This window comes from Stenotrophomonas sp. STEN021 (genome assembly GCF_056760175.1).
In genome coordinates, this window is record NZ_JBRREH010000013.1 from 1 (window position 1) to 57,297 (window position 57,297).

At 63.6% G+C, this 57,297-nt stretch carries 50 protein-coding genes and 5 tRNA genes (1 of these 55 only partly in view); 11 read left to right on the forward strand and 44 right to left on the reverse strand.

The genetic code is table 11. The annotated features are described in order from the left end of the window. The first annotated feature begins 220 nt into the window (after positions 1–220). The 4 genes from ACVOL0_RS04245 (at position 221) to ACVOL0_RS04260 (ending at position 3,565) form a co-directional block, all read left to right on the forward strand. A complete protein-coding gene (locus tag ACVOL0_RS04245) occupies positions 221–1,150 on the forward strand; it encodes an MlaD family protein (protein WP_023093946.1) in 930 nt (309 codons plus the stop codon). After that, positions 1,147–1,857, forward strand: a complete 711-nt coding sequence (locus tag ACVOL0_RS04250; RefSeq protein ID WP_023093945.1) for an ABC-type transport auxiliary lipoprotein family protein — start codon at positions 1,147–1,149, stop codon at positions 1,855–1,857. Before ACVOL0_RS04245 ends, ACVOL0_RS04250 begins: the two co-directional genes overlap by 4 nt. A gap of 68 nt (positions 1,858–1,925) precedes the next feature. Beyond that, on the forward strand, positions 1,926–2,264 hold the full coding sequence (locus tag ACVOL0_RS04255; RefSeq protein WP_332880349.1) for an FAD-dependent oxidoreductase: 339 nt from the start codon (positions 1,926–1,928) through the stop codon (positions 2,262–2,264). Next, the gene (locus ACVOL0_RS04260; protein ID WP_031687786.1) at positions 2,261–3,565 is read left to right on the forward strand and encodes an NAD(P)/FAD-dependent oxidoreductase; all 1,305 of its coding nucleotides are present in this window, start codon (positions 2,261–2,263) and stop codon (positions 3,563–3,565) included. Before ACVOL0_RS04255 ends, ACVOL0_RS04260 begins: the two co-directional genes overlap by 4 nt. 198 nt (positions 3,566–3,763) lie before the next feature. Here the strand turns inward: ACVOL0_RS04260 and ACVOL0_RS04265 are convergent, their stop codons facing one another. From ACVOL0_RS04265 to ACVOL0_RS04305, 9 genes are all read right to left on the reverse strand, one after another. Further along, positions 3,764–5,758 (reverse strand): relaxase/mobilization nuclease domain-containing protein, encoded by a 1,995-nt coding sequence (locus tag ACVOL0_RS04265; protein WP_023093942.1) that lies wholly within the window; start codon positions 5,756–5,758, stop codon positions 3,764–3,766. Positions 5,759–6,206: 448 nt separating this feature from the next. After that, positions 6,207–6,806 (reverse strand): S26 family signal peptidase, encoded by a 600-nt coding sequence (locus ACVOL0_RS04270; protein ID WP_023093941.1) that lies wholly within the window; start codon positions 6,804–6,806, stop codon positions 6,207–6,209. Continuing rightward, the gene (locus tag ACVOL0_RS04275) at positions 6,803–7,348 is read right to left on the reverse strand and encodes a DUF2840 domain-containing protein (protein ID WP_023093940.1); all 546 of its coding nucleotides are present in this window, start codon (positions 7,346–7,348) and stop codon (positions 6,803–6,805) included. The genes ACVOL0_RS04270 and ACVOL0_RS04275 overlap by 4 nt, the downstream gene beginning before the upstream one ends. Further along, positions 7,345–7,629 carry a hypothetical protein gene (locus ACVOL0_RS04280; RefSeq protein WP_023093939.1) on the reverse strand — a complete coding sequence of 95 codons (285 nt, stop codon included), beginning with the start codon at positions 7,627–7,629 and terminating at the stop codon, positions 7,345–7,347. Before ACVOL0_RS04280 ends, ACVOL0_RS04275 begins: the two co-directional genes overlap by 4 nt. Further along, on the reverse strand, positions 7,626–8,264 hold the full coding sequence (parA, locus tag ACVOL0_RS04285) for a ParA family partition ATPase (protein ID WP_023093938.1): 639 nt from the start codon (positions 8,262–8,264) through the stop codon (positions 7,626–7,628). Before parA ends, ACVOL0_RS04280 begins: the two co-directional genes overlap by 4 nt. A gap of 253 nt (positions 8,265–8,517) precedes the next feature. Then, positions 8,518–9,387 (reverse strand): replication initiator protein A, encoded by an 870-nt coding sequence (locus tag ACVOL0_RS04290; protein WP_425529046.1) that lies wholly within the window; start codon positions 9,385–9,387, stop codon positions 8,518–8,520. A gap of 14 nt (positions 9,388–9,401) precedes the next feature. After that, complete coding sequence (locus ACVOL0_RS04295) at positions 9,402–9,686, reverse strand: helix-turn-helix domain-containing protein (RefSeq protein ID WP_023093936.1); 285 nt, start codon at positions 9,684–9,686, stop codon at positions 9,402–9,404. Positions 9,687–9,797: 111 nt separating this feature from the next. Next, positions 9,798–10,565: a DUF2285 domain-containing protein gene (locus tag ACVOL0_RS04300; protein WP_023093935.1), complete on the reverse strand. Its 768-nt coding sequence runs from the start codon at positions 10,563–10,565 to the stop codon at positions 9,798–9,800. Positions 10,566–10,909: 344 nt separating this feature from the next. Continuing rightward, a complete protein-coding gene (locus ACVOL0_RS04305) occupies positions 10,910–11,503 on the reverse strand; it encodes a DUF2958 domain-containing protein (RefSeq protein WP_441084493.1) in 594 nt (197 codons plus the stop codon). Positions 11,504–11,539: 36 nt separating this feature from the next. Here ACVOL0_RS04305 and ACVOL0_RS04310 point away from each other — a divergent pair, with 36 nt between their 5' ends. Beyond that, complete coding sequence (locus ACVOL0_RS04310; RefSeq protein WP_220276632.1) at positions 11,540–11,872, forward strand: helix-turn-helix domain-containing protein; 333 nt, start codon at positions 11,540–11,542, stop codon at positions 11,870–11,872. Between the two features lie 303 nt (positions 11,873–12,175). Here ACVOL0_RS04310 and ACVOL0_RS04315 read toward each other — a convergent pair whose 3' ends face one another. Continuing rightward, positions 12,176–12,490 (reverse strand): DUF736 domain-containing protein, encoded by a 315-nt coding sequence (locus ACVOL0_RS04315; RefSeq protein ID WP_023093932.1) that lies wholly within the window; start codon positions 12,488–12,490, stop codon positions 12,176–12,178. 713 nt (positions 12,491–13,203) lie between these two features. After that, positions 13,204–13,641, reverse strand: coding sequence for a winged helix-turn-helix transcriptional regulator (locus tag ACVOL0_RS04320; RefSeq protein ID WP_204326338.1), 438 nt, complete (start codon positions 13,639–13,641; stop codon positions 13,204–13,206). Between the two features lie 38 nt (positions 13,642–13,679). Between ACVOL0_RS04320 and ACVOL0_RS04325 the strand changes: the two genes are divergently transcribed. Continuing rightward, a complete protein-coding gene (locus tag ACVOL0_RS04325) occupies positions 13,680–14,087 on the forward strand; it encodes a YybH family protein (RefSeq protein WP_023093931.1) in 408 nt (135 codons plus the stop codon). Between the two features lie 96 nt (positions 14,088–14,183). Here the strand turns inward: ACVOL0_RS04325 and ACVOL0_RS04330 are convergent, their stop codons facing one another. The 3 genes from ACVOL0_RS04330 to ACVOL0_RS04340 all read right to left on the reverse strand — a co-directional run bounded on the left by ACVOL0_RS04330 (position 14,184) and on the right by ACVOL0_RS04340 (position 17,432). Next, positions 14,184–14,393, reverse strand: a complete 210-nt coding sequence (locus ACVOL0_RS04330; RefSeq protein ID WP_023093930.1) for a hypothetical protein — start codon at positions 14,391–14,393, stop codon at positions 14,184–14,186. Between the two features lie 59 nt (positions 14,394–14,452). After that, a complete protein-coding gene (locus ACVOL0_RS04335; RefSeq protein ID WP_023093929.1) occupies positions 14,453–16,522 on the reverse strand; it encodes a ParB/RepB/Spo0J family partition protein in 2,070 nt (689 codons plus the stop codon). A 79-nt stretch (positions 16,523–16,601) separates the two neighbouring features. Then, positions 16,602–17,432, reverse strand: a complete 831-nt coding sequence (locus ACVOL0_RS04340) for a DUF932 domain-containing protein (protein ID WP_023093928.1) — start codon at positions 17,430–17,432, stop codon at positions 16,602–16,604. Positions 17,433–18,084: 652 nt separating this feature from the next. Here ACVOL0_RS04340 and ACVOL0_RS04345 point away from each other — a divergent pair. The 3 genes from ACVOL0_RS04345 to ACVOL0_RS04355 are packed head-to-tail and all read left to right on the forward strand — an operon-like array spanning position 18,085 to position 21,117. Continuing rightward, on the forward strand, positions 18,085–19,584 hold the full coding sequence (locus tag ACVOL0_RS04345) for an MFS transporter (RefSeq protein ID WP_023093927.1): 1,500 nt from the start codon (positions 18,085–18,087) through the stop codon (positions 19,582–19,584). 13 nt (positions 19,585–19,597) lie between these two features. Beyond that, the gene (locus ACVOL0_RS04350) at positions 19,598–20,173 is read left to right on the forward strand and encodes a TetR/AcrR family transcriptional regulator (RefSeq protein WP_023093926.1); all 576 of its coding nucleotides are present in this window, start codon (positions 19,598–19,600) and stop codon (positions 20,171–20,173) included. Beyond that, a complete protein-coding gene (locus tag ACVOL0_RS04355) occupies positions 20,170–21,117 on the forward strand; it encodes a cation diffusion facilitator family transporter (RefSeq protein ID WP_023093925.1) in 948 nt (315 codons plus the stop codon). The genes ACVOL0_RS04350 and ACVOL0_RS04355 overlap by 4 nt, the downstream gene beginning before the upstream one ends. 176 nt (positions 21,118–21,293) lie before the next feature. On the opposite strand, the gene ACVOL0_RS04360 is transcribed toward ACVOL0_RS04355, so the two are convergent. From ACVOL0_RS04360 to ACVOL0_RS04465, 22 genes are all read right to left on the reverse strand, one after another. After that, entirely contained in the window at positions 21,294–21,803 is a 510-nt protein-coding gene (locus ACVOL0_RS04360) for a JAB domain-containing protein (protein ID WP_023093924.1), read from the reverse strand. A gap of 333 nt (positions 21,804–22,136) precedes the next feature. Further along, positions 22,137–23,132 carry a PDDEXK nuclease domain-containing protein gene (locus ACVOL0_RS04365; RefSeq protein WP_481548052.1) on the reverse strand — a complete coding sequence of 332 codons (996 nt, stop codon included), beginning with the start codon at positions 23,130–23,132 and terminating at the stop codon, positions 22,137–22,139. Between the two features lie 65 nt (positions 23,133–23,197). Beyond that, positions 23,198–24,397, reverse strand: coding sequence for a tyrosine-type recombinase/integrase (locus tag ACVOL0_RS04370; protein ID WP_023093922.1), 1,200 nt, complete (start codon positions 24,395–24,397; stop codon positions 23,198–23,200). Between the two features lie 242 nt (positions 24,398–24,639). Beyond that, a complete protein-coding gene (gene tuf / locus ACVOL0_RS04375; protein ID WP_481548053.1) occupies positions 24,640–25,830 on the reverse strand; it encodes an elongation factor Tu in 1,191 nt (396 codons plus the stop codon). A gap of 50 nt (positions 25,831–25,880) precedes the next feature. Further along, a complete protein-coding gene (fusA, locus tag ACVOL0_RS04380; protein ID WP_481548054.1) occupies positions 25,881–28,022 on the reverse strand; it encodes an elongation factor G in 2,142 nt (713 codons plus the stop codon). Positions 28,023–28,157: 135 nt separating this feature from the next. Further along, complete coding sequence (gene rpsG / locus ACVOL0_RS04385) at positions 28,158–28,625, reverse strand: 30S ribosomal protein S7 (RefSeq protein ID WP_057630019.1); 468 nt, start codon at positions 28,623–28,625, stop codon at positions 28,158–28,160. Between the two features lie 10 nt (positions 28,626–28,635). Next, on the reverse strand, positions 28,636–29,010 hold the full coding sequence (gene rpsL / locus ACVOL0_RS04390; protein ID WP_004145320.1) for a 30S ribosomal protein S12: 375 nt from the start codon (positions 29,008–29,010) through the stop codon (positions 28,636–28,638). Between the two features lie 229 nt (positions 29,011–29,239). Further along, entirely contained in the window at positions 29,240–33,463 is a 4,224-nt protein-coding gene (gene rpoC / locus ACVOL0_RS04395) for a DNA-directed RNA polymerase subunit beta' (RefSeq protein WP_481548055.1), read from the reverse strand. An 89-nt stretch (positions 33,464–33,552) separates the two neighbouring features. Next, complete coding sequence (gene rpoB / locus ACVOL0_RS04400; RefSeq protein ID WP_481548056.1) at positions 33,553–37,743, reverse strand: DNA-directed RNA polymerase subunit beta; 4,191 nt, start codon at positions 37,741–37,743, stop codon at positions 33,553–33,555. A gap of 313 nt (positions 37,744–38,056) precedes the next feature. After that, positions 38,057–38,422 (reverse strand): 50S ribosomal protein L7/L12, encoded by a 366-nt coding sequence (rplL, locus tag ACVOL0_RS04405; protein WP_282270680.1) that lies wholly within the window; start codon positions 38,420–38,422, stop codon positions 38,057–38,059. A gap of 63 nt (positions 38,423–38,485) precedes the next feature. After that, positions 38,486–39,022: a 50S ribosomal protein L10 gene (gene rplJ, locus ACVOL0_RS04410; protein ID WP_282270681.1), complete on the reverse strand. Its 537-nt coding sequence runs from the start codon at positions 39,020–39,022 to the stop codon at positions 38,486–38,488. 478 nt (positions 39,023–39,500) lie between these two features. Further along, positions 39,501–40,199: a 50S ribosomal protein L1 gene (rplA, locus tag ACVOL0_RS04415; RefSeq protein ID WP_303749023.1), complete on the reverse strand. Its 699-nt coding sequence runs from the start codon at positions 40,197–40,199 to the stop codon at positions 39,501–39,503. 4 nt (positions 40,200–40,203) lie between these two features. Beyond that, positions 40,204–40,632: a 50S ribosomal protein L11 gene (rplK, locus tag ACVOL0_RS04420; RefSeq protein ID WP_057630030.1), complete on the reverse strand. Its 429-nt coding sequence runs from the start codon at positions 40,630–40,632 to the stop codon at positions 40,204–40,206. Positions 40,633–40,826: 194 nt separating this feature from the next. Beyond that, positions 40,827–41,387 (reverse strand): transcription termination/antitermination protein NusG, encoded by a 561-nt coding sequence (gene nusG / locus ACVOL0_RS04425; RefSeq protein WP_057630031.1) that lies wholly within the window; start codon positions 41,385–41,387, stop codon positions 40,827–40,829. 10 nt (positions 41,388–41,397) lie between these two features. Further along, positions 41,398–41,808: a preprotein translocase subunit SecE gene (secE, locus tag ACVOL0_RS04430; protein ID WP_296253959.1), complete on the reverse strand. Its 411-nt coding sequence runs from the start codon at positions 41,806–41,808 to the stop codon at positions 41,398–41,400. A 50-nt stretch (positions 41,809–41,858) separates the two neighbouring features. After that, positions 41,859–41,934 (reverse strand) — tRNA-Trp (locus tag ACVOL0_RS04435). A gap of 104 nt (positions 41,935–42,038) precedes the next feature. Further along, positions 42,039–43,229 (reverse strand): elongation factor Tu, encoded by a 1,191-nt coding sequence (gene tuf, locus ACVOL0_RS04440; protein ID WP_481548053.1) that lies wholly within the window; start codon positions 43,227–43,229, stop codon positions 42,039–42,041. A gap of 50 nt (positions 43,230–43,279) precedes the next feature. Beyond that, positions 43,280–43,355, reverse strand: a tRNA-Thr gene (locus ACVOL0_RS04445). 38 nt (positions 43,356–43,393) lie between these two features. Next, positions 43,394–43,467 (reverse strand) — tRNA-Gly (locus ACVOL0_RS04450). 28 nt (positions 43,468–43,495) lie between these two features. Continuing rightward, positions 43,496–43,581: transfer RNA gene (locus ACVOL0_RS04455), tRNA-Tyr, on the reverse strand. Between the two features lie 137 nt (positions 43,582–43,718). Beyond that, positions 43,719–44,738, reverse strand: coding sequence for an isoaspartyl peptidase/L-asparaginase family protein (locus ACVOL0_RS04460; RefSeq protein ID WP_481548057.1), 1,020 nt, complete (start codon positions 44,736–44,738; stop codon positions 43,719–43,721). A gap of 194 nt (positions 44,739–44,932) precedes the next feature. Beyond that, positions 44,933–45,976, reverse strand: a complete 1,044-nt coding sequence (locus ACVOL0_RS04465; RefSeq protein WP_481548058.1) for a cyanophycinase — start codon at positions 45,974–45,976, stop codon at positions 44,933–44,935. A gap of 163 nt (positions 45,977–46,139) precedes the next feature. Here ACVOL0_RS04465 and ACVOL0_RS04470 point away from each other — a divergent pair, with 163 nt between their 5' ends. Then, on the forward strand, positions 46,140–48,935 hold the full coding sequence (locus ACVOL0_RS04470; protein WP_481548059.1) for a TonB-dependent receptor plug domain-containing protein: 2,796 nt from the start codon (positions 46,140–46,142) through the stop codon (positions 48,933–48,935). Positions 48,936–49,734: 799 nt separating this feature from the next. Here ACVOL0_RS04470 and ychF read toward each other — a convergent pair. The 8 genes from ychF to ACVOL0_RS04510 form a co-directional block, all read right to left on the reverse strand. Further along, positions 49,735–50,826 carry a redox-regulated ATPase YchF gene (gene ychF, locus ACVOL0_RS04475; protein ID WP_481548060.1) on the reverse strand — a complete coding sequence of 364 codons (1,092 nt, stop codon included), beginning with the start codon at positions 50,824–50,826 and terminating at the stop codon, positions 49,735–49,737. An 84-nt stretch (positions 50,827–50,910) separates the two neighbouring features. After that, positions 50,911–51,489, reverse strand: a complete 579-nt coding sequence (gene pth, locus ACVOL0_RS04480) for an aminoacyl-tRNA hydrolase (RefSeq protein WP_481548061.1) — start codon at positions 51,487–51,489, stop codon at positions 50,911–50,913. 53 nt (positions 51,490–51,542) lie between these two features. Continuing rightward, entirely contained in the window at positions 51,543–52,145 is a 603-nt protein-coding gene (locus ACVOL0_RS04485; RefSeq protein ID WP_481548062.1) for a 50S ribosomal protein L25/general stress protein Ctc, read from the reverse strand. A gap of 106 nt (positions 52,146–52,251) precedes the next feature. After that, complete coding sequence (locus ACVOL0_RS04490; RefSeq protein WP_282267136.1) at positions 52,252–53,211, reverse strand: ribose-phosphate diphosphokinase; 960 nt, start codon at positions 53,209–53,211, stop codon at positions 52,252–52,254. 108 nt (positions 53,212–53,319) lie between these two features. Continuing rightward, positions 53,320–53,396: transfer RNA gene (locus ACVOL0_RS04495), tRNA-Gln, on the reverse strand. A gap of 3 nt (positions 53,397–53,399) precedes the next feature. Next, positions 53,400–54,278: a 4-(cytidine 5'-diphospho)-2-C-methyl-D-erythritol kinase gene (ispE, locus tag ACVOL0_RS04500; RefSeq protein ID WP_481548063.1), complete on the reverse strand. Its 879-nt coding sequence runs from the start codon at positions 54,276–54,278 to the stop codon at positions 53,400–53,402. Then, a complete protein-coding gene (gene lolB, locus ACVOL0_RS04505; protein ID WP_481548064.1) occupies positions 54,275–54,934 on the reverse strand; it encodes a lipoprotein insertase outer membrane protein LolB in 660 nt (219 codons plus the stop codon). Before lolB ends, ispE begins: the two co-directional genes overlap by 4 nt. Continuing rightward, complete coding sequence (locus ACVOL0_RS04510) at positions 54,931–56,613, reverse strand: tetratricopeptide repeat protein (RefSeq protein WP_481548065.1); 1,683 nt, start codon at positions 56,611–56,613, stop codon at positions 54,931–54,933. The genes lolB and ACVOL0_RS04510 overlap by 4 nt, the downstream gene beginning before the upstream one ends. A gap of 67 nt (positions 56,614–56,680) precedes the next feature. Between ACVOL0_RS04510 and hemA the strand changes: the two genes are divergently transcribed. Beyond that, positions 56,681–57,297: the 5' end (the start) of a glutamyl-tRNA reductase gene (hemA, locus tag ACVOL0_RS04515; RefSeq protein ID WP_481548066.1), read on the forward strand. The gene runs 667 nt beyond the window's last position; the window shows 617 of its 1,284 coding nt (coding positions 1–617); its start codon is at positions 56,681–56,683; its stop codon lies beyond the right edge, outside the window.

Here is a 57,297-nt window from a genome sequence, read left to right on the forward strand (position 1 = left end):
TGGTGCTTGTCAATCACTGCTGGGGGGGGGGGCCGCGCTCCCCCCCCCCCTGTACCCCGCCCTATTCCCCCGCCCCGCGCGGCCGCGCGGCGGCGCAGGCGCGCGCCGGATCCACGAGCGCGGCGCCGCCGTGATGCGCGGGTCCGCCTCCTTCCCCCGACCGCGGTCGCGCGCGCCTGCGCCGAACAGCCGCATGCCTATCAGAGAGGTGCACTGAATCATGGAGCCCCGTGCCCGCCACGTCGCCATCGGCGTCTTCGTCCTTTTCCTGGCCGCGCTCGGCTTCGGCGTCGCGCTGTGGCTTGGCGACGCCCGTTCCGACCGTGACTTCCACTACTACCGCGTCATGTTCGACGAGCCGGTGACCGGGCTCTCGATCGGCAGCCCGGTCCAGTACAGCGGCATCACCGTCGGTGAGGTCGCTGCTTTGTCACTGCTGCCCGAGGACCCGCGCCGGGCCATCGCCCGTGTGCGCATCGAGACCTCGATTCCGATTCGCCAGGACACCCGGGCCGAACTGGTGATCACCGGCATCACCGGCGCTGCGGTGATCGAGCTGAGCGACGGTGGTCCTGACGTGCCGCTGCTACCCAGGAAAGAGGGCGAGGAACCGCTGATCCTGGCGCCGCGCTCGGCTCTGGCTTCGCTGGTCTCCGGCGACGGCAACACCATGACCACGATCAACGGCATCTTGCTGCGCACGCATGAACTGTTCTCCGAAGAGAACGTGGCACTGGTGCATAAGACCTTGGTGAACCTCGAGGACACCACCGGCACGCTCGCCGGACAGCGCACCGAGCTGGCCGGGCTGGTCAAGAACCTGACCGAAGCGAGCCGGGAATCAACCGCGGCACTGCGCCAGGCCAATGCCGTGATCGACGATGCCCAAGCGATCCTCAACGAGGAGGGACGCCCCGCACTGGCCAGCACGCGTGAGGCCATGGCCTCGCTGGAGCGTAGTTCGGCGCGGATGGAAGCCCTATTGCAGCGCAATGCGGCCTCGCTGGATCAGGGCATGGCCGCTACCGGCCCGGCGATGAACGAACTGAGGCAGTCACTGGCCAGCCTCAACACCGTGCTGCGCCGTCTGGATCGCAACCCCGCCGGCTACCTGCTCGGCAGCGAGAACATCGAGGAAACCACCCCATGACCCATGCTTCCCGCAAGCTGCCCGCGACCTTCGCGGCGCTCCTGCTCGCCGCCACGCTGCCGGCCTGCAGCATCCTGCCCAAGCAGGCGCCAGCCGCCACCTACCAACTGCCGTTGCAGCACCCGGCACAGGCGCGCAGCGGCGTACATGGGCCGCGCGCCGATGGCCCCATACTGGTCATCCATTCCCCGGCGAGCAATCGGGTGCTCGATTCGGACCGGGTCATCATTGCCCAGCCCGATGGACGCCTTGCGGCCTGGCAGGGACTGCGCTGGGCCGATACCGCACCGGTCCTGCTGCGCGACCGCCTGGCCGAAGCCTTCATCCAGGATGGACGACTGACCGTGCACGTGGACAGTGCGGCGCCCGCCGCCGAACTGGACCTGCTCGGCGCGCTGCGGGCGTTTCAGGTCGAACAGCGCGGCACCGCGCCGGTGGTGGCGATCCGGCTCGACGCGCAACTGGCCGAGCGCGACCGTGCGGGCGCCGGCGTCAGCCGGCGCTTTGAGGTGGTGCATGCCGCCGCGAGCAAACGCGAGACCGACGTGATAGCTGCGTTCGGCGCCGCGTCGGATGCGTTGGCTGCCCAAGTCGTCGACTGGGTCCTGGAGCAGCCCACGGCATCCGCCACCGGTTCGGACGCGCGCGCGCGCCACGCCGACCTGCCATCCCCCGCTGCGGCCGAGTCGTCGCACTCGACTAGGTAAGCTGCCATGCCCAAGTCCGTCCACAGCTACTGGTCACCCGAGCCCATCGCCGTTACCCAATCGCCGAACTGCAGGAGCTCGGCTACGACTGCGCCTTGGTGTCGCCAGAGCAGGTCGCGGTGACGAGCGCCCAGACTTTCGGCGCGGCCCGGATCCTGCAGTGGATCGTTGATCCGGCCAAGTTCATCGTCTCACTGAAACAGCTGGCACTGCGCGCCGGTATCCGCATCCACGTGCGCAGCCAGGTCTCCGGCATCAACGAGGTTGGTGCGGGAGTGCGCGTCGATACCTTCGCCGGTAAGGTGACGGCCGCCAAGGCGATGCCGTGGGTCAGCGCCTTGCCGCCGTCACATTCACAAGCCTGCCAGGTTCCGCCTGCAGCCTTTCTGCTTGGGGTTCTATCATGACTGATCAGCGGCAAAGACATCGCCTAGTGATCGTTGGAGGGGGCGTGGCGGGGCTGGAGATTGCCAGCGCATTGGCCCGCCGATGGCGACGTCCGGGAACGCCCACAGTCACACTGGTCGATCGGGATTCGGCCCACGTCTGGAAGCCTATGCTGCACATGATCGCGGCAGGTACGCGCGATGTTTCGCAGCAGCAAACACCCTACTTGGCGCAGGCGCGCGATACCGGATTCGTCTACCAGCCTGGCGAGCTGTGCGGCCTGAATCGGGAACGGCGAGAACTGCAGATCGCCGCAGTCTACGCTGACGACGGGCGACTTCTGATTCCCGGCCGCATAGTTGGATATGACACTCTGATTATTGCCATCGGCAGTCAAGCGAACGACTTCAGGACGCGTGGTGCCGCAAACCACTGTTACCGGATCGACTCGCGCGAGCAGGCCGATGCATTCAACCGGGAGATTCGACTTCGTGTCCTGCAGTGCGTGGCGCAGGATGCCCAACTCTCAATCGGGATAGTTGGCGGCGGCGCCACAGGCGTGGAGTTGGCTGCCGAATTGGTGCAACTGGCCGAATCAGCGGCGGCGTATGGCGCCCACGACCTGATGTCGCGCATGTCAGTTGCTTTAATCGAGAGCGGACCGCGATTACTGGCCGCCTTTCCCAAAGACATCTCTGAAGCTACCCGAGCGCGTTTGGAGCAATTGGGTGTCCGTGTGTACACCGACACACGGGTCAGCGCAGTGGATGCCGATGCCTTCCTGTTTAGCGACGGCACTCGGCGGGAGGCATCCCTAAAGATCTGGGCGGCCGGGGTCAAGGCTGCGAACTTGCTGTCGAATCTAGCGGGGCTGGAAGCGAATGCTATCAACCAGTTACTGGTACGGCCCTCGCTGCAGACGACGCAGGACCCGCGGATCTACGCCGTGGGCGATTGCGCGAGCCTTACTTTGTCGGGCAACCAGCGCTCCTTGCCGCCGACAGCACAGGTTGCACATCAGCAGGCGCAATACCTCATCCGCCAACTTCCGCGCGTGATCGAGCGAGGCTTGACGCCCCCTGACTTCGTGCACCGCGACCTTGGATCCCTGGTGTCACTAGGCGAGTACGACGCATTTGCGTCGCTGGGCAAGTTCGGCCTGCTCAAGGGGACAACGCTACGCGGAAGGCTGGCGCAGGCCAGCCATGTGCTGCTCTATCGTAGCCACCAGGCACGCCTGCACGGGATCATTCGCGGTAGTCTCTTGTGGCTGGTTGATCAGCTCAACGCACGTTTACGTGGATCGATACGACTTGATTGAGCGATTGGAAGGAATTGGTGAGTTGGATATCCAGATAGTCGACACTGAGACCACTGCGTTCGTATGCATGAGCACGAGAGCACCGAGCGTCAGGACACCTTCCACATGCTCTGGTCATCCAGCAAGCATATGGCGCCGAAACTATGAGCACTCATAGACTTCATGACGACGGAGATTTTAAAGGACTAGTACCTGGAACTAGCCCAACGATGGCCCCTTTGGCCGACCGACTTCCCACGATGCCCCGATACCGTGCATCGTCGCTGCGAGTTGCTGCCCCCGCCGCTGTTCGATCACAGGCCGCCACGGCACCAGGCTGAACCCCATGCCATCATCGAGCATCGCATAGCGCCCGCTGGCAAGCATGACGGAGCGCCGGTAGATGCCTGCAACGCGCTGCCCGTCCGTGGCGGGCCGATGCGCCAGGCCGGTTTCGGCGGCAATGTCCTTGGCGGCCTGCGCCAGTTCCCGATTGCGCAGCGTGCCCAGCAGGTTGCGCGCCAGGATCACTCGCTGCCCGCGCCGCTCCGCCAGCCCCTGTTCTTCAAGGAAGTCGGCGCGCTGTTGCAGGGTGTTCTTGACCTCGCCACCAAAGCCCAAGTCGCCCAGCCCCTTGCCGCCGCCGATCAACTGCTGGTCGAGCCAGGTGGCTCCGATCACGCGCGCCTGCAGCTCGATGGACAGGTGCGATTTCAGCTCCACGGCGACGCCGCCCAGCCGTTGCGCGTCGTACTGGCGGCCACGCTCGGTCAGGTCGTCCGGCACCTTCCATAACCCCTCGGCCACGCGCTCCACGATGCCGGCCCGGCGCAGGGCTTCCAGCCGGCGGACGTGGGCCGCGACGACTTGCTGCGGGTCGCGGTCGGGCTTGGCCCGGCCCTGCTCGATCGCCAGGTGATGATCGGTGCGGTACAGGCCATCGCTCGCCAGCGCGGCGATGTTCTTGTCGGCCGCCCGTACCTCCGCGGAACCACGCACCTCCACCACCGATCCGGTTGGATAGTTCGCCAGCTCGTCGCCGGCGTTCAACGCGACGTAGTGGGCCTTGCCGTCCACCCCGTCGATGACCAGATAGCCGCGGTCGTGCAGCTCGTCGGCCAGCCCCTTGCCGGCCACGCGGCCGACGATGGTGCGGCCGTCGTCGCCCGGCTCGAACACCGCCAGTTCGCGCGGCTGGCCGCTCATGGCGCGCTGCATGGTGCGGATGATGTCGCCACGCTCGCCCAGGGCACGCAAGGTCTTCTCCGCGTCCGCATGGACGGCCCAGGTGCCGGGCTGCACCTCGTCGGCCAGGCCCAGGCGCTGCAAGCGTTGGAGTCGGCCGATCAGCAGCAGCCGCTGGCGTTGCAGCCGGGGTTCATTGAAGCGTTCGATCTGCACCCGGCCATCCACGCCGGCCTCACGCTGCAATGTGCGGTCGAGGCTCGTCCACCGCTCCTGTTTCACCTCGCGTCCCAAGGTCTGCTGGATCTCCAGTTCGGTGCGCTGCCCCAGCCATTCGGTCGCCAGTTCGGCGGCCCGATGGCGGAAGCCGTGGGCGATGTAGTCGCCGGCGATGATGAGGTCTTTGCCGGTGTCGTCGCGTCCGCGCACGATCAGGTGTGCGTGCGGGTTGTCGGTGTTCCAGTGATCCACCGCCACCCAATCCAGCCGCGTGCCAAGGTCGGCTTCCATCCGGTTCACCAGATGCCGGGTGTAGGTGCGCAGGTCGTCCAGCTCGGCGCCGTCCTCCGGGGAGACGATGAAGCGGAAATGGTGCCGGTCGTCGGCGGCCCGCTCCTTGAAGGCATCGAGGTCGGCTTCGTCGGTCTGCGGCCCGTAGGCCCGGCCCGGTTCGCCATCGCGGCCGGCGCCGTCGCGCTCAATGTAGCGCAGGTGCCTGGCGAGCGACTGCGGGCTGGCGTTGCGCTGGTTGACCAGCAGGGTCTTGATGGTCACGCGCCGCGACATGGGCGTCAGCTTCGCCCCGGCGAAGCGCGCCGCCGTGTGGCCGCGCCCAAGCCGTGAACCGGGGCGCTGACCGGCGCGTGCGCCGCTGCCGCCGGCTGCGGAATGGCGCATCGAGGACTTGCCGCTGCTGGCCTTGCCTGCCTGCTTGAGCACCTTGGAAACGAAGCTCTGGCCCTGACCCTTGCCCCGGTTCTTCGGGGCGCTGGGGCGTACCCGGAAATCGTCGTCGCGGCGGTCGCTCATGGCCGCGCATCCTGCAAGCTCTGGCGTGTCCTGTCGTGCGAAGCACGCGGACATGCCTGCATTGGCGCGACCTTCGCGCCCCACGCGGCACGGCGGCGAAGCCGCTCCGTGCCGCGCCACCCCCATGTGCAGACAGGCTTTCGACGCGGCCTAGTGCCGCGTCCTTTTGTCTTGCCTTCCGCCTTTGCCTTCCGCTGTCGCTCCAGGCACCGGCGGCCCGGCGGTGCTGCTGCGTGAGCAGCCAGCGCGCCGGCGAACGCGGCGATGGCCGCAGGCCGGGCGCGTTCGAGGCAAGACGCCTGCACGTTGGCCGGCTGCGCCGGCGACAGCGCGAAGTGCGGCGCGGATGCGCTCGCACTGCATGCGCGACGACATGCGGAAAGCCACGGGATCGACACGCCCGATGGCACGAGAAGATGCACGGCCACGTGCAGCGAGTCGGCGGCCATCATGGGCGTGTCTCCAGCCAGATCGGGCGCGCAACGCCGATCACGGCGGATGCGCTGACCGGGCCGAAGTAGCGGCTGTCGAACGATGCCGGATTCGTCACGCTCAACAAGAACAGTTCGCCCGGTTCAAGGCGGCGGCAAAGCTGCAAGGACGGCAGCGCCCGGCCCAGCCGGTCGGCAGGCAGCACGGCGGCGACCGGCACGCCGTCGATGCGTACCTGACCGGCGACGATGCAGACGTGTTGCGGCGCGACCGCGCCCACACGTTTGAGCAGCGGCACGCGGGTCGGCAGATAGCCGCGCTGTGCTGCCAGCATGGCGGCCCTGGTCGGCAGCGGCACCAGCACGATGCTGTCCACGGACAACGGACGTGGCAGCGAGGCGGTGCACGGGTCGAACGGCTCGATGCGATACCAGCCGACCGCCACGCTGTCGGACGGGTTGTAGGTCAGGCGCGGCAGCGGCGACACGAAAGCCGCCCAGGCCAGCGCAGCGAAGCCGAGGGCGGCCAGTGTCACCACGACGATGCGAGCGCGCAGGCGCGAGCGAGGACGCGGCGCCACGTCGGGCGCGTTGGGTGTGGTGGTCGGGGCGGTCATGGCAGCACCTTCCCGGCCAGCCAAGCAGCGTGCCGCTCGGCGGTGTATTCGGGCAGCGGCGAACGCGCTGCAAGACGGTTGCCCAGCGTGCGCCAGTACGCGGGCGACACGTCGATGACGGCGATGCCCTGCGCCTCGATGCCGTCGATGCGTTCCAGCACGGCGCGCACGTTGGCGTCGCCTTCGGTGTGCAGCAACAGGCGCGCGCCCGGCTGCACGCCGGGGATGCGCTGCGCCGCGTCCAGTGGCGTGCAAGCCTGCATCACCATGAGCTGCCAGCGGATCGTGCCGTAGTCGTTGGCCTGCCAGCGGATGCGGCAGAGCATCGCGCCCGGCAGGAACACCGCGCAGCGCCGCCAGTCGTCCAGGCGCAGCGTGCGTGCCGGTTCACCGAAGCGCAGGTAGAGCTTGAAACGGGCCTCGATGTAGGCCAGCGCCACGCGCGTCAGCGGCGCGCTGGCGGGTTGGCCGGAAGGCACGATAAATGATGGCTGTGGCGTAGCCGTGGCCGCGCCAGCGGCAGGCGAAGCGGATGCAGTCATGGTGTGTTCTCCCTGTGGTTCTCGGGAAACTCCCGCTCCAGCAGGCCGCGCAGCAGGTCGGCCACAGTCACGCCTCGCGTGAAGGCCGACACCTTGATGCGCGCCCGCAGCGCGGGCGTAATGTCGAGGGTCAGGCGCGCGGTGTAGAGGTCGCCTTTGCCCAGCGCATCGGCGTCGCCCTGGCGAATCCACGCCTCGGCGTGCGGATTCGCGGGCGGACGTGCGCCGATGCCGACGCGCTTGCCCATGCGTTTGCGGTTGGGTGGCTGCTGCGCTGTCATGGCGTCCACCGCAGCAGTTCGTCCACCAGGGCCGTGATTTCGCGGGCGGCGGCGCTGTTAGGTGCTGTCTCGCGTGCGAGCCGGCCAGCGGCCACGCTGTCGGCGAACACGATGCGCTGATGCACTTCCGAGCGCAGCGCAGGCAGCGGCTGTTCTGCCAGCGATTGCCGCGCCTCACGGCCGATGATGGTGGTGCTGACGCGCCGGTTGATGACGAAGGCTGCGCGGAGCAGCGGCCGGAACACCTGCGCCTCGCGGATGAGCGCCACCATCTCTGCGCTGGCCCACACGTCATAGGGGCTGGGCTGCACCGGGATCAGCACACGCTCGGCCGCCAGCAGCGCGGAGCGCGCCAAGGCGGCGATCCTGGGTGGCCCATCAATAACGACGTGATCGGCCCGCCTGGCGAGTTCTGGCGCTTCCTGATGCAGCGTTTCACGGGCCAGGCCCACGGCGCTGAACAGCCGTGGCAAGCCTTGCTGGCTTCTGCGCTGCGTCCAGTCCAGCGAGGAACCCTGCGGGTCGGCATCGAGCAGGACGACATGCTGGCCGCGCAGCGCCAGTTCGCCCGCGATGTGCGTGGCGAGCGTGGTCTTGCCGACACCGCCTTTCTGGTTGAGCAGAGCGAGGATCATGGCGCGGCCCTCCGTGTTGGAAAGCCGGTCTTTCGCTTCTGCGTGTGGTGCCGTTGGGTGGTTGTCCACCGAAACGGCGCGCTTCTACTAAAAGTTATGTATTTACTGTTAGGGAAGTTAAGGGGCGCGAAAACCCAATGCTGGCGCGGCTTTGCGGCCGATTTTGTTGCCTGATAGCACGAGGATTTGTTGCCTGATAGCACGAGCCTCCTGTTGCCTGATAGCACGAGTGAATTAACAGGTTTTCCCAGACTTATCCCCGTGCCGTGGGCGGCACGGGCCGAAAGGTCAGCAGTTCGGTTTTCTCGCCGGGCATGCGCTCGATGCCCAGGACGTAGCCGGGCAACGACTGCCGCGCCACCAGGGTGCGCAAGTCGGCGGCGAAGTCGTAGAAGCGCGCCACGCTGCCGGACTTGCGGTACAGGTGCTGGAAATCGAATTGCCAGCCGTGCTCCTGCCGGCCGCCATGCTTGCGCACCAGCCGGTACAGCCAGCGTTCGATGCCGCCCGTGAGCCGGAAGTACGTCGGGTCGATGGTCAGTACCAGGGCGGCGTCCACCACGCCCGCGTAGAACCAGTCCGGCAGGATCAGTTCGATGCCCAGCGGCGTGCCGCTGGCATCGGCCAGCTCGCGCCATTCGTTCACCCACGAAAAGCGATGCAGGCGCCGTCCGGTCGTCTCGCGGATGGACGTGGCCACCGTTGTCGATTGCAGGCGATCCAGGGCCGCTTTCAGGCGCTGGTAGTCGCGCAGCGACGTGCCGCGCCCGATGAAACGCAGGATCTCGTAGGGGCGCACCTGCATCAGCCGCGAGGTCGGAATGCCCGCATCGCGGGCTTCCACGATCTGCGAGGCGGCCCAGATCAGGATGTCGGCATCCCAGATTGTGGCAATGCCGTGCTCCTGCGTACCCTCCACTCGGATGGTGATGCCACCGGCGCGGAAGTCGATCGGCGCCGTGCGGCGCGACTTCGCCAGCGAGAAGAACGGAAAGGCCATCAAGTCCTGGCTGTCGCGCGGCGCCATGTCGCCCGGCAGCGCGCGGAACAGGTCGAGCTGTTCGCGCTGCTGCACTGGTCGCTGCCGCAGGGGCAGCGATGGGCTGGACATGGCGATGGCCACCGGCGAGCCAGAAATCAGCGGCCATCACGGTAGTCGCCCGCATGCCGCTCGGCATATTCCGGGTCGGAAGTCGCCTCGTAGCTGCGCTGGTCGGCCCAGGCATCGAGGTCGGACACGGCGTACATGACGCGGCGGCCGAACTTGCGGAACTTCGGCCCGCCGCCGATCACGCGCTGTTTCTCCAGCGTGCGTGGCGACAGGCGCAGGTATTCGGCGGCTTCGTCGTTGGTCAGGTAGCGTTGGGGCTGCGCAGGCGCAGCGGCAGCAGCGGCGGCAGGCCGCAAGGGAGCGGGTCGCATGGGATGTACCTCCATCAAGCCCGGCCACACCACGCGGCCGGATAGAGGCACTTTCAAGAAAGCGAGGCTGCTTGCTAAGGGACGATCTGCGGGGGACGCGAAACGTCCCCCCTACTGCAACGGCGGCGGAAGCTGTGCCAGGCGGCGATAGCCGCCGCGCATCAGCGCCTCGCCACGACGTACCAGCCGCCGCACGCGGGCACGCAAGGCGCTGTCCTTGTGCCAGTCGGCGGCGACCGCATCCACGCCGAACAACCCTTCGGCGATTTCGCGCAAGGACGCGCCCGCCTGGGTCGCATCGAGCGCCTGCAAGGTGTGCAGTTCCAGCACCGCGGCCGGCGTGGGCCGGGAACGGGCCGCCGCCGCAGGCACGCCAACCGTGGCTGCGGCCAGAGCGTCCAGCTCGGCCGTGAGCGTGCGATAGCGCGCGCAGGGCTTGGCGCAGGCGCGGGTGGCATAGAGGTAGGCCATGCCGTCTTCCAGACCCGGCCCGAGCGCGAGCCGCAGGCAGCAGCCGGGCCAGTGTGACACCAGCACCAGGCGCTTGCCGTCGTGGATCAGTTGCTTGCGGCCCGGTACGCGCCAGAACTCGAAGGCATGGGCCGCAGGTGGTGGGTCGGCATCCGGGTAGAGCTGCACCACGGCATCGTGATCGGGGAACCAGATCGGATGCGCGTCGCGCGCATCCAGGGCTGGGTCTTCCAGCAGGCGCAGGCCCCAAGTCTGCGGCGCGTCCCGCCGTCGGTGGCGGCGCAGCCAGTCGCGGCGATAGTCGGGATTCCTGCGCAGGTATTCCCAGGCCAGCGCGGGGCCATCAAGGTGCAGAACGTAGAGATAGGCCGCTGTGGGATACCAGTGTTCGGCGCTGCGATCAGTCATGGCGAGACCTCCCTGTGCTTGGGGTTCGTCGCCACGGATTCCGCCGCACGATAGCTATCGAATTGCCATCAGGTCGTCATCAAGAAGGGCTAAGCTGTAGTTTTGGGTGTCAAGACCGTTTGGCTCCGGCGTGTTGCGGAAATCGTCTGAATGCGACGGCTGCGCAACCCCAAAAATGGTGCGCCGCATCAGATACCGTGCCGGAGCCCACGCAAAAGATCATGACTGTTTGCATCAGGCTGGCACCGCTTCAGTGCATCAATACGGATTAAGACCTGCACGGTCTTGGCAATGACTGAAATAGTCACAATGCTCCCCGGCTGGCCGGTCCGCGCTGGGGTTCATCAGTCACTGATCGAACCATCCTCCTGCGACAGCCGGACATACTCCGACAGCGGACGCACCGCTAGGAAATACCGATCCCGTCGCACTGGTAATCCGCGCGGCCCCACGATGCCGGCCAGGTCGGATAGCTTGACCGTCCCGAGCGCAGGCATCCCGATACCGAGGTCGATCAGGCCGTAGGCCGTATCGGTATCCGCAGGGTCGAGAGACACCAGCAGCCAGGTCGCGTGCGCGTCCGGGGTGAACAGACGTACCACCGGCAGTGGATCGAATCGCTGAACAGCGGCTAGCGCCTGGCCGTGGGTCAGCAGCCGCGCGCGTTCATCAGCGGTGACAAGCGGCAGGGTCATGGGCAGCCTCCTCACGAAACCGAGGATGCGCGGATGCGCTTTGGTGCCGAAGCGCAGAACCGCCGAAACGCATCCGTGCATCCGTGTGGAAGCACGAATGCGCAAACCATCGCATCCGTAGAAGAACAGAAGCGCCGAGGCGGAATTGTCGGAAGCCGGAAAGACACGGATGCGATTCCCCGGTTCTGTCGGAAACCGTAGAGGCGGATTTCCGTAAAAGCACGAAAGCGGCCTTTCAGCCATGAATGAACACTATAGATTGTAGCCCTATAGGGCGCAATGGGCTGTCATCTTGGTTTTTATGGGGGAACCAGGTTGGTGGCAGCGAAACACTCATTGGCGACGGCAATACGGACAGTCAGGAAGGCGCGAGGCTTGAGCCAGGAAGCGTTCTCCGACGTGTCCAGCCGCACCTATATGAGTACGCTGGAGCGCGACCTGAAAAACCCGACCCTGCACAAGCTGACCGAGCTGTGCGAGGTCATGGAAGTGCATCCGCTGACGTTGCTGACGCTGGCCTATGCCGGCGACGACACGCACAAGGCCGACGAGCTGCTGGCGCGGGTGCGCCAGGAGTTCGAGGCCGTGCTGAAAGAGCGCGACGCGCCCTAGCGCGTCTGAATGCCCGCAAGCGGAGCGCGCAGCGCCGCCAGGCGCGAAGGCGTGAGGGATTGAAGCCGAATGGACATGACGCCATTGGCGGCATGGGGCGCAGCCCGAAAGCCCGGCGGCGCAATGCGCCGACACGCCATATTGTTCCTGCCGCCACGGGCTTCGAGCCATCCGACCATCGCCGATGCGATGCAAGCCCCAGGACATGCGGGGCATAAAGCAACCGGCGAAACCCTGTGCGTGCGGTGCTGAGATCAGCAGCACCGCGCCCCGCCGCAAAGGGCGGGACGCGGTGGGCGGTCGTCAGGCCGCCTTGGGCTTGCTGCGCGACCAGATCAGGTCGTGCGTGCCGTTCTCGCCTTCGATCAGGCGGGCATAGACCGTCGCCGGGAATGAAGGATCGTCGATGGCCACCGACAGGTAATCCCGCCCAGCCTCGCTGGTTTTCTTCCACGCCGCGCCGAAGTCGTGGCCGGCAGCTTGCAGGCGGAAGTCCGGGGCGCTTTCGTTCTCGCCCTTGTCGTTGGGAACGAGCTTGACCTTGACGTTGAGGGTCAGGGTGCGAAGCGTGCCGGTGAAGCCGTCTTTCTCTGCGGTGAAGGTGCCGATGTTAGCCATGGTGATTTCTCCTTTCGGGTTGAACAAGGTCGCGCCAGTGCGTCCTTGTTGTGATCCGTCCGGTGGGGGATGGGCTGGCCGCACCGCGCAGCGGTCGCAACACCGTGGAGAGCCTGGAAGCGAAAAGAATTTGTCCCGCGAGGAATGCGCACAGCGCAGGGGAAATTGTTTTCGCTGGAAGGTTGCGGCCATGAAGCCCAGCCACCGCCAGGATTCAAAACAACACAAGGACGTACTGGCCGCCCGCTCCCGAATAGAGACATGGCCGACTCGGCATCCCCGCGTGACGGCTTCACCTGCCTGCGCCCTGACACGGGCAAGGACAATGCCAAGCGACAAGGTGAAAGCGCCCCTCTCGCTGCTTGCGGCCCTTTGCGTGAGGCGTGGTGTGGAAGCTCCATTGCAAGGCCGGGCGGTGTGTCGGTGAACCGTCCTTCATGACGTACAGGCGACGAACCGCCAGCGTCGAGGACGGCACGCTTTTGCACAACCTGCCGCAGCAAGCCGGGGCGTAGGCCCGCACAAGTCCCGCCCTTTGCGGCGGGGCGCTGCCTTCCACGCAAGCGGAGCGCGCAGCGCCATAGGCGCGAAGGCGTGAGGGATTGAAGCCGAATGGCCGTGACGGCGAAGTCGGCACGGGGCGCAGCCCGCAAAGCCCGACGGCGCACCGCGCCGACACGCCCATCAGCGAGATGCGAAGGCTTCCCTGCGCGTCAGGGAAGTGCTGGTTCTGCCGGTGGCCAGCCGCTGCCAGCGACCGCGCCTTGATCGAACTGACAAGACCAAATCTCCAACTGATCGAGAATATGCAGCAACGCCTTCCCCGAGTGCGTCAGGCCATAGGCCACTTCTCTTGGGAACACCGGCATGGTGCAACGCTCAAGCAAGCCCCGGCCTTCCAACCCCTGCAAGCGTTCGGACAACACCTTGGGCGATACGCCGGGAAGAGCGGCCGCAAGTTCGCTGTGCCGCCTCTTGCCCTCTTGCAGATGCCATAGCACAAGGGCATTCCAGCGATGACCGAGAAAGGCCAGCAAGTCCTCCACCGGACATTCCGATGGCCGGCGCGGCGTGGGCGGCTCCAGTGTGTGTTCGCTCATTGGGCGTGTTCCGTTCTGTTCTTTCCGTTTGGTGAGTTCAATCCACTCCATCCATCATCGCCCGCTTCGACATCAATGGAAACGCCATCATGACATTCGACGTCACATCGCCCGAGCGCATGAACGCCACGTTCGCCAACGCATTCAACAGCCGCAACGTAGGCAATCTGCTCGCACTGTACGAGCCGGGGGCCGTATTGCGCACCAATGGGGGCAACACGAATCTGACGGGCCTTGAAGCTATTGAGGGTGCGTTGACGCAACTTCTCCAAGTGCCGGGCCGGATGGCTTCGCACAACAATTTCTGCATCCTTCATGGCGATCTGGCCCTGCTTCGCGCGGACTGGGAGCTGACCGCCGACGATGGCGCTGTGGTCGCATCGGGAAGTTCTGCCGAACTGGTGCGTATGCAGCCGGATGGTCGTTGGCTCTATGTCATAGACCATGCCGTTGGCGCGGGCCTTCCACGCACTCCGGCTGCGGGTGGAGCGAAGTAGCGGCAGGCTTTGAACACTGGGCGCGGCCACCGCCGCGCCCGGATTTGCATTTTACCGCGCCCAGGACGGCACGGCCTGGGCGCGGTGCTGATCGGGTTACTCCTTCGTCTCGACAATCCACCACACGGCACACGGCAAGGCGCGGCCTGTGATGGGGTGAATGTCTGTCAGGTCGGCGCGGGCCGTCCAGCCGTGAGGCGGACGGTAGCCGCGCACGTCGCCATCGCCATGCCAGCGGCGGGCGCGTACCGTGCCGGGGGCATAGGTTGCGCCCATGCGTGGGCGGCTCGTATGGGTGTGGGTCATGGTCGGCATCCTCGACGTGAAGCGCCCCGGTCGGAACCGGGGCGCTTATCGGGACAGGGTCACGCAGCCAATGCCTCGGCCGGTTCATCGGTCATGGCGGCGGTGTCCGTGGTGTCGGGTTCCGCATCCGTCGCCACGTCCTGCGCCGCCTGCTGCTCCGGGGCTTCGGCGGCGAAGATGGCGAGCATCCAGCCGGTGCCGTCCGCCAGCCGCTCGGCTTCGCTGGCAATGTCGGCCTTCTTCAACTTCGCCAGCCGGGTGACGTGCGCCGGGGCGTACTGCTCTATGGCTTCCAGAATCGCGGCCTTCGGCACATGCCGGAAATAACCCTCATTGGTGGGCTTCCACCATGCGGCCATGTCCAGCCCCACGGCCTGCGCCAGTTCCGCGCCCGGTTGCTGCTGCGTGGCGCGGGGTGTCACCACGTCCACCGTGACGGCCACGCATACCGCCAGCAGCCGCACCAGTTCATCTTGCGACTTCGCCAGCAGCACGGCGAACAGTTCGGCACTGTCCTCCGGCAAGGCTTCGCCTGCCACCTGCTGCAACTCGCGCAGCGCCACAGCAGCGGGCGAATCCGGTATGTCCGGGGCCAAGCCTTCCAGCCGGTCTTTCACGGTCAGGCGCACGCCCAGCGGCAGGTCGTGGCCGTAGTGGCTTCCCTGCAGGACGGTCTGCACCATGCCATGCACCAGTGCGGCCAGCGCCACTTGCGGATGCCGGGCGACTTCGACTTGCAGCGCGACGGTGCGGTGGGCGCTCAACCGCTGCGCCAGCTTGTCGGACATGGCTGCAGTCTTGGGCTGCGCGTCGCTGTCTCCGTCCTCGCCTTCATCGTCGTTCTCGGCTTCCGTGCCGCCGAAACCCTGCCGCAGCCTTTCCAGCGTGCGCAGCGCCTTGGCTTCGGCCTCGCGCATCAGCCCGCGATGAATCACGGCCTGCCCGTTGCGGTCGATGGTGACGATGGCACCGGCTGCGGCCTTCACGGTCGGGCTGTAGTCCTGCAAGCCATCTTCCAGCGCCTGCAATTGCTCGCCCACGGCTTCGCCTTCTTCCTGCAAGGCGTCGGCCTTTTCCTCGTCGTCGGCGTCCAGCGCGTCATCCACGGCTGCGGCCAGTTCCTGCATCTTGGATTGCAGCTTCTCGATGCGCTGCGCTTCGCGCTTGGTCGGTTCGCGCCGTTCCCTCGGCGCACGCTGGAAAGCGTGCAGGTCAGCATGGGTCACGGCGGGCGTGGCATCCACCCACGCCCAGCCTTCGGCCTTCACCTCGGCGGCGATGCCCGCCAGCCGGTCTTGTGCCAGCCGTTCCAGCAGCGCGGCATCGGTCAGATACACGCCCGCGTCACCTTCGGCGAACAGGTCACGGCGCACGCCACCGCCTGCGGCTTCGTAGGTGTCCAGCCCGACGAAGCGCACCAGCGGATGCCGGTAGGCGTCAATCTCGCGCTCGGTGAGGCGGTCGCGCAGCGCGGACGGCTGGCGCTGCCACGTCGGCGCGTCGTAGAAGGCGGTTTCCTGCGCGGCGTGGTCGTCGGTGATGGCAAGGGCCATCAACTGGTCAAGGTTCACGGCATCGGCCCGATAGTCGGCCATCAGGCGCGGCGAGACATTGGCGAGTTTCAGGCGGCGTTGCACCACCAGCGGCGTGACGGAAAAATCCGCTGCAATGTCCTCGATGGGTCGGCCTTCGGCCACCAGCGCGGCAAACGCCTCGAACTGGTCTGCCGGGTGCATCGCTTCGCGCTGCACGTTCTCGGTGAGGCTCGCGGTTCGGGCCGTACCATCGGCCACCAGCAGGCAAGGCACCTCCCATTCCTTGCTGATGCGGTGCTTCTTCGCCAGCAGCTTGAGGGCTGCGAGGCGACGGCCACCGGCCACGACTTCGTAATGCTCGCCATCGGCGGCGGCAATCACGATCAGGTTTTGCAGCAGGCCCACGCGCTGGATGGATGCGGCCAGTTCGGGGATGGACATGCGCGGGGTCTTGCGCACGTTGCGGCCCGTGGGGCGCAACACCAGCCGCGACAGCGGAACCAGTATCAGGTTCTTGGTCGGGTCGGCGGCTTCCAGCGGGACAGCGGCGGCGGCATTGACGGCGCGGGCTTCGGTGTAGGTGACGGCGTTCATGGTGATAACTCCTAACGGTTCAGGGATGCAGCAGCGAGGGATGCGGCAAGGGCTGCTGCCTGCCCTGCCGCGTGGGGAATCAGGCTTTCAACTGGCGCAGGCCATCGGCCAGCATCCAGAGGGCGCGATTGAGGCGCACATCGGAATCAATGCCCTGCACGGGGCGGGTCTGCTGGCGGCGTCCGTTGGCGCTGCGGCCATGCAATCCGCCTTTGGTCAGGTTTTCTTGCGTGCGGTTGAACACGCTCCACAAGTCCGGGCGGCGGTCGTCGAACCGGCGCGGCATCAGGATTTGCGATTCGGTGATGGGCGCGGGCTTGTTGTCGGTGGGGTCGTACTTGAGGGCCAGCGCGGCGCGGGCGAATACTTCGGCCTCGCCTTCGTCCAGCGTGATCGCGCGCATGGCATCGCGGGAATCCTTCACCCGGTCGAAGCCGCGCAAGACTTCGTAAGCGCCTTCGATGACATGCCCGGAAACGTCGCCCTTGTGGGGTACGCGCACATCGGCCACGGTGTCGCCACACACCAGCCCATTGCTGCACACGAACCGGAACATGCCTGCGAGCATTTGATAGCTGCTCGTGCCATCGTGCGAGTTCAACAACACGATTTCATTGGCCTCCGCGCCGTTGATCTGGCTGGCGTGGCGCAGGCGCAGCATGTGTTTCGTATGCTCGCGCTTGCCTTCATCGCGCACGCGGGTTTGCGTCACCATGAAGGGCTGGAACCCTTCTTTGCGAAGCTCGGCCAGCACGGCGGCGGTGGGGATATAGGCGTACCGCTGCGAACGGCTTTCATGCGGCGCGTCCGCGAAGATGGACGGCGCTACCCGGTGAATCTGGTCATCGGTCAGCGGGTAGTCGCTGCGCAGCGAGGGGGAACGGGAAGCGAAACGGGATGCGAGTTGCATGGTCTTTCTCCTGACAAAAAGGGTTTGCTGTTCAAGCCGCACACCGGATTCCTAGATTCGGAGCCCAGCCTTTCGGCTGTTCTGTGCGGTTGGCACGAGGAACCCGGTTGGCCCTGTTGCCACCGTCTTTCCTGAGTTCATCGCCCGCGGCCAAAGGAGCGCGCGGACGGGGGCCGTCAAGGAGACAAGCGCAGGGTTGGTGCGGCCCGCAGGCGCAGCCGAGGACACGGCCCTGCGCGCCTTGACGGCACACGGGAGCGGGCTACGGTCGCGGAGAAGGTGATGAAGTCAGGGGAGACGGCTGGACATGGCAACGGCCGCCTCGATGTGCCGAACCGCACGCAAGCGAAGCGCGCAGGCCCGAAGCTGGAAGCCGGGCCGAAGGCGTCAGCCGAGCGGAGCGAGGGAACGATGGAAGCCCGTCAGGGGCGAAACCCCGAAGGGGGTTCGATGCGCAGCACGACAGCGCGACCGGCCATGCTTAATGGCCAGAGACGCTAATGAAGCGGTAGTTTGAATTCTTGTTTTTCACAATAACTATACAAGTCATCCTGTATAGTTATAATTCCTATACTCTCCGCCAATGCACCTGCGGGAGCCCTGCCGCATCAGTTCGCGGCCGCTTGTAACCAGCCCAGGAGCCTGCTTGCCTATGATTCCCTCCAAATCCCAGCGCTGGTCCCTGCTGGTAACCGTCGCCGCCGGCCTTCTCCTGGTGACCTTGGACAACTCGGTGCTTTACACGGCGCTGCCAACGCTGACCCACGAGCTGCACGCCAGCGCCACGCAAGGGCTATGGATCATTAACGCCTATCCGCTGGTTATGGCAGGCCTGCTGCTAGGCACGGGCACGCTTGGCGACCGCATCGGCCATCGGCGCATGTTCCTGTTCGGCCTGGTGATTTTTGGCGTTGCATCCCTGGCCGCAGCGTTTTCACCGACTGCTTCGCTGCTGATCGCCGCACGGGCATTCCTTGCGGTGGGTGCGGCGGCCATGATGCCGGCAACCCTGGCGCTGATCCGCATCACCTTCGACAACGAGCGCGAACGCAATATCGCCATCGCCGTATGGGGCAGTCTGTCGGTAGTGGGCGCTGCGCTCGGCCCGATCATCGGAGGCCTGCTGCTGTCGCATTTCTGGTGGGGTTCGGTGTTCCTGCTCAACGTGCCGGTGGTCGTGCTGGCCTTCATCGGCACCCTGGCGTTCGCGCCCAAAGGAACGGTAGAGAGCGACAAACCCTGGGATCTGTGGTCCTCGATCCTGGCTCTGTTGACCCTGTCCGGCCTCGTCGTCGCCATCAAGGAAGTCGCGCACGCCGGACCCTCGTGGCCGTTGGCAGGCGCTGCGCTGGCAGTCGCCGCCGCAGGCGGTTGGCTATTTGTCCGGCGGCAGGCGCGTCTGCGCTCGCCGCTGCTTGATTTCAAGATCTTCCGCAAGCCTGCTTTCAGCGCGGGTGTGCTGGCTGCCGCGTTCGCGATGTTCACCATCGGCGGCATGCAGCTGGTGACCACCCAACGCTTCCAACTGGTCGCTGGCTTCACGCCGCTGCAGGCCGGTTTGCTGGTCTCGGCAGTGGCGATAGGATCGCTGCCTACGGCCTTGCTGGGCGGGGCTTTCCTTCACCGGCTGGGATTGCGGGTTCTCATCGCCGGCGGACTGGCGGCGGGTGCCATTGGCGCACTCGCCACCACAGCCGGCCTTCACCTGGGCCTGGGGTGGCTGGTAGCCGGGATGGTTCTCAATGGCGCAGGCCTTGGCGCTGTGATGGCAGTGGCCTCCAGCGCCATCGTCGGCAACGTGCCTCCGGCCCAAGCGGGCATGGCATCGTCGGTCGAGGAAGTCTCATACGAATTCGGCAGTCTCATCGCCGTGGCCCTGTTGGGAAGCCTGCTGGGGGCGCTTTACTCGATGGGCGTGAGCTTGCCGCCTGACGTCCCCGATGCCGCACGTGCAGGGATTGCCCAGGCGCTGGAGATCGCTCAAGCCAGCGAGCCTGTGAATACCGCGCTGGTCGAGTCCGCATCATCCGCCTTCGATCGAGGCTATCTGGTGGTGTTGTGGGTCATCGCAGGCGTGCAGGCTTTGGGTGCGCTGGTGACTGCCTGGTTGCTACGGCACCACGGGCCGGGCACTGCCACGGCCACCCATTGAAGGAGCGGTGCTCATGCGCCCCAGCAATCGCAGCAAGATCCTCGACGCCGCCATCCGTGTGGTGCATCGCGATGGCGTCACCGGGATTACCTTCGAGTCGGTGGCCGCCGAGGCCGGGCTGACGCGCGGCGGTATGCTCTACCACTTCCCATCCCGCGATGCCTTGCTTTTGGGCATTCACGAACACCTGGCGAACCAGTGGGAGGCACTGCTGGAAAAAGTCGCGGGCAAACCGGCTCATGAGGCCAGCGCGGAAGAGCGCTTCGCGGCCTATGTGCAGGCTTGCGCCCAAGGCAAATCCACCCGAGTCGAACTGCAGCTCATGCTGGAGGGCGCTACCCAGACTGCCCTGGCCGCGCCTTGGTCGGCGGTGCTGTCGCGCTGGATTCCCGCTACCCCGGCACAAGAGGATGTCGTCGCTGCGCTGTGGGTGGTGCGCCTGGCGGCCGACGGCCTGTGGGTTCACCAATCGTTCTCCAACAAAGCGCTGCCCGCGAGCTTGCGCAAACGTATCGGTCGTATGCTTCTGGACATGATTCCAAGGTCTGAGAAGAGCACTCAGGTGTCCAAAGAGGACGCGGACCAATGAAGCGCGTGGACATTGAACCAGGGGCGCAGGCGATGACCCCAGTGGACATTGAACTCAAGGTGCTGCGCCTACCGATCTACACCGGCGCGGTGGTGTCCCTGCTCGCCCTGATCGCAGTGCCGTTCACGGGTTCACAGGCCATCTTGCTTGATGGCTTCTTCAACCTCGTGTACCTCATCACCGGCATCTTCACGTACCGGGTCGGCCGGCTGTTGCGACTCGGCGCCAGTCGACGCTTTCCATTTGGCTACGCGCCGCTGGAACCTCTGGTCAACCTCATCAAGAGCCTGCTGATCGCCGGTGTCTCGATGCTCTCGATTTGGTACGCCGTATCCAGCCTTCTCACGGGCGGAACCGACATTCGCTTCGGGGTCGCGCTGCTCTATGCCTTCGTGTCTGCGGCCGTCACTATTGGTATGGCAGTCTATGTTTGGTTGCGCTACCGTCATCTGCAAAGCCCACTGGTCCAAGGCGACCTGGCTGCGCGTGTCATCGACGCACTGACCGCGTTCGGTGCGTTGCTGGCCTTCGTGATTGCATACCTGTTGCAGGCTTACGGCTACACACAAGCTGCACGTTATGTCGATCCGATTCTGTCGCTTGCCCTGGTCGCCATGACCGTCGGTATTCCCTGGTCGCTGGGTAAGGGGGCCTTGGCCGAACTGCTGTACATGGCACCGCCACCCAGCAAGACGGAGCCGATCGAGGCCACGATCCGGCAGGCCTTGAAAGCTGTGCCCCTGGTTGCGCTGGACATTCGCACCGTACGCATCGGTCGCTCCTGGGAAGTCATGATCCATGCCCAGCTCGGCCCGGATACCGAGATGAACACGCACGCGGCGGATGAGTGTCGCCAGCGCGTGGAGGCCGCGCTGGCTGGCGGGCATGATCAGGTTCGCCCGGTGCTGGTGTTCTCGCACCATGCACCTGAGCCGCTGAGATAGCGCGGGTTCGGTCGCTTCAGGAGTAGGGCTGCTGGATTGTTGGGGCGGCTGCGCTGCCGACTGCGCGTGGCGCTTTGGCAAAGGGGAATTGAGCACAGTCCAGCCTCTAAAGGCCATGCCAACTCCCATCGCCACATCATGCGGGTGAGCAAAAAAAGGGGCCGAAGCCCCTTTTGTCAGATCAGCCCGCGCTCGGCAAACGATGTGGCGTCGGTGCCTGCGACGATGATGTGATCCAGAACGCGCACGTCCACCAGGCCTAATGCCTCCTTCAGCCTCTGGGTCAGTGTCCTGTCGGCACCGCTCGGCTCGGGACTACCGCTCGGGTGGTTGTGCGAAACAATGACCGCCGCCGCGTTGAGCCGCAGCGCCTCCTTGGCCAGCTCGCGCGGATACACCGATGCGCCGTCGATGGTGCCTCGGAACATTTCAGCGTATTCGATCAGCCGATGCTGCGTGTCCATGAACAGCACCGCGAACACTTCATGCTCGAAGCCGGCCAGCTTGGCGCACAGATACTCCTTGACCGCCGCCGGTGAAGTGAACGAAGTACCGCGCTGCATCTTGCGCTCGATGGCGTGGCGCGCGGCCTCCAGAATCTGCTCTGCAGTCGCTAGCAGGTAGCGGCCCTGTGCGTCACGCACCATCAGCGGGGAATCGAACGATGAAAAGGACAGTTGCGACATGATCGTGCTCCGGTTGCTCGGGCGGAATTGCCCGGAACCGTGGAAGCACGGCGCAGCGCAAGCAGTCAGGGGTCGAAAGACGGCCGCCAGGACGCAAGGGCCATCGGCCCGAAGCCCTTGACGGCGAGAACGCCGTGGTACGGTGAAAGGGACAGCAAGACCGCCTACACCCGCCCAATGCACACACTCGCCTTTTTGCAAGCGGAGCGCGCAGGCCCGCCAGGGTCGAAGGCGTCAGGGGTCAAAGCCGGATGGCCGCACTACGGCACGAAGCGCGGGGTGCAGCCCGCGAACCCGACGGCAGCACGCCGGGACGCATGGTTGCTGCTTGGCCTACTCTGTGTCCTGCTTGCGCTGCTCGATCTGCAACCGCGCCCGCTCGGTCGCCTGCTGCAACTTCTCGCCCAGTACCGCGCGTGGCGGCAAGCTGGTCAGGTACTCGGCAACGTGGATGCCCGACTTATCCAGTTCCAGCAACTCGATCTGCTCGCGCTTCTTGCCGGTGCAAAGGATGATCCCCAGCGGCGAGGCTTCTTCCGGCTCCCTCTCGTGCTTGTCCAGCCAGCGCAAGTAAAGCTCCATCTGCCCTTTGTACGCCGCCTTGAACTCGCCTATCTTCAATTCGACGGCCACCAGGCGACGCAGTTTGCGGTTGTAGAAAAGCAGGTCAAGGTGAAAATCATCGTCGTCAACCGGGATGCGCTTCTGCCGGGCGACAAAGGAAAAGCCCGCGCCCAGTTCCAGCAGGAAGGCTTCCATTTCGCGGATGATCGCGGCTTCCAAGTCGCCTTCCTGCCAGGTATCGCGCAATCCCAGGAAGTCGAGGATGTACGGGTCGCGCATGACCAGTGCCGGCGTCATGCGCTGTGCCTCGCGCAGGGCCGCCAGCTCCTGTGCGATGGTTTCCTCCGGCTTTTGGGACAGCGCCGTGCGCTCGTACAGCATCGAGTCGATGCGCTCGCGCAGCGTCCGCACGCTCCAGCGTTCGGCGCTCGCCATCTGCGCGTAGTAGTCCCGCTGGAGCGGGTCTTTCAGCGGAATCAGGGCTATGAAGTGCGTCCAGCTCAATTGTCGTATCAGCGATACGACAATTCGCTCGTCCGGGTAAGCGGCGGCGAACTGCACCATCCGGCGCAGATTTTTGACCGAGAAACTGGTGCCATACTCCTTTACCAGTTGCGCTGCCAAGGTCAGCACGACTTCCTCGCCGTAGTCGGCCCGCCGACCTTCCAAGACCTGCGTATGGATGCGCTGGCCGATGCGCCAGTAGAGCATCGACAGTTCGCTATTCACCGCCGAAGCGGCGCGCTTGCGCGCGGCGTCGATCAATGTCCGAATATCGCCCAGCAGCGCCGTCGGCGCTGTGGGTGCTGCAATGGAGGCTCTGCGTCTGGTCATACCCGTACCTCCGCCGTGTTCCGCGTGCCGGTAATCGCCAATCGCCGGTTCGCCACCAGTTCGGCCGCATCCCGCACCGGCTTGTCTTCGGTATGAACATAGTGCATAAACATCGCCACGGTCTTGTGGCCTGTGAGCTTCATGCCCACCTTGGTTGGTACGCCTGAGTTGGCAATGTCGGTCGTCGCTCGGTGGCGGATGCCATGCGTGCCGACATGCGGCACGCCAGCGACCTTGAGCACGCGCTTCCAGCCGCCATAGTGCTCACCGTGGGTCAGGTGCCGAGTCGGATCGTTTGGCGATGGCAGGACGTAGGGGCAGCCATCCCGGCGCGGTGCGGTGGATAGCAACCGATAGGCTTCTTCACTCATGGGCTTGGATATGCCGCCGGTCTTGCTATCGGGCCACACCACGCGGCGCTTCTCCAGATCAACCCACGCCCATTCGAGCGGGCAGATTTCGGAGCGGCGGGCGGCGAACTCGAATTGCAGGCGGATTGCCAGCGGGATGACGTAGTTTTCCAGTCCTTCCGCCTCCAGCTTCTCCAACTGGCGAAAGATCCGCACCAGTTCATCGTCCACGATAAGCCGGGTTTCCTTGCCGGGTGGGTACATCGGGACGTGGCGGCATGGATTCGTGCCGTCCGGGCGTAGTCCCCACACTTCGGCCAAGTTGAACATCTTGCGCAACACGCCGAAGGTGCGGTTTGCCTCGGCCTGCTTGTAGGCCAGCTTCTTCATCAGAGCGGCCACATCCGGGCGCTTCACGTCCTGCACTTTCATCCGCCCCATGATCGGGATGATGCAACGGTCGATGACGCCCTGATAGCCGCGCTGCGTGCTGGCCTTGTTGCGCTGCTTGGAATAGTCCTCCATGAAGGTGTGGCAAAACTCCTTCATGGTCGGCGCCTTGCGGGCAGCGTTCTTGGCCGCGCTGGGGTCGCCGCCCTTGCGTACCTCAGCCAACCACTCCTGCGCCATCGTGCGCGCCTGATCGACGGTCAGTTCCCCGTACTGGCCTAGGGCGGGCTTGCGGCGCTCACCGGCGTTCGTGCGGTACTGGAGCATGAACACCTTGCGGCCCGCCGGGGTGATCTTGCAAAGGAAGCCCGGCACCACGGTGTCCCGCAGTTCGACGGCCTTGGCCTGGGGTTGTGCCGCATCGACTGCGGACTTGGTGAGCTTGATTTTTGCCATGATGACTCCTCGGAAAGCCCGGATTCCAAGAGCTGCATGGGAGCCACGCGAGGGGAAGCCGGGTCAAGTTTCGGAAAGCACCGGCATATGTTGAACTCGCCTAAGTAATTGATAAACCTGCTGTATCGAGCCTTGGCGTAGTCCAGCGAATTGCCGAGCTGGAGTCATCGTGAAACAAAAAAAAGGGCGGCCCGGAGGCCGCCCTTCTTCAACACCTTGCTTCGCGAGGAAGCGCAGCGTTATCAGGCAATGATCTTGGCGACCACGCCGGCGCCGACAGTACGGCCACCTTCGCGGATTGCGAAGCGCAGGCCTTCGTCCATTGCCACCGGGTTGATCAGGGTGACAACCATCTTCACGTTGTCGCCCGGCATCACCATCTCGACGCCTTCCGGCAGCTCAACCGCACCGGTGATGTCGGTGGTACGGAAGTAGAACTGCGGACGGTAGCCCTTGAAGAACGGGGTGTGACGGCCGCCCTCATCCTTCGACAGCACGTACACTTCGGCTTCGAACTGGGTGTGCGGCTTGATCGAACCCGGCTTGGCCAGAACCTGGCCACGCTCGACGTCGTCACGCTTGGTGCCGCGCAGCAGCAGACCGGCGTTGTCACCTGCCTGACCCTGGTCAAGCAGCTTGCGGAACATTTCCACGCCGGTGACGGTGGTCTTCTGGACCGGACGGATACCGACGATTTCAATTTCTTCGCCGACCTTGATCACGCCGCGCTCGATACGACCGGTCACCACAGTGCCGCGGCCCGAGATCGAGAACACGTCTTCCACCGGCATCAGGAACGGCTTGTCGACGTCACGCTCCGGGGTCGGAATCCAGCTGTCCAGTGCATCGACCAGCTTCAGGATGGCCGGCACGCCGATGTCGCTCTGGTCGCCTTCCAGCGCCATACGGGCCGAACCATGCACGATCGGGGTGTCGTCGCCCGGGAAGTCGTACTTGGAGAGCAGCTCGCGCACTTCCATTTCGACCAGTTCCAGCAGCTCGGCATCGTCAACCATGTCGGCCTTGTTCAGGAACACGACGATGTACGGAACGCCGACCTGACGCGACAGCAGGATGTGCTCGCGGGTCTGCGGCATCGGGCCGTCAGCAGCCGAACAGACCAGGATCGCGCCGTCCATCTGGGCAGCACCGGTGATCATGTTCTTGACGTAGTCAGCATGGCCCGGGCAATCCACGTGGGCGTAGTGACGGGTAGCGGATTCGTACTCGACGTGTGCGGTCGAGATCGTGATGCCACGTGCCTTTTCTTCCGGCGCGGCGTCGATCGAGGAGTAATCCTTGAACTCGCCACCGAAGCGCTCTGCACCGATCTTGGTCAGTGCTGCGGTCAGGGTGGTCTTGCCATGATCGACGTGGCCGATGGTGCCGACGTTGACGTGCGGCTTGGTGCGCTCGAACTTGCTCTTGGACATTGTTGTTCCTTAATTAGCTAAGACTTGGAAGGAGAAGCTGAGTCTGAGACTCAGCCCTTCTTGATGACGGTTTCGGCGATGTTGTTCGGCGCCGGCTCGTAATGGTCGAATTCCATCGTGAAGGTTGCGCGACCCTGGGTCTGCGAACGCAGCGCGGTGGCGTAACCGAACATTTCGCCCAGCGGGATCATCGCGTTGATGATGCTGGCCGAGCCGTCACCGGTGGTGCCCGAACCCTGCAGAACGCCACGACGACGGCTGACGTCGCCCATCACGTCACCCTGGTAGTCTTCCGGGGTCACGATTTCGACCTTCATGATCGGCTCCAGCAGAACCGGCTTGGCCTTGGCGAAGCCCTGCTTGAAGGCCATCGACGAAGCGAGCTTGAACGCCATTTCCGAGGAGTCAACGTCATGGTACGAGCCGAACACCAGCTTGACCTTGACGTCCACCACCGGGAAGCCAGCCAGCGGACCGCTGGTGATGGTTTCGCGCAGGCCCTTTTCCACGGAAGGAATGAATTCCTTCGGGATCACGCCGCCGGTGATGTCGTTGATGAACAGGAAGTCGTCCTTGATGGCTGCGGACAGCTTCGGATCGGCACGGTCTTCAGCGGTGATCGGCGACAGCTCGATCACGACGTGACCGTACTGACCCTTACCACCGGACTGCTTGGCGTGCTTGTAATCCGACTTGACGTCAGCCTGCTGAATGGTTTCGCGGTAGGCAACCTGCGGCTTGCCGACGTTGGCTTCAACGTTGAACTCGCGCTTGAGGCGGTCGACGATGATGTCCAGGTGCAGCTCGCCCATGCCGGAGATGATGGTCTGGCCGGATTCTTCGTCGGTCTTGACGCGGAACGACGGATCTTCCTGTGCCAGACGACCCAGCGCCAGACCCATCTTTTCCTGGTCCGACTTGGTCTTCGGCTCGACGGCCATCGAGATCACCGGCTCCGGGAACACCATGCGCTCAAGCACGATCGGTGCATCGATCGAGCACAGGGTGTCACCGGTGGTGGTGTCCTTCAGGCCAACGGCAGCAGCGATGTCACCAGCCAGAACTTCCTTGATTTCCTCTCGGTTGTTCGAGTGCATCTGCAGGATGCGGCCGATGCGCTCCTTCTTGTTCTTCACCGAGTTCAGCACGGTGTCGCCACCGTTCAGCACGCCGGAGTAGACGCGGAAGAAGGTCAGCGCGCCGACGAACGGGTCGGTGATGATCTTGAACGCCAGCGACGAGAACGGCGCCTTGTCGTCCGACTTGCGGGTCATCTCGACGGAGTCGTCGTCAACGTCGGTGCCCTTCACGTCAGGCACGTCAACCGGCGACGGCAGCAGCTGGATCACGCCGTCCAGCATGGCCTGCACGCCCTTGTTCTTGAACGCCGAGCCACAGAACATCGGCACGATCTCAACGGCCAGCGTACGGGTACGCAGGGCCTGGATGATCTCGGCCTCGTTCAGCTCTTCGCCGCCCAGGTACTTTTCCATCAGCTCTTCGCTGGCTTCAGCCGCGGTTTCGATCATGAAGGTGCGGGCTTCTTCAGCCGCATCCTGCATGTCCGCCGGGATCTCGCCGTACTCGAACTTCATGCCCTGCGAAGCTTCATCCCAATGGATGGCCTTCATCTTGAGCAGGTCGACCACGCCCTTGAAGCCTTCCTCAGCACCGATCGGCAGCTGCATCGGCACGGCGACAGCGCCGAGCTTGGCCTTCAGCTGGTCACGGACCTTCAGGAAGTTGGCACCGGTACGGTCCATCTTGTTGACGAACGCGATGCGCGGGACCTGGTACTTGTTGGCCTGGCGCCACACGGTCTCGGACTGCGGCTGCACGCCACCAACGGCGCACAGCACGAACACCGCGCCGTCGAGCACGCGCAGGGAGCGTTCGACTTCGATGGTGAAGTCAACGTGCCCGGGGGTGTCGATGATGTTGAAACGGTGCTCCGGCAGGGACTTGTCCATGCCCTTCCAGAACGCGGTGGTAGCAGCGGACTGGATCGTGATGCCACGTTCCTGCTCCTGCTCCATCCAGTCCATGGTGGCGGCGCCATCATGCACTTCACCGAGCTTGTGGCTCTTGCCGGTGTAGAACAGGATGCGCTCGGACGTGGTGGTCTTGCCGGCATCGATGTGGGCCATGATGCCGAAGTTACGGTAACGCTCGATAGGAGTGGTGCGGGCCACGGGAGCCTCTCAATTTCTTGGAATTCGGATGGCCGAACGCCGCCTTGCGGCGGCCTTCGGATTTAAGCAGCGCTCAAAGCGCTACAAGCAGCACCACATGGGTGCCAGGGGCCCTGTTTCCAAGGCCCCCACAACTCACCAGCGGTAGTGAGCGAAGGCCTTGTTCGCTTCCGCCATACGGTGGGTTTCTTCACGCTTCTTGATGGCGCCGCCGCGGTTTTCCGAAGCGTCCAGCAGTTCAGCAGCCAGCTTGCGCGGCATGGTGTTCTCGCCGCGCTTACGCGCCGAGTCGATCAGCCAACGCATGGCCAGGGCCATCTTGCGCGAAGCACGCACTTCGACCGGCACCTGATAGGTGGCACCACCGACGCGACGCGACTTCACTTCCACGCCCGGTGCAACGTTGTCCAGCGCCTTCTGCACCAGCTCGATTGCGTTCGGATTCTTTTCGCTGATCACGTCCATGGCGCCATAGACGATCTTTTCAGCAACGGACTTCTTGCCGCTCAACATGACCATGTTGATGAAGCGGGCAATGGTTTCGCTCTTGTGCTTCGGATCCGGCAGGACCGAACGCTGGGGAGTATTACCTTTACGTGACATGTCTTATTCCTCAGGCCTTCGGACGCTTTGCGCCGTACTTGGAACGCGCCTGACGACGCTTGGCAACACCGGCGGCATCGAGCGAGCCACGGACGGTGTGGTAACGCACACCCGGCAGATCCTTGACGCGGCCGCCACGGATCAGGACCACGGAGTGCTCCTGCAGGTTATGGCCTTCACCACCGATGTAGGAAATCACTTCTTCCTGGTTGGTCAGGCGGACCTTTGCAACCTTACGCAGAGCCGAGTTCGGCTTCTTCGGGGTGGTGGTGTACACGCGCGTGCAGACGCCACGGCGCTGCGGGCACTTGTCGAGTGCCGGCGAGGCACTCTTGTAGGTGGTAGCTTGACGCGGCTTGCGTACCAGCTGGTTGATCGTCGCCATCAGTAGGTTCTTCTGATTGGGGCCGTAAAAGAACGGCCAGGATGCGGAAATTGTAAAGCAGGCCAAAGCTTTGGCCTGCTGAGACAGACGATTGTAGCAACTTGTCAAGAGGCCAGTCAAACAAGCCCATGCCAAGCCAGCCCTGATCCAGAGCCGTTACAGGGGTATCTCCATATGCCCCGTTCAGGTCGAACTGCCGGTCCGCGAACGGACCGGCCGATCTAACTACTTACTCTTCACCAGCAGCCTGTTCAGCCACCGGCGCTACAACTTCGGGTTCCGCGACCGCGACCGGACCGGCCAGGGTTGCGATTTCCGAATCGGTCAGACCCGACGCGTTGCGGCGGCGCTGAGCGTGGTACGCAAGGCCGGTACCCGCCGGAATCAGGCGGCCGACGATCACGTTTTCCTTCAGACCGCGCAGGCCGTCGGAGGTGCCGCGCACGGCAGCCTCGGTCAGCACGCGGGTGGTTTCCTGGAACGAAGCCGCCGAGATGAACGATTCGGTGGCCAGCGATGCCTTGGTGATACCCAGCAACACCGGCTCGAAACGTGCCGGCAGCTCGTTACGGGCGATCAGCTTCGCATTCTCCTCGATCACGCGCTGGCGCTCGGCCTGCTCGCCATTGAGGAACTTGCTGCTGCCCTGGTCGACGATTTCCACCTTGCGCAGCATCTGACGCGAGATCACTTCAATGTGCTTGTCGTTGATCTTCACGCCCTGCAGGCGGTACACGTCCTGGATTTCCTTGACCAGGTAACGGGCCAGCTCTTCCACGCCCTTCAGGCGCAGGATGTCCTGCGGGCTCGGCTCGCCGTCCACCACGGTTTCACCGCGGGTCACGTGTTCACCTTCGAACACGATGATCTGACGGTACTTCGGAATCAGCTCTTCGTGCTCCGAACCATCAGTGTCCTTGATGATCAGGCGCTGCTTGCCCTTGGTGTCCTTGCCGAAGCTGATGATACCCGAACGCTCGGCCAGGATCGCCGGGTCCTTCGGCTTGCGGGCTTCGAACAAGTCGGCAACGCGCGGCAGACCACCGGTGATGTCGCGGGTCTTGGAGGCTTCCTGCGGGATCTTGGCAACCACGTCGCCCACGCCTACCGGCGCGCCATCCTGCAGGTTGACGATCGAGCGCGGCGGCAGCAGGTACTGTGCCGGCAGGTCGGTGCCCGGGATGGTCAGGTCATTGCCCTTGCCATCGACGATGCGGACCAGCGGACGCAGATCCTTGGCCTGCGAGCCACGACGCTTCGGATCGGTGATTTCGCGCGAGGCCAGACCGGTCAGTTCGTCGGTCTTCTCGATCACGGTCACACCATCGATGAAGTCGATGAAGCGCACGAAACCCGCCACTTCCGACACGATCGGGTGGTTATGCGGATCCCAGTTGGCCACGGTCTGGCCAGCCTTGATTTCCGCACCGTCCTTGACGCCGATGCTGGCACCGTACGGCAGCTTGTAACGCTCACGCTCACGACCATGCGGGTCGAGCACGGAGATTTCACCCGAACGCGAGACCGCCACCAGCGAACCGCTGGTCTGCTCGACGTGCTTCAGGTTGGAGAACTTCACCGAACCGGTGGTCTTGACGGTGATGTTGTCGACCGCAGCCGCACGCGATGCCGCACCACCGATGTGGAACGTACGCATGGTCAGCTGGGTACCCGGCTCACCGATCGACTGTGCAGCGATGACGCCGACCGCTTCACCGATGTTGACGATGTGGCCACGGGCCAGATCGCGGCCGTAGCACAGGCTGCAGACGCCGAAGGACGAGGCGCAGGTGATCGTCGAGCGGACCTTGATGGTCTGCACGCCGGCTTCTTCCAGCTTGTTCACCCACTGCTCGTCGAGCACGGTGTTGCGGGTCACGATCGGATCTTCGTCGTTGCCCGGCAGGAACACGTCCTCGGCCACAACGCGACCCAGCACGCGGTCCTTCAACGGCTCAACCACGTCGCCGCCTTCCACGATCGGGGTCATGGTCAGGCCTTCGGAGGTACCGCAATCGACCTCGGTGATCACCACGTCCTGCGCCACGTCGACCAGACGACGGGTCAGGTAACCCGAGTTCGCCGTCTTCAACGCGGTATCGGCCAGACCCTTACGGGCACCGTGGGTGGAGTTGAAGTACTCCTGCACGTTCAGGCCTTCACGGAAGTTCGCCTTGATGGGCGTTTCGATGATCGAGCCGTCCGGACGCGCCATCAGGCCACGCATACCGGCCAGCTGACGGATCTGCGCCTGGCTACCACGGGCACCGGAGTCGGCCATGATGTACAGCGAGTTCATCGACTTCTGATCGACCAGCTCACCGTCGCTACCGACGACCTTCTCGGTACCGATGGTTTCCATCATCGCCTTGGCGATGCGCTCATTGGTGCGCGACCAGATGTCGACCACCTTGTTGTAGCGCTCACCGGCGGTGACCAGACCGGACTGGTACTGCTCCTGGATTTCCAGCACTTCGGCTTCGGCTTCGCCGAGGATGCCCTTCTTCTCGTCCGGGATCAGCATATCGTCGATGCCGATCGACACGCCAGCGCGGGTTGCGTAGGCATAGCCGGTGTACATCAGCTTGTCGGCGAACACCACGGTGTCCTTCAGACCCAGCAGACGGTAGCTCTGGTTGATCAGGCGCGAGATGTTCTTCTTGGTCATCTCGGTGTTGCACAGCTCGAACGGCAGGCCTTCCGGCATGATCTCGCTCAGCAGCGCACGGCCGACGGTGGTGTCGACGATCGAGGTCTTCTTGACCTTGTTGCCGTCTTCGTCACGCTCGACCTGCACGATGCGCACCTTGACGCGGGCGTGCAGCTCAACCAGACGGTTGTCGTAGGCACGCTTCACTTCGTCGGTGTTCGCGAACACCATGCCCTCGCCCTGCTTGTTCACCAGCGAGCGCGCCATGTAGTACAGGCCCAACACGACGTCCTGCGACGGCACGATGATCGGCTCGCCGTTGGCTGGCGACAGGATGTTGTTGGTGGACATCATCAGCGCACGCGCTTCCAGCTGGGCTTCCAGCGAGAGCGGCACGTGGACGGCCATCTGGTCACCGTCGAAGTCGGCGTTGAATGCGGTACAGACCAGCGGATGCAGCTGGATGGCCTTGCCTTCGATCAACAGCGGTTCGAACGCCTGGATGCCCAGACGGTGCAGGGTCGGCGCACGGTTCAGCAGCACCGGATGCTCGCGGATGACCTCTTCCAGGACGTCCCAGACTTCGCCTTCTTCGCGCTCGACCAGCTTCTTGGCGGCCTTGATGGTGGTGGCCAGGCCACGGCGCTGCAGCTTGGCGAACACGAACGGCTTGAACAGCTCGAGCGCCATCTTCTTCGGCAGGCCGCACTGGTGCAGCTTCAGGTACGGACCCACGGTGATCACCGAACGGCCCGAGTAGTCGACGCGCTTGCCCAGCAGGTTCTGACGGAAGCGACCCTGCTTGCCCTTGATCATGTCGGCCAGCGACTTGAGCGGGCGCTTGTTGGTGCCGGTGATGGCACGGCCACGACGGCCGTTGTCCAGCAGGGCGTCAACCGATTCCTGCAGCATGCGCTTTTCGTTGCGCACGATGATGTCCGGAGCGTTGAGCTCCAGCAGGCGGCGCAGACGGTTGTTACGGTTGATGACGCGGCGGTACAGATCGTTCAGATCCGAGGTCGCGAAGCGGCCACCGTCCAGCGGAACCAGCGGACGCAGGTCCGGCGGCAGCACCGGCAGCACAGTCATCACCATCCACTCCGGGCGGTTGCCCGACTCGAGGAAGGCTTCGACCAGCTTGATGCGCTTGGTCAGACGCTTGAGCTTGGTTTCCGAACCGGTCGAGGCGATTTCCTCGCGCAGGCGGACCATTTCGGCCTGCAGGTCGATGGTGCGCAGCAGTTCGTACACAGCCTCGGCGCCCATGGCGGCGTCGAAGTCGTCGCCGTGCTCCTGGCGGGCCTGCAGGTACTGTTCTTCGGTCAGCAGCTGGCGGCGCTCCAGGGCAGTCAGGCCCGGCTCGGTCACCACGTAGGCTTCGAAATACAGCACGCGCTCGATGTCACGCAGGGTCATGTCCAGCATCAGGCCGATGCGCGACGGCAGCGACTTGAGGAACCAGATGTGCGCGACCGGCGATGCCAGGTCGATGTGGCCCATGCGCTCGCGGCGCACCTTGGCCAGGGTGACTTCGGTGCCGCACTTTTCGCAGACGACGCCGCGGTGCTTCATGCGCTTGTACTTGCCGCACAGGCACTCGTAGTCCTTGACCGGTCCGAAGATGGCGGCGCAGAACAGGCCGTCACGTTCCGGCTTGAAGGTACGGTAGTTGATGGTTTCCGGCTTCTTCACTTCGCCGAAGGACCACGAACGGATCAGGTCCGGCGAGGCCAGCGCGATCTTGATCGCGTCGAAGTCCAGCGTCTGGCGCTGCTGGTTGAAGAGGTTGAGCAGGTCTTTCATGGTGTTCTCCGAAAGGAGGAAATCTGTGTCGATGGGCTGTCAGTCAGTGCTGGCGGCGCTGCTGCATCACTGCGGCAGCGCCTGCGCAATCAACCGCCTTCCAGTTCCATGTTGATGGCCAGCGAGCGGATTTCCTTCACCAAAACGTTGAAGGATTCCGGCATGCCCGCAACCATCTCGTGCTCACCGTCGACGATGTTCTTGTACATCTGGTTACGGCCCTGTACGTCATCGGACTTCACCGTCAGCATTTCCTGCAGGGTGTAGGCCGCGCCGTAGGCTTCCAGTGCCCAGACTTCCATTTCACCGAAGCGCTGACCACCGAACTGCGCCTTGCCGCCCAGCGGCTGCTGGGTAACGAGCGAGTACGGACCGGTCGAACGGGCGTGCATCTTGTCGTCGACCAGGTGGTTCAGCTTCAGGTAATGCATGTAGCCGACGGTGGTCTTGCGGTCGAAGGCTTCGCCGGTGCGGCCGTCATACAGCTGCATCTGCGTCTTGCTGGCGTTGAAGCCCAGGCGAGCGGTTTCCGGTGCTTCATCCGGGTAGGCCAGATTCAGCATTTCGCGAATTTCCTCTTCCGCCGCGCCGTCGAACACCGGGGTTGCCATCGGCACGCCGTCGGTCAAGTTCTTGGCCAGGCTCAGCAGTTCTTCGTCGCTGAACTGGGACAGGTCCACGCGCTGCTCGGCAACGGCCGAGTCATGGTTGTAGATCTTGCCCAGGAACTCACGCAGTTCGCTGACCGCACGCTGCTGTTCCAGCATGCCCTGGATTCGCTTGCCCAGGCCCTTTGCGGCCCAACCCAAATGCACTTCCAGAATCTGGCCGATGTTCATACGCGACGGCACACCCAGCGGATTCAAGCAGATGTCCACGGTGTTGCCGTCAGCCATGTACGGCATGTCTTCGACCGGCACCACGTTGGAGACCACGCCCTTGTTACCGTGGCGGCCTGCCATCTTGTCACCCGGCTGGATGCGACGCTTCACGGCCAGGAACACCTTGACCATCTTCAGCACGCCCGGTGCCAGATCGTCGCCCTGGGTGATCTTGCCGCGCTTGTCGGCGAAGCGACGCTCGAATTCCTTCTCGTGTGCCTGGATCTGCATCTGGGCACGTTCGATGGCGTCGGACGCGTCATCGTCCTTCATGCGCAGGGTGAACCAGTCGGACTTCTTCAGGCCGTCCAGGAACGCATCGGTGATCACGTCACCCTTCTTCAGGCTGGCGCCGCCGTTGGCAACCTTGCCCACGAGCTGCGAACGCAGACGTGCGTAGATGGCGCCTTCCAGGATGCGGAACTGGTCGTCGAAGTCCTTCTTGACGCGCTTGATCTCGTTTTCTTCGATCTGGCGTGCGCGCTTGTCCTTCTCGATGCCGTCGCGGGTGAAGACCTGTACGTCGATGACGGTACCGTCCATGCCCGGCGGAACGCGCAGCGAGCTGTCCTTAACGTCCGAAGCCTTCTCGCCGAAGATGGCGCGCAGCAGCTTCTCTTCCGGGGTCAGCTGGCTCTCGCCCTTCGGCGTCACCTTGCCAACCATGATGTCGCCGGCGCGCACTTCCGCACCGATGTACACCACGCCGGATTCGTCCAGGCGGTTCAGCGCCTGCTCGGACACGTTCGGGATGTCGGCGGAAATTTCCTCCGGCCCCAACTTGGTGTCACGCGCAACGCAGGTCAGTTCTTCGATGTGGATCGTGGTGTAACGATCCTCTTCCACCACACGCTCGGACAGCAGGATGGAGTCTTCGAAGTTGTAGCCGTTCCACGGCATGAAGGCGATCAGCATGTTCTGACCCAGCGCCAGTTCACCGATGTCGGTGGACGGGCCATCGGCCAGCACGTCGCCGCGCGCGATCACGTCACCCACGTTCACCAGCGGGCGCTGGTTGATGCAGGTGTTCTGGTTCGAACGGGTGTACTTGATCAGGTTGTAGATATCCACGCCGGCATCTGCCGGATCGGTGATCTCGTTCTCGTTGGCCTTGACCACGATGCGGCCGGCGTCGATCTGCACGATCTCACCGCCACGCAGGGCGTTCACGGTCACACCCGAGTCACGGGCCACGGCGCGTTCGATACCGGTACCCACCAGCGGCTTCTGCGCACGCAGGGTCGGCACGGCCTGGCGCTGCATGTTGGCGCCCATCAGTGCACGGTTTGCGTCATCGTGCTCCAGGAACGGAACCAGCGCCGCAGCGACCGACACGGTCTGCATCGGCGAGACGTCCATGAAGTGGACTTCTGCCGGCGGCTTGAGCAGCGACTCACCCTGGAAGCGGCACGGTACGAACTGCTCGGTGAGCATGTTCTTGGCATCGGTCAGGGCGTTGGCCTGGGCGATGACGTACTCGTTTTCTTCGATGGCCGACAGGAACTCGACTTCGTCGGAGACCTTGCCGTCATGCACCTTGCGGTACGGGGTTTCCAGGAAGCCGTACTTGTTGGTGCGTGCGAACACAGCCAGCGAGTTGATCAGGCCGATGTTCGGGCCTTCCGGCGTTTCGATGGTGCAGACGCGGCCGTAATGGGTCGGGTGCACGTCGCGCACTTCGAAGCCAGCACGTTCGCGGGTCAGACCGCCCGGGCCCAGTGCCGAGACGCGACGCTTGTGCGTCACTTCCGACAGCGGGTTGTTCTGATCCATGAACTGCGACAGCTGCGAGGAGCCGAAGAATTCCTTGATCGCAGCAGCCACCGGCTTGGCGTTGATCAGTTCCTGCGGGGTCAAGCCTTCCGACTCGGCCATCGACAGGCGCTCCTTGACCGCGCGCTCGACGCGGACCAGGCCCACGCGGAACACGTTCTCGGCCATTTCGCCGACCGAACGCACGCGACGGTTGCCCAGGTGATCGATGTCATCGACCACGCCGCGACCGTTGCGGATCTCGGTCAGCACCTTGATCACATCCAGGATGTCGGAGCCTTCGCCGTGTGCGGCGACCAGGCGCTTGGATTCCTCGTCGTTACGCTCGCCGAAGTACTTGCGGTCGTACAGCACCGACTCACCGGTGACTTCCTTGCGGCCGACACGACGGTTGAACTTCATGCGGCCAACCGTGGACAGGTCGTAGCGCTCGAAGGTGAAGAACAGGTTGTGGAACAGGTTCTGTGCAGCGTCCTTGGTCGGCGGCTCGCCCGGACGCATCATGCGGTAGATTTCGACCAGCGCTTCGAGCTGGGTCTTGGTGCCATCGATGCGCAGGGTGTTGGACAGGTACGGGCCACGATCCAGATCGTTCACCCACAGCGTACCCACTGCATCAACGCCCGCCTTGCGGAAGTTCTGCAGCTGCTCGTCGCTGATTTCGTCGTTGGCCTGGGCCAGCAGTTCACCGGTGTTGGCATCAACCACGTCGTGCGACAGGATGCGGCCGACGATGTAATCGTCCGGCACGGCCAGGGCAGCAATGCCCGACGCCTGCAGCTGCTTGATGTGGCGCGCGGTGATGCGCTTGCCGGCTTCCACGATGACCTTGTCGCCGTCAGCCAGGTCGAAGTTCAGCGTTTCGCCACGCAGACGCTCCGGCACCAGCTCCAGCTGCACGCCTTCGTCCGGGTTGATGTGGAAGGTGTTGACCTCGAAGAACTCGGCCAGCATCTCTTCGTTGTTGTAGCCCAGCGCACGCAGCAGCACCGACACCGGCAACTTGCGGCGACGGTCGATACGGGTGAACAGTGCGTCCTTCGGGTCGAACTCGAAGTCCAGCCACGAACCGCGGTACGGAATGATGCGGGCGCTGTACAGCAGCTTGCCCGAGCTGTGGGTCTTGCCACGGTCGTGGTCGAAGAACACGCCCGGCGAACGGTGCAGCTGCGACACGATGACGCGCTCGGTACCGTTGACGATGAAGGTGCCGTTGTCGGTCATCAACGGGATTTCGCCCAGATAGACCTCCTGCTCCTTCACATACTTGATCGCCTTGGTCGACGATTCGCGGTCGTAGATGACCAGACGCACGGTGACGCGCAGCGGCGCGCCGTAGCTCATGCCACGCTGGCGGCACTCGCGCTCGTCAAACACCGGGTCGCCCAGCTTGTAGCCGACGTATTCCAGGGCAGCATTGCCGCTGTAGCTGGAAATCGGGAACACCGACTTCAGCGCAGCATGCAGGCCGTGGTCGGAGCGCTTGGCCGGGTCGATGTTTTCCTGCAGGAATTCGCGGTACGAATCAACCTGGATCGCGAGCAGGAACGGCACCTCGAGGATCGAGCGCTGCTTGCCGAAATCTTTGCGGATGCGCTTTTTTTCGGTGTACGAATAGGACGTCATGAGGTCTTCCACCTTGTTGTGCGAGCCGTGCGTCCACGACCCGTAGGGAAATCTTGAAATTGTCAGTTGGAAGTCGCTGGTATTGCCGGCACCAGCACGCCTTCTATTGCTACTTCCAACTGCCAACTCGCTTGTGTCGGCTGCGGGTCACTCCATCGTCTGGAGCGCAGCGCCTGACACTTGCCACGTTGGTCTTTCTATTACCTGCCAGGCACGCCCGGCATTACAACGCTTTGAAACGACCAAAGGCCGGGGGCTTTACGCCCCCAGCCTTGGCTGCATCGCCGTGAATCGATGGCGATGCAAGAACTGATTACTTCAGCTCGACGGTCGCGCCGGCGGCTTCCAGTTCCTTCTTGAACTTGTCGGCGTCTTCCTTCGAAGCGCCTTCCTTCACGACGCCGCCGGCTTCAGCCAGGTCCTTCGCTTCCTTCAGGCCCAGGCCGGTGATGGCGCGGACAGCCTTAATCACTTCGACCTTCTTCGCGCCGGCATCCTTCAGGATGACGTTGAATTCGGTCTGCTCTTCAACAGCAGCAACCGGGCCAGCAGCAGCAACTGCAACCGGGGCAGCAGCCGACACGCCGAACTTCTCTTCGATGGCCTTGACCAGCTCCATCACTTCCATCAGGGACTTTTCGGCGATTGCGTCGACGATCTGATCGTTGGTAAGGGACATTTTGATTACCTTTTGAAAATATTCTGGATTGAGGTTCCGTGCGGAACCACGGAGACGTCGAACTTAGACGGCTTCAGCTTCAGCGGCCGGCGCTGCAGCTTCCGCTGCGCCACCTTCCTGCTTCTCACCGATAGCCTTGACGGCGCGGGCGAACATGGTGACCGGCTCGGTCAGGACGCGGGCCAACATGGCCAGGGCCTGATCACGGGTCGGCAACGATGCCAGCACGTCGACGTGGCTGGCCGGGAAAACTTCCCCGCCGATTGCCACGACCTTCGCCTTCAGCTTGTCGTTACCCTTGGCGGCTTCCTTGATCAGGCGACCGGCTGCGCCGGGCTCCTCAAGCGAAAACGCATACAGCAGCGGACCAACCATCTGGTCTTTTGCAACTGCGAAATCGGTGCCTTCAACGGCGCGCGAGGCCAGCGTGTTCTTGACAACCTTCAAGAAAACACCGGTTTCGCGGGCCTGCTTACGCATCGCGGTCATCTGGGCGACCGTGGTGCCAGCGTATTCGGCTGCGATCAAGGAGTGGGCCTTGGCGGCGACGTCTGCCAGCTCGGCGACTACTTCTTGCTTCTGGGACAGATTGAGAGCCATTGCACTCCTCCGTTTAAGCTGGGATTGGGAATTCGGGACCCGGGATTGGCAAGAGCGGCAATGCCACTGCTGCAGGCCTCCCTGGCCGAACCTCAATACCCTGCTTCAAACATATTCCGCTTACGGCTCCTAGCCGTGTGCGGTCCTGGGCGGCATCCGTCCTGGACGCCGGGAACATCGGGTGATGTTCCGGTGGTGGCCGTTCTAGAGCTGGAGTGCAAACCCGGGCAAACCCGGACGTACGTGAACCAGAAAAATCCAGAAGGGCGGCACCATCTACGCAGGGTGATCCGAGAACGGATCGATTAAGCGATCTCGCTGTGCCGGCGGCGACTCCTTGCCAAATCGAGCTTCCATGCCCGTCGCCGGTATGCGCTGACCGCGCCTGCGGTCTTTGACGGCTCCACGCAGGTCACCCTGCGCGACGCCTTCAAAATGACGGCCTCGGCACCAAAGGTACCGAGGCCGCTTTAAACAATTACTTCAGGGTCAGCGAGGACTGGTCAACAGTCACGCCCGGGCCCATCGTCGAGCTGACCGACACCTTCTGCAGGTACAGGCCCTTCGAGGTGGCCGGCTTGGCCTTGATCAGGTCAACCAGCAGTGCCTGCAGGTTCGACTGCAGCGCGCCGTTTTCGAAGCTGGCCTTGCCGATGGTGCAGTGGATGATGCCGGCCTTGTCGGTGCGGTAACGCACCTGACCCGACTTGGCATTCTTGACGGCTTCGCCCGGGTTGGCCGAAACGGTGCCGACCTTCGGGTTCGGCATCAAGCCACGCGGGCCCAGCAGGGTACCCAGCTTACCGACAACGCGCATCGCGTCCGGGGTAGCAATGACCACGTCATAGTTCAGATCGCCGGCCTGCATCTTCTCAGCCAGGTCGTCCATGCCGACAGCTTCGGCGCCAGCGGCCAGGGCTTCGTCAGCCTTGGCACCGGCCGGAGCGAACACGGCAACGCGGACCGACTTGCCGGTACCGGCGGGCAGCACGGTGGAACCGCGAACCTGCTGGTCGGACTTCTTGGCGTCCACGCCCAGGCGCACAGCAACGTCGATCGACTCGACGAACTTGGCCTTGGTGGCGGTCTTCAGGATATTGATTGCGTCCTCGAAGGCATATGCCTTGCCCGGGACGATAGCGGCCTTGATGGCCTTCTCACGCTTGGTCTGTGCCATCAGATTAACCCTCTACCACCAGGCCCATGGAACGGGCAGAACCCGCGATCGTACGCACGGCGGCGTCAAGGCTGGCAGCCGTCAGATCCGGCTCCTTTGCCTTGCAGATTTCTTCCAGCTGCGCGCGAGTAACCTTGCCCACCTTGTCGGTGTTCGGCTTCTTCGAGCCCGAAGAAATGCCAGCGGCCTTCTTCAGCAGCGTGGTCGCCGGGGTGCTCTTGGTGATGAAGGTGAACGTACGGTCCGAGTAGGCCGTGATGATCACCGGCACCGGCAGACCCGGTTCCAGCTTCTGCGTGGCAGCGTTGAACGCCTTGCAGAATTCCATGATGTTCAGACCACGCTGACCCAGCGCAGGACCGACCGGCGGCGAGGGATTGGCCTGACCGGCCTTTACCTGCAGCTTGATATAACCGACAACTTTCTTTGCCATTAGAGTGCTCTCCGGGTGCTAGCGCCTTGCGACAACAGGCTCCCCATCGGACCGGGAATCACGCGTCCCGGCATCGCGTTGTGAAATCGCACCAAAGGCCACCTCGCGGCAGCCCTTGATTTGCTCCCTCATTGGGGAGCCGAAAATTGTAGCAGCTTTTTGCAGCGCCACCTGAACAGGCGGCGCACAGCGCCTTAGATCGCCTTCTCGACCTGACCGAACTCGAGCTCGACCGGGGTGGCGCGACCGAAGATCAGCACCGAGACGCGCAGGCGGCTCTTTTCGTAATTGACTTCTTCGACAACGCCGTTGAAATCGTTGAACGGGCCTTCGGTGACACGGACCATCTGGCCCGGCTCGAACAGCACCTTCGGACGCGGCTTCTCAACACCTTCCTGAACGCGATTCAGGATGGCCGCAGCTTCGCTGTCCTGGATCGGCAGAGGACGGTCAGCAGTGCCACCAATGAAACCCATAACCTTCGGGGTTTCCTTGACCAAATGCCAGCTTTCGTTGTCGATGCGCGGAATACCGGCTTCTTCGTGGGTCTCGATCTGTACCAGCACGTAACCCGGGAAGAACTTGCGCTCGGAGCGGCGCTTCTGGCCAGCGCGCATTTCCACCACTTCTTCCGTGGGGACCAGCACGTCGCCAAAAAGCTCCTGCATTTCGTCACGCGCAATGCGATCACGCAATGCCTGCGCAACCGACTTCTCAAAACCTGAATAGGCGTGAACGACGTACCAACGCTTCACAGATATCTCCTTAACGACCCAGGAACCACTGGGTCAGCTTCTGGATCACGAAGTCGAAGCCACCCAACAGCAGGCTCAACACGATCACCACCACGACCACCACCCACGTCATGCGGATAGCTTCCTGGCGGGTCGGCCACACAACCTTGCGCAGCTCGAAACGGGATTCAGAAAGGAATTCGATTGTCTGACGGCCCTTCGTGGTCAGCATGAACACTGCACCACCGGCCACCAGACCCAAAACCACTGCCAGCGCACGCCACTGACCGGCCCATGCGCCCAGCTGGGCAGCACGCGGCTGATCGGCAAACCAGAACCAGACAAACAGACCAGCCAGCACCAACAGCGCAGCGCCGACGTACTTGACGATATCGCCACCAGAAGACGCGGCGGGCTTGGAATGTTCGATCTTGCTGTTCATCCGACTCTTGTAGCTGGTGCGACCAAGGTCACTGGATAGAGAGTTGCAAATGGCACGCCAGGAGGGACTCGAACCCCCAACCTGCGGTTTTGGAGACCGCTGCTCTGCCAATTGAGCTACTGGCGTAAAACTTGACTATTACACATCACCTTAGACAGCGAAGGCGGACCGAGGTACCCGGCCCGCCATCCGCGCCGCCAACAGCAGTTACTGCTGGCGCTACAGGCTGATTAAGCGATGATCTTTGCGACCACGCCGGCGCCGACGGTACGGCCACCTTCGCGGATTGCGAAGCGCAGGCCTTCGTCCATTGCCACCGGGTTGATCAGGGTGACAACCATCTTCACGTTGTCGCCCGGCATCACCATCTCGACGCCTTCCGGCAGCTCAACCGCACCGGTGATGTCGGTGGTACGGAAGTAGAACTGCGGACGGTAGCCCTTGAAGAACGGGGTGTGACGGCCGCCCTCATCCTTCGACAGCACGTACACTTCGGCTTCGAACTGGGTGTGCGGCTTGATCGAACCCGGCTTGGCCAGAACCTGGCCACGCTCGACGTCGTCACGCTTGGTGCCGCGCAGCAGCAGACCGGCGTTGTCACCTGCCTGACCCTGGTCAAGCAGCTTGCGGAACATTTCCACGCCGGTGACGGTGGTCTTCTGGACCGGACGGATACCGACGATTTCAATTTCTTCGCCGACCTTGATCACGCCGCGCTCGATACGACCGGTCACCACAGTGCCGCGGCCCGAGATCGAGAACACGTCTTCCACCGGCATCAGGAACGGCTTGTCGACGTCACGCTCCGGGGTCGGAATCCAGCTGTCCAGTGCATCGACCAGCTTCAGGATGGCCGGCACGCCGATGTCGCTCTGGTCGCCTTCCAGCGCCATACGGGCCGAACCATGCACGATCGGGGTGTCGTCGCCCGGGAAGTCGTACTTGGAGAGCAGCTCGCGCACTTCCATTTCGACCAGTTCCAGCAGCTCGGCATCGTCAACCATGTCGGCCTTGTTCAGGAACACGACGATGTACGGAACGCCGACCTGACGCGACAGCAGGATGTGCTCGCGGGTCTGCGGCATCGGGCCGTCAGCAGCCGAACAGACCAGGATCGCGCCGTCCATCTGGGCAGCACCGGTGATCATGTTCTTGACGTAGTCAGCATGGCCCGGGCAATCCACGTGGGCGTAGTGACGGGTAGCAGATTCGTACTCAACGTGCGCGGTCGAGATCGTGATGCCACGCGCCTTTTCTTCCGGCGCAGCATCGATCGAGGAGTAATCCTTGAACTCGCCACCGAAGCGCTCTGCACCGATCTTGGTCAGCGCGGCAGTCAGCGTGGTCTTGCCATGATCGACGTGGCCGATGGTGCCGACGTTGACGTGCGGCTTGGTACGCTCGAACTTGCTCTTGGACATGGCTGCTTCTTCTCGGGTAACAGGGTTAGTTGCGCACTATCTGCGAAAGATGGTGCTCACGAAAGGAATCGAACCTTCGACCTCCTCCTTACCAAGGAGGTGCTCTACCGACTGAGCTACGTGAGCGAGTTGTCTATTATGCCGTGTTTTTTCGTTTCGTTCAATGGAGCGGGAGACGGGAATCGAACCCGCACCATTAGCTTGGAAGGCTAAGGTTCTACCGTTGAACTACTCCCGCACCGGGAAAACACGTCACAACATAAAACTGGTGGAGGGAGGTGGATTCGAACCACCGAAGGCGTAAGCCAGCAGATTTACAGTCTGCCCCCGTTGGCCGCTTGGGTATCCCTCCATTCCACTCCCTTGTCGAGGACCGCGGCCTTGCCGGTCAGGGGTGGGTGAGCTCGCTATTTTGGTGATCAGCACCGATGCTGTCAACAGAAATCTTCACATTCGGTGAAATTTCTTTTTCTGCACCGGCGGTGCCGATCACTCGCCGGGCATCTTAATCTTTTCGTCGGCAAAAATCGCCACGTGCGGCACGCCATCTGCACCAATCCAACCGCGATACATGCCTTCGGTATTGAACGGCATCGCAGCCTTGCCATCAGCAGACAAAACGATGCCGCCACCATCACCGCCGAGCTCGGGCACGCGCTTGACGATCACCTCATCACCGGCCTGTGCAGGCGTTTCCTTCAAGTACTTCATGCGTGCGCAGATTTCATGCGCCACCGATAGACGGATGTAGTACTCACCCCAGCCGGTGCCGGATACCGCGCACTGGTCGCTGGCATAGGTACCGGCGCCGATGATCGGTGAATCCCCAACACGCCCATAGCGCTTGTTGGTCATGCCGCCAGTGGAAGTTCCGGCCGCAAGCTTGCCCTGGCCATCCAATGCAACCGCGCCGACGGTGCCGAAATGCTTGGCGGTTTCCAGGTCGACATGCGCCTGCCCTGCAGCCTCTTCCTTCAATGCACGCTGCAACTGCTCCCAGCGCTTCTCGGTGCGGAAGTAGGACGGATCGACCAGCTCGATCTTCTGTTCGGCAGCAAACATCTCCGCGCCCTGCCCCACCATCATCACGTGCGGCGAATGCTCCATCACCGCGCGCGACAGCAGGATCGGGTTCTTGACCGTATGCACGCCAGCGACAGCACCAGCACGCAGCGTGGCGCCATCCATCAGCGAGGCGTCCAACTCATTCTTGCCGTCATGGGTGAACACCGCACCCCGACCTGCATTGAAGGTCGGATCGTTCTCCAACACGGTGATCGCGGCAGTCACCGCATCCAGTGCCGGTTTGCCAGCGACCAGTGCCTGATGACCTTGACGCAATGCCTCGGTCAGCGCCGCACGCGCGGCGCGCTCTTCTGCAGCGCTGAAATCCTTGCGCTCCACCCCCGCCCCGCCATGGATGACCAGCAGGGGAGAAACCTCGGCTGCCGCAGCAGCTCCCGAGGACAGCGACGCCAGGCCCAGCAGTACTGCAGAAGTCAGCTTCATGTTTCTTCACTCCCGAATGGAACCCCGATTCTAGGCAGGTGCCAGCCACTCTGAACAGTCACCGCAGCCGCCGACCCGCTCTTTCCGACGTCAGCCGAACCCGCGCGCCGGTCACAGCCCAGCAGCGACCATACCCAGGAACAACAAAAAAGGGGCCGAAGCCCCTTTGTCTGCAGATCGCAAGCACTCAGCACTCAGTTGGGATGCAGCTCAAGCTCACCGTCAACGACACTGGCCATCGCGGTAAAGGCAGCGTTGTCGACCTTGAACCCGTCCAGATGCAGGCGGCTGCCGGCACCCACGCCAGTGACCGGAATGGAACTGAACTCCAAGGGCTCACCATTGCTCAGCCGATCCGCCGTGTGTCGCGGCATCACCAGCCAGGCGTAGCCATCGTTCAGGGAATACACCTGGCCGCGACCATCGGCCTCCACGCACAAGGCGGTGTCCTCATCGACGCCGATACCGACAATATCGTCCTGGCCCTTTTCCTGCGCGGCACGGGCCACAAACACGATCAAGCGCCCCAGACGATCGCGCTTGGCGAAGTGGGTGTCGGTCACGACGTTGGACAGGTAGGGCATGGTCAGGAAATCCCGGTCCATGGTCACCTTGCTCCCCATCGGGTCGGTCAATGCGGCCGGCGAATTGACACTGCCGCCATCCAGCGCGCCATAGGCATAACCACCAAGGATCGCCAGACCAGCACTGGTACCGCCGATCGGTTTGCCAGCACGGACATGCTCATTGAGCAGGTTATTGAGCTCGGTACCCTTCCAGAAGCGGATGTAGCGCGACTGGTCACCGCCGGCGATGAAGATCGCATCGGCAGCGCGTACCACCCGCAGCACGGCCGGATCATCGGCCGCCTTGCGGCTGTCGAACACCAACGTCTGCACTGCAGTCACGCCACCGATGTCGTGGTACAGCTCCTTCTGCATGTTGTCGTCACCGGAGGCGCGCAGGATCACCACGCGTCCGTGGCCGGCACGTTCAACCCACCAGTGGAACGCCTCCGGCACCCAGTCGCCGCCGCCCATCAGCATCATGGCCGCCTCGGTCTTGCCCGGGCGCGGCGCATCAAGGTCACCTATTTCGTAATAGCGGTAGCCGGCAGCGCTGATGCCACGCGAATCCTCGGCGTGAAGCACACCTGCCGCAGCGAAAGCCGCCACAACCAGGGCCAGCCGCCCCAACCAGGAACCCTTACGTTTCATAACAACCTCAATCTGATGCATGTAACCGCTTACAGCTGTAATGCCAGACTTTCCGGCAGTGGTCAAGCGTGTAAAAAAGGTGTTAGATGGTGCCAACCCATTCACATTACAGACAGGGTTAGGCGGCATTCCCCTACATGCCGACGGGACAAATCCGGAACACTTTTCATCAGAGAGCTGATTCATGCGTAAGCACGCAATGGTGTGTTCAATCCAACTGGCCCTGCTGTCGATGGCCGCCCCCGCCCTGGCGCAGACCGCCGCCCAAGGCCAACCGCAACAGCTCGACACGGTGCAGGTCACCGGCTCGCGCATCCCGCGCGCGCAGGTGGAGGGTCCTGCCCCGGTCACCGTGGTGACCGCCGAGCAGATCAAATCCGCCGGTTTCACCTCGGTTCCGGACGTATTGCGCTCGCTCAGCCAGAACAGTGGCAGCACCCAGGGACAGCAGAACACCACCGGCGCACAGTCCACCCCTGGCGCGCAGGCAGTCGATCTGCGCGGCCTGGGCCCTAACCACACCCTTGTACTGGTCAACGGCCGTCGCATCGCTGACTTCCCGCTGCCGCTCAATGGCCGCAGCAACTTCACCGACGTCGGCAACATCCCGTTGGGCATGATTGACCGGATTGAAGTGCTGACCGGCAGCGCATCGGCCGTGTACGGCTCCGACGCCATGGCCGGCGTCATCAACTTCATCCTGAAAAAATCCACCGATGGCACCACCATCGACTACCGCTTTGGCGACACCAGCCGTGGCGGTGGCTCATCGCATAACTTGACGCTTACCACTGGCTTCGAGAAGGACAAGTTCAGCGGCATTGTCGGCGTTGAACTGATCGACAAGCGCCCGCTGTGGGGCACCGATCGCAGCGTGCAGGATTCGACGCTGGATTCGCCGGCTGCAGAACGCCGCCTGCCGCGCCTCATCGCACAGCTGCAGAACTGGGACGATGACGAAAACATCGCACCGGCTGACGGCTGCGCTGCCATGGCAGGCCTCAACGGCGGTACCACCGTGCTCGCCGAGAACGACCTCGGCCCGTACTGCGGCAGCGAGCGTGCTATTGCGTATCGCACCATCCAGAACGAGCGCAAAGGCTTCAATGCCTATGGCTCGTTCGAGTACCGCTTCAATGACGCCCTGTCATGGTTTGCCGATGTCCAGCTTGGCCAACAGAAGGTCAAGCTGCTGACCGGCACCAACAGCAATGACGTCGCCAGTGACCACATGGGCTGGGAGTTCCATGACCCGAACTCGGCCGGCAATTACCGCAACAAGATTTTCTACAACGCCACCACCGAGCGTTATGAAAACTGGGCGCGCCAGTTCAGCCCCGAGGAAGTCGGCGGCCTGAGAAACCGCATGAACACCACCACCCAGAAAACGTTTGCGGTGACCACCGGCCTGAAGGGCATGTTCGCCGAGGAATGGAACTGGGAAGCGGCCTACAACCACTCCCAGTACAAGGCTGACGTCAAGATGCCGCGCATCAAGGCAGCTGCAGCCAACCGCCTGTTCCTGGGCGAACTGCAGGGTTATGACGATGACGGCATCGCGATCTACACCCCGGATCCGGCACGGCTGTTCACGCCACTGACCCAGGCCGAGTTTGCCTCGATCGCAGCAATGTCCACATTCCGCCCGGAAGCCAAGAACGACAACCTCAGCTACACGATAGACAACTCCTCACTGTTCTCGATGCCCGCTGGCGATGTCGGCTTCGCAGGCGCCGTGGAATACGGCAAGCAGTCCTATAAGATCAACCCCGATCCATTGGCGTTGACCGAAGACGCCTATTACGGCCCCCGCTACGGCGATGGCCATGGCGACCGCAATCACTGGAGTGCGGCAGGTGAATTGCGCGTGCCGCTGGCCTCAAGCCTGCAGGCAAGCGTGGCCGGGCGTTATGACCGCTACAGCTACGGCAACAGGAACCCGGGCAAGTTCACCTACAGCGCCGGCCTGGAATGGCGCCCGTTGGACACCTTGCTGCTGCGCAGCTCCTACGGCACCGGCTTCCGCGCGCCGGACATGCACTACCTGTTTGCCGGGAACGACTACTACCGCACCCGCTTCGCCACCGACTACCTGGCCTGCCGTACGGACAATGCCGGTGCCACTGACGGCGGATGCTACGACCGCGACTTTGGCAACTACGACGTCAGCACGTTCGACGTCTACAGCGGAAACATGCAACTGGACGAGGAAACCAGCAAGTCGTTCTCGGCTGGTTTCGTCTGGTCGCCGGTGGCCAACTTCGACCTGGCGGTGGATTACTACAGGATCCGCATCGAAAACCAGGTACAAACCCAGGACCGCGAGCTGCTCCGCATCCAGGAAGCGGACTGTCGCCTGGGCAAGACCGATACCGGCGCAGCAGTGGACATCAACTCGCCGACCTGCGTCGATGCGCTGGCCCGCGTGATCCGCGATGCAGACGGCAACATCACCAGCGTGCACTTCGGCCCGATCAACATCGCCAACGAAGAAACCTCGGGCATCGACGTGGCCGCCAACTACCGTCTGCAGACGGCAAACGCGGGCGACTTCAGCTTCACCGGCCAGTACAACTGGACCCACCGCCACACCCGCCAGCAGTATCCCGGTGACCCGAAGGAAGACATGCTCGATGTCAGCTTCAGCGCCACCACGCTGCCGCGGGTGAAGTCGAACCTGGGCGTGAGCTGGGACAAGGGTGCGTGGGGCGCCAGCCTGTTCGGCAGCTATCTGGGCCGGGTTGCCAACTACGACAACGATGCATGGACCGAGGCCACCTGGCGCTTCAACGCTGGCGCCCGCTACGACATCACTGATCACCTGCGGGTGTCGCTGTCGGTCAATAACCTGTTCGACAAGATGCCGCCGAAGGACCCGACCTGGTCGAACTATCCGTACTACGACACCTCGTGGTTCGACAGCATGGGCCGCAGCTACTACCTGCAGCTCACCTGGAAGCTGGGCGGCAAGGCGCTGTAAGGCCAACCCGCATGCAACGCCAGCAAGGCCCGCCAAAGGCGGGCCTTGCTGTTTGTGCGGATCGTGCATGCCACCAGCGGCCCCTGGAGCGAGCGCAACCCGGGGAAGCGTGACTGCAATTCTTCTCCACAGCCGCTGTGCGCAATGGCTGGAGAAGGCTGTGGACAACCGCGTGCAGGCCTTGCGCTGCAAGGCTTTCAAAATGGCGGTGAATTTTTAGCCAATGCACTACAACGACGGCATGCGGCCTTTTTGTAGCAGCGGCGTAAGCCGCGAAGCACGCACATCATCAGGTGGCGCAGTCTCCCGGCACTGCAGGAATACCAGCTTCGCGGCTTACGCCGCTCCTACAAGCAACTCTGCTTACGCCGAGCAATTCTCCACAGCCGCTGTGCGCAATGACTGGAGAAGGCTGTGGACAACCGCGTGCAGGCCTTGCGCTGCAAGGCTTTCAAAATGGCGGTGAATTTTTAGCCAATGCACTACAACGACGGCATGCGGCTTTTTTGTAGCAGCGGCGTAAGCCGCGAAGCACGCACATCATCAGGTGGCGCAGTCTCCCGGTACTGCAGGAATGCCAGCTTCGCGGCTTACGCCGCTCCTGCAAGCAACTCTGCTACGCCGAGCAATTCTCCACAGCCGCTGTGCGCAATGGCTGGAGAAGGCTGTGGACAACCGCGTGCAGGCCCTGCGCTGCAAGGCTTTCAAAAAGGTGATCAAATTTTGATCACACAACAAACCACACATACGACAAGGCCCCGCAATGCGGGGCCTTGTTGCTGCAGCAACGTCGCCAGGATCAGACGTTGAAGCGGAAATGCAGCACGTCGCCTTCCTTGACGATGTAGTCCTTGCCTTCCAGGCGCAGGCGGCCGGCTTCCTTGGCGCCCTGCTCGCCCTTGAGGTTGATGAAGTCCTCGTAGCTGATGGTTTCGGCACGGATGAAGCCACGCTCGAAGTCGGTATGGATCACGCCTGCTGCCTGCGGCGCGGTCGAACCAGCGCGCAGCTGCCATGCGCGGACTTCCTTCACACCTGCGGTGAAGTAGGTCTGCAGGCCGAGCAGCTTGTAGCCGGCACGGATCACGCGGTTCAGGCCCGGCTCTTCCAGACCGAGGTCCTTGAGGAACTCATCACGGTCGGCGTCATCCAGCTGCGCCATTTCTTCTTCGATGGCCGCACACACCGGCACGACTTCAGCACCTTCGGCCGCGGCACGGGCGCGCACCACGTCCAGCAGCGGGTTGTTCTCGAAGCCATCTTCGGCGACGTTGGCGATGTACATCAGCGGCTTCAGCGTGATCAGGAACATGTCACGGATCAACGCCTTCTCATCGGCATCGAGGCCAGCGGCACGCGCCGACTTGCCCTGATCCAGCGCCGAAGCCAGCTTTTCAAGCACCGGCTTGCGTGCCAGCGCGTCCTTGTCGTTGGCCTTGGCCGCGCGGGTAGCGCGATCCAGTGCCTTCAGCACCGATTCCAGGTCGGCCAGCGCCAGCTCGGTGTCGATGGTTTCGATGTCGGCGATCGGGTCGACCTTGTTGGCCACGTGGATGACGTTGCCGTCTTCGAAGCAGCGCACGACGTGGGCGATGGCGTCGGTCTCACGGATGTGGGCCAGGAACTTGTTGCCCAGGCCTTCACCCTTGGACGCACCAGCGACCAGGCCGGCGATGTCGACGAACTCCATCGTGGTCGGGATCACCCGCTCCGGCTTGACGATCGCCGCCAGCGCATCAAGGCGCGGATCCGGCACCGGCACCACGCCGGTGTTCGGCTCGATCGTGCAGAACGGGAAGTTGGCCGCAGCGATACCCGCCTTGGTCAGCGCATTGAACAGGGTCGACTTGCCGACATTGGGCAGACCGACGATGCCGCATTTGATACCCATGCTTGAACTCCCGTGAATGGAAAATCGGGAATGGAGAAGCGGAAGGGCCTATTGCCGTTCCATTCCCCATTCCCCATTTTTCGCTCACTTGGTGGTGTGCAACCGCTTCATTGCTTCGCTGAAATCGCCAGCTACCGCCAACGGCATCACGTCGATGGCCGCATCGATGGCCTGCGCCATCAGTATGGCGTCGTCCGGCGACGGACGACCAAGCACCCAGCCCACCACGCGGTCCTTGTGACCGGGATGGCCGATGCCAAGACGCAGGCGATGGAACTTGCCATGACCGAGCAGGCGGATGGTGTCACGCAGGCCGTTCTGGCCACCATGCCCGCCGTCAAACTTGAGCCGGGCTACGCCGGGCGGCATGTCCAGTTCGTCGTGGGCAAGCAGGGTTTCTTCCGGCTCGATCTTCCAGAACCGCTGTGCGGCGGTGACCGATTTGCCAGACAGGTTCATATAGGTCGCCGGCTTCAGCAGCCATACCGGTTGCCCGGCAATCTCGACCTTGGCGATTTCGCCAAACAATTTGCTTTCCAGCGCCCAGCGCGCGCCCTGCCGCTCTGCCAGGGCCTCAACGAAATGAAACCCGGCATTGTGCCGGGTCCGGGCGTGTTCGGGTCCGGGGTTGCCCAGACCAACGATCAATCGCAAGCCAGTCATCTGTCAGATACACCTGCTGCGCCCGCCCCGAAGAGCGGGCGCAACATAGCCGATTACTCGGCTGCTGCTTCTTCTGCAGCGGCGGTCTTGGCGATGACAACAGCGTCGTCATGGCCCTTGCCCAGCTTCAATGCCGGGATTTCCACGCCAGCCGGCAGCTTCAGGCCCGACAGGTAGATGATGTCGCCAGCCTTCAGCTCGCCCAGGTCGACTTCGATCGACTCCGGCAGGTCCTTCGGCAAGCAGGCAATCGCCACTTCCTTCAGTTCGTGGGTGACCAGCACGTCGGCAGCCTTGCCAGCCGGCGAGGTGTCTTCGTTGATGAAGGTCAGCGGCACCGAAGCGTGCAGCACTTCGTTTTCGTTCACGCGCTGGAAATCCAGGTGCATGACCAGCTGCTTGTACGGGTGACGCTGCATGTCACGCAGCAGCACCTTGTGGATGGTGCCATCGAGGTTCAGGTCGATGATCGAGGAGTAGAACCAATCGTTGAACTGGGCCAGCCAGATTTCGTTGTGGTTGAACTCGACCTTCACCGGTTCACGGCCACCGCCGTAAACGATGCCCGGAACCACACCGGCGTGACGCAGGCGGCGGCTCGCACCCTGACCTTGCACGTCACGACGAGCGACTTTGATTTCGTGAGACTTTGCCATTGTTGACTACTCTAGGTTGTTGCACCGCCTCGCGGCGCTGCGTAGAGACTCTTCCGCGACCAGAAGAGCCTGATGTGATCCCCGAACAAACCGGGGACCGGATCCATCAATCCACGTACATCGAGCTGACCGACTCACCGAAGGCGATGCGGCGCATCGTCTCGGCCAGCATTTCGGCCACGCTGATCTGGCGGATCTTGGGACAGACGCGGGCCACTTCGGAAAGCGGAATCGTGTCGGTCACCACCAGCTCGTCGAGCTGGGAGTTGTTCAGGTTGTCCACCGCCGGGCCCGAGAGCACGGCGTGGGTGCAGTAGGCGGCGACCTTCAGCGCACCGCGCGCCTTGAGGGCAGCAGCGGCAGCACACAGGGTGCCGGCGGTGTCGACGATGTCGTCGACCATCACGCAGGTCTTACCTTCAACGTCACCGATGATGTTCATCACGGTGGCAACGTTGGCACGCGGGCGGCGCTTGTCGATGATGGCCAGGTCGGCATCATCCAGGCGCTTGGCCACGGCGCGGGCGCGTACCACGCCGCCTACGTCCGGGCTGACCACGATCAGGTTGTCGGTGCCGTAGACGCGCCAGATGTCGGCCAGCAGCAGCGGCGACGCATAGACGTTATCGACCGGCATGTCGAAGAAACCCTGGATCTGATCGGCGTGCAGGTCGACCGTGAGGATCTGGTCGGTGTGCACGGCCGAGAACATCTTTGCAGCAACCTTGGCGGTGATCGGCACGCGCGAGGAGCGCATGCGACGATCCTGGCGGGCGTAGCCGAAGTACGGCACCACCGCGGTGACGGATGCGGCGCTCGCGCGCTTGAGCGCGTCGATGATCACCAGCAGTTCCATCAGATTCTCGGCGCTGGGAGCACCGGTCGGCTGAACGACGAAAACGTCCTGCTTGCGCACGTTTTCCTGGATCTCGACCTGTACTTCACCGTCGGAGAACTTGGAAACCAGCGCCTTGCCCGGCCTTACCCCGAGTTCCTTGCAGATGCTCTGTGCAAGAGGTTTGTTGGCATTGCCGGAAAAGACCAGCAGGTTCGGGGAATCTTGCATGACAGCTCTCTCGGGCGGGGGCGAGTAGCGAATGGAAACGTGAGTACTGCGGTGTTGGCGCGGGTGTGACTGGCGCACATCCATTGCGCTTACAGCGTTGGGAGTGTGTGGCAGGGGCGGTAGGATTCGAACCTACGAATGCCAGGATCAAAACCTGGTGCCTTGGGCCTCTTGGCGACGCCCCTGCATCAAACAATTCCCGTCGTATCCAGCGCATCCAGCAGTGGCGAGCGATCAACACCCGCAGCTACCCATGCTCGCAGTTGCAGCGGCAACTCCGCCAAGGCCTGCTCTGCAGCAGCGCGCGTGGCGAACTCGACGAAACAACCGCTTCCCGACCCCGTGAGTCGTGCCCGACCAATACCTGACAAGGCCTGGAACGTCGCCTCGATGGCAGGTTCCTGGCGCCGTAGTACCGGCTCGAACGCATTTCCGAGGACGGTCCCGGAAGCGAAGTCCGCTATTTTCACGGGCTTGGCATCCCGCGTCAAATGCTGTGAACGGAAAAGTTCAGCCGTGGGCACGTGAACCCCCGGATCCACCAGCAAATACCATGCTTCCGGCAATTCAATCGGCGTCAGCAATTCGCCCACGCCTTCGGCCCAGGCGCTGCGCCCGCGCACAAATACCGGTACATCGGCCCCCAGGCGGACGCCCAGGGCTGCCAGCGCATCCTCGCCCAGCCCGGTGCCCCACAGCGCGTTCAGCGCCACCAGTACGGTGGCCGCATCGGAGGAGCCACCGCCAAAGCCGCCACCGGCCGGAATCCGTTTTTCGACCCGGATATCGACACCTTTGTCGCAATTGCTCGCAATTTTCAGTGCAATAGCCGCACGAACCACAAGATCATCCGCCTCGGCAACGCCAGCCACCGATGGCCCATCCCGGTGCACCTGACCATCTTCACGCAGGCGCAGCCCGATGCGATCGCCCCAATCCAGCAAGCGGAATACGGTCTGCAGCACGTGGTAGCCATCAGCACGCCGGCCGGTGATGTGCAGAAACAGGTTCAGCTTGGCCGGGGCCGGCCAGTACGACCAGCCCGCGGCGTCAACAACGGCGGTCATGGCGCGTCCGTACCCCATTCATCAACGATCAGGCGGACCTTGGCATCGCCATTGACCGCTTCGATCCGGCGCGGCAGCGAGGGACGCCCCGCTTCGGCCGGATACCAATCCAGGTAATCCACCTGCCAGCCCTGCTGGCGCAGCACCCGCGGCCGACCCTCGGCGTCGAAACCGAGGTGCTCGGGGCTGGCACCGGCGCTGGGCAGGCCACGCACCCACTCGGCCAGCTGGGCGACCGGAATTTCCAAGCCAGTAGCCTGCAACAGCAGCTGACCGGCGTCATCGGCCGTGCGTGGACCACCTTCCAGACCGTCCAGGCGCACCGCCTGCCCGGGCTCACCGCCACTGAGCTGCCAGCTCTGGCGGGTAACCGGCGCGGCCAGACTGACCTGGTAGGCCGGCCCCTGCTGCAACCAGTCGATCCGGCCATTGCCACCGTTGCGGCCCTTGCTGATCGCCACCCGGCCCTGGAACGACCAGTTCGGCCTCGCCTGCAAGGCAGCCTGGCGTTGCTGCTCCGCCGCCTGCGCCTGCGCCGACACCTGCGAAACCTCAGTCGCGACCGGCGTCGCCTGCCGCTTGGGCACCGAACCACAGGCTGCAAGCGCACCCACCATCAGCAACGCCAACGGCGCCCGCCACATCATTGCGTTCATACACCCAACTTTTCGATCGCACGCTGCAGCGCGCGGTTATCCGGATCCAGCTTGCGGGCCTCATCGAAGAAGCGTCTGGCTTCGTCTTTCTGCCCCAGCACCCACAGCACTTCGCCAACATGCGCGGCGATTTCCGGGTCCTTGTTCAAGGTCCAGGCCCGGCGCAGGTGCACCAGCGCCTCGTCGTTGCGACCCAGGCGATACAGCACCCACCCATAGCTGTCGACAATGGCGGCATTGTCCGGCTCGGCCACGCGCGCGCGATCAATCAGCTCCAATGCCTCCTGGTAGCGCTGGGTGCGGTCGGCCAGGGTGTAGCCCAGCGCATTGAGCGCCGCCACGTTCTCGGGCTCGGCAACCAGCACCTTGCGCAGATCAGCCTCGGCACGCGGCACATTGTCGTTGCGCTCCCAGGCCAGCGCGCGGGCGTACAGCAAGGCACTGTCATCCGGGAATGCAGCCAGGCCACGTGCCAGCACATCGAACTCGGCCTTGGTTTCGCCATCACGCAGCTGCAGTTCGGACTCGAGCAGATAGGCGTCGCGGCGCACATCGTCATCCAGCGAGGCATCTGCCTGCACCGCCTGCACTTCCTTGGCGGCGCGCGCCTTGTCACCCATCAGGTGCAGGGCATTGACCGCACGCAGCTGCGCCTCACCGCGATGCTCGCCACCAGGCACGCCGTGATACCAATCCACGGCCTCCTGGTAGCGCTTCAGGTATTCGGCGATCTTGCCCAACAGCAGGCGCTGGTCGGGGTCCGGCTTGCTGGCCTTGGCCGCGATGTCCTGATACAGCGCCAACAGCGCCACATCGTCCTTCTGCTTGGCCAGCAGCGAGGCACGCATGCCCCAACTCTGCAGGTTCTGCTCGCCTACCGACAGCACATGCTCGGCGGCAGCGGTCTCACCCAGGGTGTCATAGGCGATGGCCAGCGCACCGCGCAGCTCGTCGTCCTTCTCCGCCTTCGGCTCGATGCCCTTGAGCAGGGCCAGCGCCTCGTCCTTCTTGCCAGCCTGGTTGAGCTGGGACGCATGCAACAGCGCCACCCGCGGCTCATCCGGGAAGCGCCGGACCACCTCGCCGACCATGCGCCGCGAAAGCTCCGGGCTCTCCATGCGCAGGGCCAGCCGACCAAACTCCTGCCAGGCCTCCAGGTCGTTGGGGATCGCATTGGCGTCCACCAGCATGCCCAGCACCTGCGCTGGCACCGCCGGGTCACGGCCGCCAGTAGCCAACGCAAGCAACGCATAGCGCCAGGCGCGTGGCTCAGGTGAACGCAGCACCGCCAACAACTCCTTGCGAGCCAGCTTGGCATCGCCATTGCGCATGGCCAGCGCGCCACGGGTGCCGCGCACCGCGACCGAGCCGGGGTCACGCTGTGCCCACAGGGCCAGCGCCTGTTCGGCGCGGTCGGCGTCGTCGGCCAGCATGGCGATGCGGGTGGCGCGTTCAGCCAGACCCACGTCGCCCTTGGCTTCCTGGGCGGCCTGCAGGTACCAGCGGGCGGCGTCGGGCAGCTTGCCGGCCTGCAGCGAGAACTCGCCGGCCAGCACCGGGGTCAGCGGCAGGCCTTCAGCCGCCAGTGGGGCCTGGACAGGCGCAACCGGGGCCGCCAGCACCGGAAAAACCGGTAGGGAAAGCAACAGAACGGTGCATATGCGATTGAATACGGGCATCTGACGCAACCGGGCCGTAAAATGGCGGCCTTCAACAGCCAGCAGCTTATCGCAAGCAACTGAACAGATGACCCTGTGGGTGCTCGGACTGAATCACCAGACTGCGCCGGTAGAACTGCGCGAACGCGCTGCCTTTGGCGGAGACGCCTTGCCGCGGGCGATGGATTCTTTGCGGCAAACCCCGCAACTGGCCGAGGCGGTACTGTTGTCCACCTGCAACCGCACCGAGCTGTATGCCGTTGCCGAGGACAGCAAGGCCCTGAGCCATTGGCTGGAACACCATGCCGGCAGCCTGCAAGGCTATCTCTACCAGCACAGCGACGCTGAGGCCGTACGCCATCTGTTCCGGGTCGCCACCGGCCTGGACTCGATGGTGCTGGGCGAGCCGCAGATCCTGGGCCAGGTCAAGGATGCCTGGGCGCTGGCCCACGACAGCGGCGCAATCGGGCAACAATTGGACCGGTTGTTCCAGCAGACCTTCTCCGTGGCCAAGCGTGCGCGCACCGACACCCGCGTCGGCGCCAATCCAATCTCGGTGGCCTCCACCGCGGTGCGACTGGCGCAGGACTCGTTTGCGCGCATGGACGAATCCACCGTGCTACTGGTCGGCGCCGGCGAGACCATGGAGCTGGTCGCCAAGCACCTGAGCGATGCCAAGGTAAAGCGCCTGCTGATCGCCAATCG

Excerpts from the sequence above, each read along its gene's own strand:
- ispE (WP_481548063.1), bottom strand. The coding sequence starts at position 54,278 with ATGACCGCCGTTGTTGACGCCGCGGGCTGGTCGTACTGGCCGGCCCCG.
- ychF (WP_481548060.1), bottom strand. The coding sequence starts at position 50,826 with ATGGGTATCAAATGCGGCATCGTCGGTCTGCCCAATGTCGGCAAGTCG.
- ACVOL0_RS04305 (WP_441084493.1), bottom strand. The coding sequence starts at position 11,503 with ATGGCTGAAAGGCCGCTTTCGTGCTTTTACGGAAATCCGCCTCTACGG.
- ACVOL0_RS04465 (WP_481548058.1), bottom strand. The coding sequence starts at position 45,976 with ATGCATCAGATTGAGGTTGTTATGAAACGTAAGGGTTCCTGGTTGGGG.
- ACVOL0_RS04250 (WP_023093945.1), top strand. The coding sequence starts at position 1,147 with ATGACCCATGCTTCCCGCAAGCTGCCCGCGACCTTCGCGGCGCTCCTG.
- rplA (WP_303749023.1), bottom strand. The coding sequence starts at position 40,199 with ATGGCACAGACCAAGCGTGAGAAGGCCATCAAGGCCGCTATCGTCCCG.
- ACVOL0_RS04275 (WP_023093940.1), bottom strand. The coding sequence starts at position 7,348 with ATGACTGCATCCGCTTCGCCTGCCGCTGGCGCGGCCACGGCTACGCCA.
- ACVOL0_RS04270 (WP_023093941.1), bottom strand. The coding sequence starts at position 6,806 with ATGACCGCCCCGACCACCACACCCAACGCGCCCGACGTGGCGCCGCGT.
- rpoB (WP_481548056.1), bottom strand. The coding sequence starts at position 37,743 with ATGACGTCCTATTCGTACACCGAAAAAAAGCGCATCCGCAAAGATTTC.
- ACVOL0_RS04315 (WP_023093932.1), bottom strand. The coding sequence starts at position 12,490 with ATGGCTAACATCGGCACCTTCACCGCAGAGAAAGACGGCTTCACCGGC.
- ACVOL0_RS04470 (WP_481548059.1), top strand. The coding sequence starts at position 46,140 with ATGCGTAAGCACGCAATGGTGTGTTCAATCCAACTGGCCCTGCTGTCG.
- rpsL (WP_004145320.1), bottom strand. The coding sequence starts at position 29,010 with ATGGCGACGATCAACCAGCTGGTACGCAAGCCGCGTCAAGCTACCACC.
- ACVOL0_RS04300 (WP_023093935.1), bottom strand. The coding sequence starts at position 10,565 with ATGACTGATCGCAGCGCCGAACACTGGTATCCCACAGCGGCCTATCTC.
- ACVOL0_RS04330 (WP_023093930.1), bottom strand. The coding sequence starts at position 14,393 with ATGACCCACACCCATACGAGCCGCCCACGCATGGGCGCAACCTATGCC.
- rplJ (WP_282270681.1), bottom strand. The coding sequence starts at position 39,022 with ATGGCTCTCAATCTGTCCCAGAAGCAAGAAGTAGTCGCCGAGCTGGCA.
- ACVOL0_RS04265 (WP_023093942.1), bottom strand. The coding sequence starts at position 5,758 with ATGAGCGACCGCCGCGACGACGATTTCCGGGTACGCCCCAGCGCCCCG.
- tuf (WP_481548053.1), bottom strand. The coding sequence starts at position 43,229 with ATGTCCAAGAGCAAGTTCGAGCGTACCAAGCCGCACGTCAACGTCGGC.
- ACVOL0_RS04335 (WP_023093929.1), bottom strand. The coding sequence starts at position 16,522 with ATGAACGCCGTCACCTACACCGAAGCCCGCGCCGTCAATGCCGCCGCC.
- parA (WP_023093938.1), bottom strand. The coding sequence starts at position 8,264 with ATGATCCTCGCTCTGCTCAACCAGAAAGGCGGTGTCGGCAAGACCACG.
- ACVOL0_RS04460 (WP_481548057.1), bottom strand. The coding sequence starts at position 44,738 with ATGAAGCTGACTTCTGCAGTACTGCTGGGCCTGGCGTCGCTGTCCTCG.
- ACVOL0_RS04260 (WP_031687786.1), top strand. The coding sequence starts at position 2,261 with ATGACTGATCAGCGGCAAAGACATCGCCTAGTGATCGTTGGAGGGGGC.
- ACVOL0_RS04245 (WP_023093946.1), top strand. The coding sequence starts at position 221 with ATGGAGCCCCGTGCCCGCCACGTCGCCATCGGCGTCTTCGTCCTTTTC.
- ACVOL0_RS04340 (WP_023093928.1), bottom strand. The coding sequence starts at position 17,432 with ATGCAACTCGCATCCCGTTTCGCTTCCCGTTCCCCCTCGCTGCGCAGC.
- pth (WP_481548061.1), bottom strand. The coding sequence starts at position 51,489 with ATGACTGGCTTGCGATTGATCGTTGGTCTGGGCAACCCCGGACCCGAA.
- ACVOL0_RS04325 (WP_023093931.1), top strand. The coding sequence starts at position 13,680 with ATGACATTCGACGTCACATCGCCCGAGCGCATGAACGCCACGTTCGCC.
- ACVOL0_RS04355 (WP_023093925.1), top strand. The coding sequence starts at position 20,170 with ATGAAGCGCGTGGACATTGAACCAGGGGCGCAGGCGATGACCCCAGTG.
- ACVOL0_RS04350 (WP_023093926.1), top strand. The coding sequence starts at position 19,598 with ATGCGCCCCAGCAATCGCAGCAAGATCCTCGACGCCGCCATCCGTGTG.
- ACVOL0_RS04510 (WP_481548065.1), bottom strand. The coding sequence starts at position 56,613 with ATGCCCGTATTCAATCGCATATGCACCGTTCTGTTGCTTTCCCTACCG.
- tuf (WP_481548053.1), bottom strand. The coding sequence starts at position 25,830 with ATGTCCAAGAGCAAGTTCGAGCGCACCAAGCCGCACGTCAACGTCGGC.
- lolB (WP_481548064.1), bottom strand. The coding sequence starts at position 54,934 with ATGAACGCAATGATGTGGCGGGCGCCGTTGGCGTTGCTGATGGTGGGT.
- ACVOL0_RS04295 (WP_023093936.1), bottom strand. The coding sequence starts at position 9,686 with ATGCGACCCGCTCCCTTGCGGCCTGCCGCCGCTGCTGCCGCTGCGCCT.
- ACVOL0_RS04485 (WP_481548062.1), bottom strand. The coding sequence starts at position 52,145 with ATGGCAAAGTCTCACGAAATCAAAGTCGCTCGTCGTGACGTGCAAGGT.
- ACVOL0_RS04280 (WP_023093939.1), bottom strand. The coding sequence starts at position 7,629 with ATGACAGCGCAGCAGCCACCCAACCGCAAACGCATGGGCAAGCGCGTC.
- ACVOL0_RS04360 (WP_023093924.1), bottom strand. The coding sequence starts at position 21,803 with ATGTCGCAACTGTCCTTTTCATCGTTCGATTCCCCGCTGATGGTGCGT.
- rpsG (WP_057630019.1), bottom strand. The coding sequence starts at position 28,625 with ATGTCACGTAAAGGTAATACTCCCCAGCGTTCGGTCCTGCCGGATCCG.
- ACVOL0_RS04345 (WP_023093927.1), top strand. The coding sequence starts at position 18,085 with ATGATTCCCTCCAAATCCCAGCGCTGGTCCCTGCTGGTAACCGTCGCC.
- rplK (WP_057630030.1), bottom strand. The coding sequence starts at position 40,632 with ATGGCAAAGAAAGTTGTCGGTTATATCAAGCTGCAGGTAAAGGCCGGT.
- rplL (WP_282270680.1), bottom strand. The coding sequence starts at position 38,422 with ATGTCCCTTACCAACGATCAGATCGTCGACGCAATCGCCGAAAAGTCC.
- rpoC (WP_481548055.1), bottom strand. The coding sequence starts at position 33,463 with ATGAAAGACCTGCTCAACCTCTTCAACCAGCAGCGCCAGACGCTGGAC.
- secE (WP_296253959.1), bottom strand. The coding sequence starts at position 41,808 with ATGAACAGCAAGATCGAACATTCCAAGCCCGCCGCGTCTTCTGGTGGC.
- ACVOL0_RS04310 (WP_220276632.1), top strand. The coding sequence starts at position 11,540 with ATGGGCTGTCATCTTGGTTTTTATGGGGGAACCAGGTTGGTGGCAGCG.
- ACVOL0_RS04320 (WP_204326338.1), bottom strand. The coding sequence starts at position 13,641 with ATGGAGTGGATTGAACTCACCAAACGGAAAGAACAGAACGGAACACGC.
- ACVOL0_RS04370 (WP_023093922.1), bottom strand. The coding sequence starts at position 24,397 with ATGGCAAAAATCAAGCTCACCAAGTCCGCAGTCGATGCGGCACAACCC.
- ACVOL0_RS04490 (WP_282267136.1), bottom strand. The coding sequence starts at position 53,211 with ATGCAAGATTCCCCGAACCTGCTGGTCTTTTCCGGCAATGCCAACAAA.